Source organism: Klebsiella sp. GN_Kp190 (assembly GCF_040061795.1).
GTDB lineage: Bacteria > Pseudomonadota > Gammaproteobacteria > Enterobacterales > Enterobacteriaceae > Klebsiella > Klebsiella michiganensis.
The window spans coordinates 55002-112672 of sequence record NZ_JBEAFN010000013.1 but is presented as its reverse complement, the minus strand read 5'-3'; the positions used below and the strand labels follow the sequence as shown (position 1 = coordinate 112672).

Below are 57671 nucleotides of genomic sequence, written 5' to 3'. Positions count from 1 at the left end.
ACGCAAATAATTAGCACATAAGACCATATGAAAATAATATGACAGCATTTTACCCTGGGAGGTTTTTTTCAATATCGTGCAGTAAACGATGCAGCATGGCGGTGTCTCGCTGCTGCAAAAGTCCTATCCGCTGCTCCAGCCAGTCGGACAGTTTTACATCGTCACCCGCGCCGAGGCGGTTAAGCAGATCGCGCGTTCGCAGGCGTAACGCCTGCAGCTGATTATCATCTGCGTCGGCGGAGGTTGACGGGGCCTGCTGCAGCAATGAGGTCAGCTGGTAGCAATAGACCATCACCGACTGCCCCAGGTTTAGCGAAGGATAGTCAGCCGCCATCGGCACACCGGTCAACACATCGGCAAGGGCCAGCTCTTCATTCGTCAGACCAGAATCTTCCCGACCAAACACCAGCGCGGCATGATGCATCCACTGCGCTTTTTCTTCCAGCAGCGGCAGGAGCTGCTGCGGCGTCGCATAGTAGTGGAAACGCGCCCGGCTGCGGGCGGTCGTGGCCACGGTAAAATCAACATCGTGCAGCGCCTGCTCCAGCGTGGCATAAGTTTTGATATTATCGAGGATATCGCCAGAACCGTGCGCGACCCAGCGCGCGGCGGGCTGCAAATGCGCCTCGCTATCGACGATACGCATGTCGCTAAACCCCATGGTTTTCATCGCTCTGGCTGCCGCCCCGACGTTTTCCGCCCGAGCCGGGGACACTAATACAATTGATAAACGCATTCGGTTTCTCTTTTACCTTTTAGGCGGTGGGAATAACGATTTTTTCCCTCATTTTACGCGCCGTGAATTTACAAATTTGCAACAAAAATCACTAAATTTGAGCTTTATCACCCATAAAAAAAACTAAACTATTCCCAAGGCACCATGACACAGAGTATGTTAACAGAATGGCTTTATCCGTATGTTTGGCAATGAAATTTACGTCCGAGTACGTTTTGAGGCTTTGGATTCACCGCGTTTATTATTTTCTCATTGCAACTAATTGAGCGAAGTATGAATTGTGAAGATGAATCCCGTTTAGATGCAATGATTTCACAAGACTGTTAACGTGCTACAATTGAACTTGATATATGTCAACGAAGCGTAGTTTTATTGGGTGTCATGCCTCACTTAGCCTGTTATGTTGCTGTTAAAATGGTTAGGATGACAGCCGTTTTTGACACCGTCGGGTCCAGAGGGAAAGTACCCACGACCAAGCTAATGATGTTGTTGACGTTGATGGAAAGTGCATCAAGAACGCAATTACGTACTTTAGTCATGTTACGCCGGGCATGTTAATTTGCGACATGCACCAGGCAGGTCAGGGACTTTGGTACTTCCTGTTTCGATTTAGTTGGCAATTTAGGTAGCAAACATGCAGACCCCGCACATTCTTATCGTTGAAGACGAGTTGGTAACACGCAACACGTTAAAAAGTATTTTCGAAGCAGAAGGTTATGATGTATTCGAAGCGACCGATGGCGCGGAAATGCATCAGATCCTGTCTGAAAATGATATCAACCTGGTGATCATGGATATCAACCTGCCGGGTAAAAATGGTCTCCTGCTAGCACGCGAACTGCGTGAGCAGGCGGACGTCGCGCTGATGTTCCTCACCGGCCGCGATAACGAAGTGGATAAAATCCTTGGCCTCGAAATTGGCGCCGATGATTATATCACTAAACCGTTCAACCCACGTGAACTGACGATCCGCGCGCGCAACCTGCTCTCCCGTACCATGAACCTGGGTACCGTGAGCGAAGAGCGCCGTAGCGTGGAAAGCTATAAGTTCAACGGCTGGGAGCTGGATATCAATAGCCGCTCGCTGGTAAGCCCCAATGGTGAGCAGTACAAGCTGCCGCGCAGTGAATTCCGCGCCATGCTGCACTTCTGCGAAAATCCGGGCAAAATCCAGTCGCGTGCGGAACTGCTGAAGAAAATGACCGGCCGTGAGCTGAAGCCGCACGACCGTACCGTGGACGTGACCATCCGTCGCATTCGTAAGCATTTTGAATCCACTCCGGACACCCCGGAAATTATCGCCACCATCCATGGCGAGGGGTACCGCTTCTGTGGCGACCTGCAGGAATAACACCGTTTTTCTTGCTGTCATAACGTAAAAACGGCGCAATTCGCGCCGTTTTTTTTATTTCCAGATCCTGAGCTTATCGTCATCCTGACCAGCGTCCGGCAGCTCACCTTTTGCCTTCGGCAGAGATAACGCGTACCAGTCAACGTGGCGAGTCAGGAACATCAGCGCACTTAACGCCAGCAGCAATACGCCGGTCCCCAGCAGCAATGCGCTATCTTCCGATCGCAACAGCATCCACATAACGCCGTCCAGCAGCAGTAGCGCGCAGACGAACAGTAAACTGTTACGCCAACCATTCAATACTGCCTGAAGATACACCCCATTGATAAGCGCGCCTAGCAGGCTGGCGGCAATCCACGATGCCGTAAAACCGATATGTTCGGACAGCGCCAGCAGCACCAGATAGAACATGACCAGCGACAGCCCCACCAGCAGATACTGCATGGGGTGCATGCGATACCGCGTTAAGCTTTCAAAAACAAAAAATGCCATAAACGTCAGCGTTATCAACAGAACGGCATATTTTGTCGCCCGATCGGTCAGCTGATATTGATCGGCGGGCGTGGTGACATTCACGTTGAAAGCAGGCAACTGACGCCACTCAATCTGCCGACCCTCAACAAAAAACTTCGCCATATTGTTGGCAAACCAGGTGCTTTGCCACTGGGCGCGATAGCCTGTTGGGCTGACTTCCCGCTTTGCAGGTAAAAAGTCGCCAAGGAACCCCGGGTGCGGCCAATTGCCGGCAAGCTGTAAGGTACTGTTGCGCCCAAGCGGAACCACCGAGAAACTGCCGCTGCCATTCAGATTGAGCGTGAATTCAATATCCAGCGCTTTTTGTTCAGGGAGTAACAGCGGCATCGGCATATGAATGCCCTCCCCGCTGTCGTCGAGACCCGGCCCAGGCTCAACGGGTAGCCTCTCGCCATTGAGCTCTGGTGACTTAATCTCGCCAATACCGCGCGCATCGCTGACGCTGACGACCAGAAACGGTCTGCCCAGCGTAATCGTCTGCTTCCTGAGCGCCTTGATGCGCGAAGGTTCAAAATGCGCTTTGACGCTGAGATTATTGTGCCAGATCTGCCCCTCATAGATACCGATTCTCCGGGATTCAACATCCTGATTACCGGTGACCGCCAGCGTCTCCGGCAGCCAGTAGTGTACCCATTGGGTTTGATATTCTACCGTTTTAGTTCCCTCAACCCGCGTTAGCGTCTCGGTCACCGGAATGGCAATCATCGGTCCGGCCAGTTTCTGCGATCCGCTGGTGCTGCTCTCCAGCGCGTCAACCACGTCGCTACGATAGTCCGCGCGTTCAACGATCAGCTGCCGGACCAGCATCAGCGGGATCGACAACAGTAAAATGCATCCCAGCAGGGTGCTCATTTTCCAGAATAGTGGTGATTTCAACATAGCCCTCTCCTTAGTGATGCGCTCACCTTAAAGGGGCCGTGTGGGGAGAGTTTGAAGCTATGTGAAGTGAGCGTGAAGTCTCAGCAAAGCGCACGCGCCGCCTTCAGGGCGATTAACCAGCTGGATATCCCCCTGATGCAGGCGCGCGACTTCACGAACAAACGCCAGCCCCAGGCCACTGCTTTTTTGCCCATTTTCACGAGGCAGAGAATAGAAACGTTCAAAAATACGCCCCAGGGCGTAGTCGGGAATGCCGCATCCCGTATCGCATACGGTTAACAGCACGCCGCCATCACGCTCTTCCGCCCCAAGCAGGATTTCCCCTGCGGAAGGCGTGAAATCGATAGCATTATCAACGAGATTACCCAACGCCTGCGCCAGAAGCTCCCGATCGCCTTCAACCATCAGAGGCGTATCCTGCCAGCGCAGCGTCACTTTTTTCGCCGCCAGCGCGATCTCGCGCTCCTCGGCCAGGCGATGAAATAGCTCAGCGACGGGGACGGGACGTCGGGCGATCTCCAGCCGGTTCTCCAGCCGGGCCTGCTGGAGCAAATTTTCCACCAGCGACTGCATTCGCGCGTTCTGCGCCAGAATATTACGCGTAAAACGGGCGGCGACCTCAGGCGGAGGAGCCTCACGGAGAATTTCTGCCGCGCCGCGAATCGCCGCCAGCGGGCTCTTCAGCTCATGGGTCAGCGCATAAATATAGTTTTCAATGGCGTTTTTACCTTCAAGCTTAAGGCGCATACTCTCCAGCGCCTGCGCCAGCTTACGCAGTTCGCTGCCGCCCAGATTCGGCAGCGGAACCGGACGATCGGCGGTCACGGAGTCCGCGTAGCGAACCAGCTTGCCGATGGAAAAGTTAATCCACCATACCATCGCAGCGCCTATCAGGAGCGCGATCCCCAGCAGCGCCCCGCCGGCCCACAGAATACGCCGCTCGCTGCGTTTAATGACCGGCGCCATGGCCAGATTGGGTTTCCCGACGCTTAGCACGCCAATGATTCGGCCGCTGTCAGTCACCGGCGCGGCAATATACATCACCGAGCTGTTATCATCGTTCGGATCGCTGCGCGTGCTGCGCGCGCCGTATTGCCCGCGTAAAGTGAGCCAGACATCGTTCCAGCGCGAGTAGTCTTGCCCCAGCGCACTGCCCGCAGAATCAAACACCACCTTGCCCTGCGCATCGGTCATATAGACGTGATATTCATTGCGAACTTTATTAATGCCGGCAATGTTGGCGTTGATCGGCTGGCGATGCAGCGTTTGAAAAGCCTGGGCCAGGCGCCCGTGCTGGGGATCGGCGGAGAGTAAATCCTCGCGGGCCAGCTCGGCAAGCAGGGTAGCCGTATCAATCAGCGTCCCTTCGGTTGCCCGCCGGACCCCGGGTTTAATCTCCTGAACGAAGATGGAAAGCACAAACCAGGCCGCGATCGCCACAATCAAAAAGTAGCCCATCAGCAGCCGCATACCGATGCGCATCAGAAGCCTCCAAGGCTGTATCCCATGCCGCGGTGCGTATTGATGGGGGAGATGTCAGGGTTCACTTCTCGCAGCTTAGCGCGCAGCGTTTTGATATGAGTATCCACGGTACGATCGAAGCTCTCGTTCGCATCGCCCCATACCTGCTCCATCAGCAGCTGGCGGGAAAAAATGCGCCCCGGAGAGTGCAGTAACGTTTTTAATAATAAAAACTCATAGCGGGTCAGATTCAGGCTCTGACCGCACCAGGTGACCCGAGCCGCGGCGTCGTTCAATGTGAACTCCCCCACGCGCAAGAGCGGTGGAGGGGCGGCGAACTTCTGCAGCCGCCGCAGAACGGTGCGAACTCTGGCGCAAACTTCACGAGGGGAAAATGGCTTGGCAATATAGTCATCAGCGCCGATTTCCAGGCCAAGCAGCTTATCCACCTCTTCACTGCGGGCCGTCAGGAACAGCACCGGCAGCGCCGGGTAGCGGGCAAGCAGCCGCCGACAGAGCTCAAACCCGCTGATATCCGGCAGCCCGACGTCGAGAATCGCCAGGTCGGGTTGGTGGTGATGTGCCGCATCGAGCGCCGGCAGCCCGCGCTCGAACGCCGTAACGATAAATCCTTCCTGCTGCAGCTGGTAGACGAGCGTATCGGCGATGCTCATCTCATCTTCCACCAACCAGATCCGCGGTTGTTGCATCGGCGTTCCCTGTTATTTATTCCATGGCATAATCGGCACCGCGCTAATCGCGTTCTTCGGCGAGCCATCGACGATTTTATCCGAATAGGTCAGATAGACCAGCGCATTGCGTTTGGCATCGTAAAAGCGCACCACCTGCAGCTTTTTAAATACCAGCGAGGTGCGTTTCTGGAACACGACATCGCCCTGCGTTTTACCGTTTTTGATTTTATCCGTCAGCTCAATCGGCCCCACCTGCTGACAGGAGATCGCGGCATCAGAGGTATCTTCCGCCAGCCCTAACCCGCCTTTAATTCCCCCGGTTTTCGCCCGGCTGATGTAGCACGTCACGTTTTGTACATCCGGGTCGTCAAAGGCCTCTACGACAATTTTATGATCCGGCCCAAGGAACTTAAACACGGTATCCACAGAGCCAATTTGCTCCGCCTGCGCCATCTGAGACCCCGCCAGTAAAAGCATACCTGCCACTAACTTCTTGTATTTCATATTGTTACCATTCTTAAAAATTTAGCTGAGTGATTATCACACATTAAGCAGAAAAGTTTTATAGATCACAGCTTTACAAAATTACCACCGATACTTCTGGAAGAATCGCATTTAAAAGCAAAAAAAACACTGAATGCTAAAACATCAAAAAATGCTATTATCCGCTACCTTTAGTATCAGGCACCTGAGTTTAAGGATGGGGATATTTTATGGATCAAGCAGGGATTATTCGCGATCTCCTTAGCTGGCTGGAAGGTCACCTGGATCAGCCACTCTCACTGGACAATGTGGCAGCGAAGGCGGGCTATTCCAAGTGGCATCTGCAAAGAATGTTCAAGGACGTGACCGGCCATGCCATTGGTGCCTATATTCGCGCCCGTCGCTTATCTAAGTCAGCGGTTGCCCTACGCCTGACCGCGCGTCCGATTCTCGATATTGCGCTGCAGTATCGCTTTGACTCGCAGCAGACTTTTACTCGCGCATTTAAAAAACAGTTCTCGTTGACGCCGGCCCTTTACCGACGCTCCCCCGACTGGAGCTCTTACGGTATGCGTCCTCCGCTGCGTCTGGGCGAGTTCACCATGCCGCAGTACGAATTCGTCACGCTGAACACCACTCAGCTGGTCGGCGTGACCCAGAGCTATACCTGCAAGCTGGAAGAGATCTCCGATTTCCGTAATCAGATGCGCGTGCAGTTCTGGCGTGAATTCCTCGCCAATACGCCGTCGATTCCTCCGACGCTGTACGGCCTGCATGAGCCGCGTCCGAGCCTCGATAAAGACGATGAGCAGGAGGTGTTTTACACCACCGCGCTGACGCCGGAGCTGGCTAACGGCCATCTGCACAACGCCCACCCGGTGACGCTGGAAGGCGGCGAATACGTGATGTTTACCTACGAAGGATTGGGCACCGGGCTACAGGAATTTATTCTGACGGTTTACGGCACCTGCATGCCGATGCTCAATCTCACTCGTCGTAAGGGCCTGGATATCGAACGTTTCTTCCCGGAAGATGAAAACCGGAATCAGGAACCGCCTATTCAGCTGCGCTGCGAATACCTGATTCCGATTCGTCGTTAACGCTGTAGCTCATCCATCGCGGGGGCATCAAGATGCGAGACATCCCCCGCGGTTTCCACGACCCATCCCGACGCCAGCCAGGGGCTTTGCTGATAGTCAACGCGAGAGATAGAGCAGTTGCGCAGACGCAGGCGACGCTCCGCATAGGCGGGCAAGCCAAGAATCGTACTCACCAGACACCCCAGCGCCATGCCGTGGCTCACCAGCAGCGGCCGGCTACCTGCGGGCAGCTCCAGACAAGAGGTCAACGCCGCGTGCATACGGTCGCTCAGCTCCTGCATTGACTCTCCCTGCGGGATGCGCCCGTCGGGCGTACCGTTAACCAGCTGTCGACGCCAGCCCTCTTCTTCTTCGCTCAGCGAGTCGATATGGCGCTTTTCCAGCACGCCCATATCCAACTCACGCAAGCGTGAATCGGTCATGACGCTGCATCCGCAGGCTTCAGCGATGATTTCTGCGGTACGCCGCGTCCGGCCTAAATCGCTGGCGATAATATGCGTAATCCCCAGCGTTCTGGCGCGCTCGCCTACCTGCCAGGCCTGACGCTCACCGTGGGCGGTAAGCGGACTGTCGGACTGGCCCTGAATACGTCGCTCGGCGTTCCACTGCGTTTCACCGTGGCGAACAAGGTATACCTGTAACATGCTTTATTATCCGTTATGAGCTCTTAACCATTAAGCTACAAGCATAGCCGCCTGCAACAAGAATGATTTGGAGTATACTGCGATGATGTTTAGTATTTCTGAGTTGTTTTGATTATGCACCATGTTGTCTCAGCTACCACTAATCCCGCCAAAATTCAGGCAATTCTGCAGGCTTTTAACGAGATCTTCGGCGAAGGATCCTGCCACATTGAGTCCGTCTCCGTCGAGAGCGGCGTGCCGGAACAGCCTTTTGGCAGCGACGAAACGCGCGCTGGCGCACGAAACCGCGTGGCTAACGCGCGTCGCGCGCAGCCCAATGCTGACTTCTGGGTCGCTATTGAAGCCGGCATCGATGAGGGCAGCACCTTTAGCTGGGTGACGATCGAGGACGGCAGCCTGCGCGGCGAAGCGCGCTCGGCGACCCTGCCGCTGCCGCAGGTCATTCTTGAAAAAGTCCAGGCAGGAGAAGCGCTGGGGCCGGTGATGTCTCAGTATACCGGCATCAATGAAATTGGCCGTAAAGAGGGCGCTATCGGCGTATTTACGGCCGGAAAACTGACGCGCAGCAGCGTTTATCATCAGGCCGTCGTGCTGGCGCTAAGCCCGTTTCATAACGCTATTTATCGTTAACGTTAATCAACGCCTGCTCCAGCCACAGACGCAGCTCCGGCGGGGCTGACTTCAGGCTGTTCGAACCGCGGGTAATGGTGGCGATCCCGGCGCCGAGCTCGTTTTTCAGCTCGCGCTGGCTCATCTCGCCGCGCAGCAGCTCTTCAATAATACGCACCCGCGTGCCCAGCGCCTCGCGCTCGTCGGGCGTCAGCATGAGCTGTAAAAGCGGCAGATGGAGATCGTCGGCGTACGCCTGCTGCAGGAGGGCAACAAATCGCAGCCACTCCTGATGACGCTGTTCGGCCACCGCCGCTGAATAGGGGGATTGTTGGGTCATGTTACGCCACCTGTCGAATGTACTCACTAACGAGTACAAAGCATAACATACTTCTGTCCGGACTCTACGGATTTCGGGCAACATCGCGAAATACGATGTTGCCCGACGACGGCGATATTAATAGCGCAGCTTCCACTCCGCATCGCTCAGCAGCGTCTCTTTCTGGTCCATAAAATAGCGATAGTAGGCGTCATAGGACAAAACGTTTTTCACGTAGCCGCGCGTTTCAGAGAAAGGAATGCTCTCAATAAACGCCACCGCGTCAATGCGTCCACCGCTGCTGCCCCGCCAGGTGCGCACCCGCCCGGGACCGGCGTTATAGGCGGCGGAGGCGAAGATACGGTTATTGCCAAACTGCTGATAAACATACTGCAGATAGCTGGTACCAATGTTGATGTTCATTTCCGGATCGAGCAGCTGCGATGGACCGCTATAGCCGGGAATACTGAACATGCTCACCGTATGCGTTGCCGTCCCCGGCATAATCTGCATCAGACCGCGGGCGCCAACCGGTGAACCGGCTTTCGGGTTCCAGGCGCTCTCCTGACGCGCAATGGCCATCGCGTAGCTTTGCGGAATATCTTTACCGCTGATATAGCGGGTAAAGAGGTCGTTATAGGCCAGCGGGAAACGCTCTTCCAGCTGATCCCACAATTTGCCGGCGATGGTGGCCTGGACGCTGAGATCCCACCAGTTCTGATTAAACGCGTAACGAGCCAGCTGCGCCTGCTGGTCTTTGGTCTTGCTGGTGACCAGATTGGCCCACTCGCTGCGGGCGGTGTTATCCATATTCCAGTACATCAGTTCGCGCACCCGCGCCATTTCCGGCCCCGAGGTCAGCGCCGGATCGAGGTTCGCTGGCGCTTTATCGATGCGGAACCTGTACTCCTCGCCAAGGCGCTGCGCGGCGACCATCGGATAGAAGCCGCGCTGCTGCATCAGCGAGCGGAGAATATCTTTCGCTTCGTCATCGCGCCCGCGCTCCAGCAGCAGATCGGCCTGCCAGTAGCGCCATTCGTCCTTCTCTTTCGCTTCCATCGGCAAGCGCGCCAGCCAGGTGTTCAGGCCCCGGCGGTCCCCAAGGCCCAGCGCCATACGAACCCGGCGCTCCACCAGCGAGGTGGATTGCGAACGCATGATGGCATCGTCGCGCCAGATGGCCTGCTCTTCGGTCACGTCGCTGCCCATCAGGCGCCAGGCGACGATGTCCCGCAGCTCCTGAATCTGATCTTCATTGAGCTGCTGCGCCTGCGCTAATGAGGGGATCATCAGGCGCGCATTTTCCACATCCTGCCGCGCAACGCTGGCAAACGCGACCGCCGCCATCTGGCGGGTAAAATCCGTCGCGCCGGTTGTCCGGGCGAACGTCATCACGCTATTGGGATCGTTAGCCAGCGCGATGACCGCCGTCGAAATCGTTTGATAATCGGCAGGCATCTGCTGGGCCAGGACCCGCACCAGGCTGGTATTGCCCGCTTTCATCGCCAGGCGAATGCGTTCAAGGTAGGCCAGCGGATCCTGCTGGCCGGAGGCGCGCCAGGCGCCAAACAGCTGATCACAGGCGTTTGGCTGACTTTTGCCGCTCAGCCACAGCGCTTTGGCGCCGTCCCAGGCCTCCTGAGCCTGGCCGACGTTCCACTTCGCATAGTAGTAATTGCACTGCGCCTCGGTGCCGGTCGGCTTATCCGGACTGAAGGCCAGCAGGCCGCGCCAGTCGCTACGGCGCGCCAGTTCATTGACGAACCGTGATTTCAGCGAGCGCGCGGGAGGCAGCGTCGGGTTGGCGGCGATAAAGTTGGTCACCACCAGCGCCGGCTGGTTCATCAGATCGTCGGTAATCTGCCGGTACTGGAGATAAGGATAGAGCGGATAGGTCGTCAGGGTGGGCATCAGCTGATTGACGACGTCCATTTGTCGACTGTCCCACGCCTGTTTAATTTGAGCATAGCGGCTGCGCTGTTCATCCAGTGAATCCGCATGCGCCAGTTGGCTTAACGTCAGCAGACTTACGCCGGCGGCCAGAAGACGCCACGTCACAGTTTTGGCTTTTTCCACAAGCTCTTCCTCTATTCAGATACACCACAGCAGCATCATGCCGCGGGCAAAAATTTCAGGTATTACGTAGATATGCTAATCAGACAACGCGAATCGCGCCACGTCCCGGACATTTTTTTACGCTTTTGTGAATCCCATCGCCTCGCTGGGATTAAAGCGCGAAAAAGGCTACACTTCGCCTTTGAAAACTATTCACTACCCTACTCAAAATCATTCTGGCTGCATCAAGCGAGCCTGAGGGATGAAGAGTATATAAAAGAGGCGAAGTCCAACGTGGCTCAATTCGTTTATACCATGCATCGTGTCGGCAAAGTGGTTCCGCCGAAACGTCATATTCTGAAAAATATCTCCCTGAGCTTTTTCCCTGGCGCAAAAATCGGCGTTCTCGGTCTGAACGGCGCCGGTAAGTCTACCCTGCTGCGCATCATGGCCGGCATCGATACCGATATCGAAGGCGAAGCCCGTCCGCAGCCGGGCCTGAAAATCGGCTATCTGCCGCAGGAGCCGCAGCTCAATCCGGAGCAGACCGTACGTGAGTCGGTTGAAGAAGCGGTGGCCGAAGTGGTCAACGCCCTGAAAGGTCTGGATGAGGTGTACGCCAAATACGCGGAGCCGGATGCCGACTTCGACAAGCTCGCCGCTCAGCAGGGCAAGTTCGAAGAGATTATCCAGGCGCACGATGGCCATAACCTGAACGTCCAGCTTGAGCGCGCGGCGGATGCCCTGCGTCTGCCGGACTGGGACGCGAAAATCGCCAACCTGTCCGGCGGTGAGCGCCGCCGCGTCGCGCTGTGCCGCCTGCTGCTGGAAAAACCAGACATGCTGCTGCTCGACGAACCGACTAACCACCTGGATGCAGAGTCCGTCGCGTGGCTGGAACGCTTCCTGCACGATTTCGAAGGCACCGTCGTGGCGATTACCCACGACCGCTACTTCCTCGATAACGTCGCCGGCTGGATCCTTGAGCTTGACCGCGGCGAAGGTATTCCGTGGGAAGGCAACTACTCCTCCTGGCTGGAGCAGAAAGATCAGCGTCTGGCGCAGGAAGCTTCTCAGGAAGCGGCACGCCGTAAGTCAATCGAGAAAGAGCTGGAGTGGGTCCGTCAGGGCGCGAAAGGCCGTCAGTCTAAGGGCAAAGCCCGTCTGGCGCGCTTTGAAGAGCTTAACAACGTCGAGTACCAGAAGCGTAACGAGACTAACGAACTGTTTATTCCGCCAGGCGCACGTCTGGGCGATAAAGTGGTTGAAGTCAGCAACCTGCGTAAGTCCTACGGCGACCGTCTGCTGATTGACGACCTGAGCTTCTCGGTACCGAAAGGCGCTATCGTCGGCATCATCGGCCCGAACGGCGCGGGTAAATCCACCCTGTTCCGCATGATGTCCGGTCAGGAACAGCCTGATGCCGGTTCAATCACCCTGGGTGAAACCGTCAAGCTGGCCTCCGTCGATCAGTTCCGCGACGCGATGGACAACAGCAAAACCGTATGGGAAGAAGTTTCCGGCGGGCTGGATATCATGAAGATTGGCAACACCGAGATGCCGAGCCGCGCCTACGTGGGCCGCTTTAACTTCAAAGGCGTTGACCAGGGCAAGCGCGTTGGCGAGCTGTCCGGCGGTGAGCGCGGTCGTCTGCACCTGGCGAAGCTGCTGCAGGTGGGCGGTAACGTCCTGCTGCTCGATGAGCCCACCAACGACCTGGATATCGAAACCCTGCGCGCGCTGGAAAACGCCCTGCTGGAGTTCCCGGGCTGCGCGATGGTTATCTCGCACGACCGCTGGTTCCTCGACCGCATCGCGACCCACATTCTGGACTACCAGGATGAAGGTAAGGTGGAATTCTTCGAAGGTAACTTTACCGAATACGAAGAGTACAAGAAACGCACCCTCGGCGCCGATGCGCTGGAGCCGAAGCGTATTAAGTACAAACGTATCGCGAAGTAAAAGCAAAAGGGCAACGCAGGTTGCCCTTTTTCGTGTTTGCCCCCTCTCCCGCCGGGAAAGGGCTGTAGCCAGGCGCAGGCATTCATGCGGCATCAGGCCGCAGAAGGCCTATCCCTGCTCGCCCATCATCTCTTTCACCAGCTCCACGCAGCGCAGGAAGCGGGCATCGTAGTCGGCCTCTTTCACATGCACAAAATCTATCTCGTTTTCCTTGAGCAACGACACCAGCAGCGTCTGAAACTCTTTGCGGTCCACCGAGCTGCCAAGGCTACGCAAACCATCGGCCACCCACGGCGTGTTGTTTTCCAGCAGAATGACCAGGTCAAAACGATACTCGTCGATCAGCGCCTGCACAAAGGGGTGTTCCCGCCCTTCGTACTTGAGACAGAACGCCTGGGTGCTGACAAAGTCCGTGTCGATGAACGCCACCTTGTTGGCATACTTCACAGCGAAATCAATATATTGCGCGTGGCCGAGGGCAATCTTGTCGTAGTCGGAATATTGCAGCGCCATCTCATCGCCGCCGAGGTGCGAAAAGACGTAGTCGCGGCCATACTCCCAGGCGCTGGTGGTATTAAAGATATTGGATAGCTTATTCACCAGCGTCGACTTACCGCTCGATTCACCGCCCAGGATCGCCACCGTGCGCACGAAAAACGGCTTCACTTCGGTAGGAATATATTCCCAATAGCGGAACGGGTTTTCACGAATCTGCCCGCCGCTGATGTTCATAAAGGTGCGTTTAGGATCGATGAGTACGGTTTCAATTCCCAGATGATCCAGATACTGCGGCGCGTCGCCCTCTTCCGAGGTGTAGATCCAGTTAGGCTCAATGCCCTTCTCGTTCATAAAGGCGCGGATCCCGCGGCTCCAGACGTCCCAGCCGTGCGGATAAGGTTCCATCCCCTCTTCATTGAAGGCGTGGATGCGGATATTTTTCTGGTACTTGAAGGTCTGCAGCAGCCAGCGCAGGCGATCGGGCACGGTCGGCTGCTGCGACATCGCGCTCTTTTCAAACAGCTCGCGGTCGCGGGGATCGTCGTAGCCCATAATGATGTGCAGCTCATCGACCTGGCTACAGGCGCGCTGAATCAAATAGATGTGTCCGGTATGCAGCGGGTAAAACTTACCAAATACCACGCCAACGCTTTTTTGCCGACGCGGAAACTCCAGCCCGAGAAACCGGTGCAGCGCTTCCAGCTTCTGCGCGCTGGGGCTTTTAATTTTCGCGTTCAGCAGCTGGCTCAGATAGCCTTTTGTCATCCCGCTGGCGTCAGCTACCTGCTGTAGCGTACACCCCTTCTGCTTTATGGCGCTTTTTAAATAGTCAAATGACGACATAGCGAGTCTCCTTTTAACTTATTATAAGTCGTCAAAGACGCTAAGTGCGTCCGCAAGCTTTTTCACGCCAAAGATTTGCATCCCTTCCGGCACTTTTTTCGGCACATTGGCTGCCGGAACAATTGCCCGACGAAAACCATGCTTAGCCGCTTCTGAAATACGCTCCTGGCCGCTCGGCACCGGGCGGATCTCGCCTGCCAGACCCACCTCGCCGAAAACCACCAGGTCCTGGGGCAGCGGACGGTCGCGCAGGCTGGAAACCATCGCCAGCAGCAGCGCCAGATCGGCGCTGGTTTCGGTGACCTTCACGCCACCAACCACGTTGACGAAGACGTCCTGGTCGGCCATCTGCAGACCGCCGTGACGATGCAGAACCGCCAGCAGGATCGCCAGACGGTTCTGCTCCAGCCCCACCGCCACGCGGCGCGGGTTGGACATCATCGAGTGATCGACCAGCGCCTGGATCTCCACCAGCAGCGGTCGCGTGCCTTCCCAGACCACCATCACCGAACTGCCGGAAGTCACTTCGTCACCGCGGCTCAGAAAGATAGCCGAGGGGTTGCTCACTTCACGTAGCCCCTGCTCGGTCATGGCGAATACGCCCAGCTCGTTGACCGCGCCGAAGCGGTTTTTATGGCTGCGCAGGGTGCGGAAACGAGAATCGGCGTCGCCGTCGAGCAGCACGGAGCAGTCGATACAGTGCTCCAGCACTTTCGGCCCGGCCAGCGAGCCGTCTTTGGTCACGTGGCCGACCATGACGATAGCCACGCCGCGCGTCTTGGCAAAGCGCGTTAAATAGGCCGCCGTTTCGCGCACCTGGGCCACGCTGCCCGGCGATGACTGCACGTCGGCCATATGCATCACCTGGATGGAGTCGATAACCATCAGCTGCGGCTTTTCTTCATCGGCAATCTGGCAAATCTGCTCAATGCTGGTTTCTGACAGCATATTGAGGTTAGCCGTCGGCAGGCCTAAACGGTGAGCGCGCATCGCCACCTGCTGAAGCGACTCTTCCCCGGTGACGTAGAGCGTTTTCATACCTTCGGCGAGCTTACACAGGGTTTGCAGCAGCAGCGTCGACTTACCCGCGCCGGGGTTGCCGCCGATCAGAATCGCGCTCCCCGGCACCACGCCGCCGCCGAGCACGCGGTCAAACTCTTTAAAGCCGGTCGAAAAGCGCGGCAGCGCTTCGAGGCTGATATCGGAGAGCTTCTGCACTTTCGATACGCCGGCATTACCGGCATATCCTGACAGACGTTCGTTTCTTGCCACCTGGGGCGAAGCGGCAATGCGCATCTCGGTTATGGTATTCCAGGCATGACAGGCGCTGCACTGCCCCTGCCAGCGCGGATAATCCGCACCGCATTCATTACAGACAAATGCGCGTTTTGGAGCTTTCGCCACGTTAACCTCTTACTTTTGATTCATGCTGCCGGAGAGAATACAGAATACCCCCATCAGGTCAGCGTGGCGGATTGTCACTTCCGCCAGTTCATTAACTTTGGGCTTAGCATGATAGGCGATGCCGAGCCCTGCCGCTTTAATCATCGGCAGATCGTTTGCGCCATCGCCAATGGCGACGGTTTGCGCCGGCGGGATCTCATACTTTTCCGCCAGTTTACGCAGCGTATTGGCTTTATATTTCGCATCGACGATATCGCCGATAACGTTGCCGGTCAGCTTACCGTCCATGATCTCCAGTTCGTTGGCGACCACCGCGTCGAGATGCAGCTTGTCGCGCAGATACTCGGCAAAGAAGGTGAAGCCGCCGGAGGCGATCGCCACTTTCCAGCCGAGCGTTTCCAGCTTCAGCACCAGCTGGGTCAGGCCCGGCATCAGCGGCAGCGTTTCCCGCACCTGCAGCAGAATATTGGCATCGGCATCTTTCAGCGTCGCCACCCGCTGGCGCAGGCTGGCGGTAAAATCAAGTTCGCCGCGCATCGCGCGCTCGGTCACTTCAGAGACCAGCTCGCCGGTACCGGCCAGTTTGGCGATTTCATCAATGCACTCAATCTGAATCGCCGTCGAGTCCATATCCATGACCAGCAGCCCCGGCGTACGTAAATGCGGGATTTTACCCAGCGGCGCAACGTCAAAACCGGCCTCATGGGCCAGACGGGTCGCTCGTAGCGTCAAAGAACCAGCCAGCCGAATCACCTGATAGTCGTCGACCGCCCAGGAGGCAACAATCACCAGGGCCGCCCCCAGTTCGCGCTGCCACTCGGTCAGGCGACGCTTGTTAAGACCGCGACCATACAGCAGCCAGCCGCTGCGTCCGGCATGATAATCCAACGGCATGACCTCATCACCGCTCAGGGAAAGCGGCAATCCAGGCCACTGGGAAACATCTTCAGGCAGGTCGCACCAGGTCAAACTGTTTGGCATCACGGCTCCACATAACTTCATTCAGGCGAGGAAAATAACGCATGAGGCTACCTTGTAACCAGCGCTTCTGGCAACATTAAGCTGCAAATTTTCAAAGGTGGAATATGGTACGCGCAAAACTTAAATTCCGGCTGCATCGCGCGGTGATTGTTCTGATCTGTCTCGCGCTCCTCGTCGCCCTGATGCAGGGGGCCTCATGGTTCAGCCAGAACAGCCAGAAGCAGCGCAATCCGCAGCTGGAAGAACTGGCCCGCACGCTCGCCCAGCAGGTCACGCTCAACCTGGCGCCGCTGATGCGTAGCGAAACGCCCGACGAAAAGCGGATTAGCCAGCTACTGGATCAGCTTACCCATAAAAGCCGGATCCTCGACGCCGGCGTATATGACGAACAGGGCGACCTGGTGGCGCGTTCCGGCGAAAGCGTCGAGGTACGCGATCGGCTGGCGCTGGACGGTAAAAAAGCCGGCGGCTACTTCAACCAGCAAATCGTCGAACCTGTTCAGGGTAAAAACGGCCCGCTCGGCTACCTGCGCCTGACGCTGGATACCCATACCCTGGCCACCGAAGCGCAGCAGGTCGATAATACCACCAATATCCTGCGTCTGATGCTGCTGCTATCTCTGGCCATCGGCGTCGTCCTGACGCGCACCCTGCTGCAGGGTAAACGTACCCGCTGGCAGCAATCGCCTTTCCTGCTCACCGCCAATAAGCCGGTGCAGGATGAAGATAAAGATGAATCAGAATAAGGAAATCGCCATGTCCACGCTGCGCCTGCTGCTCTCCGACTCTTACGACCCCTGGTTCAATCTGGCGGTTGAGGAGTCTATTTTTCGCCAGATGCCCGCGACTCAACGGGTGCTGTTTCTGTGGCGCAATGCCGATACGGTGGTCATTGGCCGCGCGCAGAACCCGTGGAAAGAGTGCAACACCCGACGTATGGAAGAAGATAACGTGCGCCTGGCCCGTCGCAGCAGCGGCGGCGGCGCGGTATTCCACGATCTGGGCAATACCTGCTTTACCTTTATGGCCGGCAAACCGGAGTACGATAAAACCGTTTCCACAAATATCGTGCTGACGGCGCTGAATGCGCTGGGCGTAGCGGCGGAAGCCTCGGGCCGCAACGATCTGGTGGTCAAAACCGCCGAAGGCGACCGCAAGATCTCCGGTTCCGCCTATCGCGAAACGATGGATCGCGGCTTTCACCACGGTACGCTGCTGCTGAACGCCGATTTAAGCCGCCTGGCCAACTACCTCAATCCCGATAAGAAGAAGCTGCAGGCCAAAGGCATTACCTCCGTGCGCGGACGGGTAGCCAATCTGGTCGAGCTGCTGCCGGGCATTACCCATCAGCAGGTTTGCGAGGCGATTCAGGAGGCGTTCTTCGCCCATTACGGCGAGCGCGTGGAGGCCGAAGTGATCTCTCCAGAGAAAATGCCGGACCTGCCGAATTTTGCCGCGACCTTTGCCCGCCAGAGCAGCTGGGAGTGGAACTTTGGCCAGGCCCCGGCCTTCAGCCATCTGCTGGATGAACGTTTTACCTGGGGCGGCGTAGAGCTCCATTTCGACGTCGAAAAAGGCCATATCACGCGCACGCAGATTTTTACCGACAGCCTCAACCCGGCGCCGCTGGAAGCGCTGGCCGCCAGGCTACAGGGATGCCTCTACCGCGCGGATATGCTGCAGCAGGAGTGCGATGCATTACTCGTGGATTTCCCGGAGCAGGAGAAAGCGCTGCGGGAGCTCTCGGCATGGATTGCCGGCGCGGTACGCTAACGTGCGGTCACCCCGGCCCTCTCCCTATGGGAGAGGGCGGAAGAGATGATTACTCTTTATCGCCCAGCAGAACGGATTCCAGCGCGATTTTAATCATGTCGTTGAAGGTCGTCTGACGTTCAGCGGAGCTGGTCTGCTCGTGGGTACGGATGTGGTCGGAGACCGTGCAGATAGTCAGCGCTTTCGCACCAAATTCCGCCGCGACGCCGTAGATGCCGGCCGCTTCCATTTCCACGCCCAGGATGCCGTATTTTTCCATCACGTCGAACATTTCGCCGCCGTCCGGCGCATAGAACAGGTCAGCGGAGAAAATGTTGCCCACGCGAGCGTCAACGCCCAGCGCTTTTGCCGCGTCAACCGCGTTACGCACCATGCCAAAGTCGGCAATCGCCGCAAAGTCGTGGTCCTTAAAACGCATACGGTTAACTTTAGAGTCGGTGCAGGCACCCATGCCGATAACCACGTCGCGCAGCTTAACGTCCATACGCACGGCACCGCAGGAGCCGACGCGAATGATTTTTTTGACGCCGAAGTCGGTGATCAGCTCTTTTGCGTAAATGGAGCAGGACGGGATCCCCATGCCGTGACCCATCACGGAAATTTTGCGGCCTTTGTAGGTACCGGTGAAGCCCAGCATACCGCGCACGTTATTCACTTCGCGGACATCTTCAAGGAACGTTTCTGCAATGTGCTTCGCGCGCAGCGGGTCGCCAGGCATCAGCACAACGTCAGCGAAATCGCCCATTTCTGCGTTAATGTGTGGAGTAGCCATCGTTAAATCCTTCTGAATGTTTTACCTGATGGCGGCTATGCCTAATCAGGTCGACAAAAAAGGCCCGGCGAGCGAGGCTCACCGGGCAAATAATCACAGCATGTTTTTGCCGTATTCCATCGGAGACGTACCGAAGTACGTTGCCAGGGTCTGGCCGATATCGGCGAAGGTTTCGCGGTGACCCAGCGAACCCGGCTTCACTTTCGGGCCATAGATCAGCACCGGAATGTGCTCGCGGGTATGGTCGGTACCGGTCCAGGTCGGGTCGCAGCCGTGGTCGGCGGTCAGGATCAGAATGTCATCCTCCCCGACCAGTTCCATCAGCTCCGGCAGACGGCGATCGAACAGCTCCAACCCTGCGGCATAGCCTGCAACGTCGCGGCGGTGGCCCCAGGAAGAGTCGAAGTCCACGAAGTTGGTGAAGACGATGGTCTCGTCTCCCGCTTCTTTCATCTCTTTGATGGTGGCGTCAAACAGCGCATCCAGGCCGGTCGCCTTCACCTTTTTGGTAATACCGCAGTTGGCGTAGATATCGGCGATTTTACCCACCGATACAACCTGGCCCTTTTTCTCGTCGACCAGCTTCTGCAGCACCGTCGGCGCCGGCGGCTCAACGGCCAAATCGTGGCGGTTACCGGTGCGCTGGAAGTTGCCGGCTTTGTCGCCGATAAACGGACGCGCGATAACGCGACCGATGTTGTAGCCGCCTTCGGTCAGCTCTTCACGCGCGATTTCACACAACTCGTACAGCTTATCGAGACCAAAGGTCTCTTCATGACAGGCAATCTGGAATACCGAGTCAGCGGAGGTATAGAAAATCGGCTTGCCGGTTTTCATATGCTCTTCGCCCAGCTGGTCGAGGATAACGGTACCGGAAGAGTGGCAGTTGCCGAGGTAGCCCGGCAGGTTTGCGCGCTTAACCAGTTTATCCAGAAGTTCCTGCGGGAAGCTGTTTTCATGCTCGGGGAAGTAGCCCCAGTCAAACAGAACCGGCACGCCGGCGATTTCCCAGTGGCCTGACGGGGTGTCTTTACCGGAAGAGAGCTCATGCGCCCATGCGTAGGCGCCGATAACGTCCGCGCTGCCGTCCATACCGGCGGCAATTTTACCGGTAGAACCCTCATGGGCTTTAACCAGCCCCAGACGGGTCAGATTCGGTAGATTGAGCGGGCCTTTGCGGCCGTTGTCAGCCTCGCCTTTGGCACAGGCTTCTGCAATATGGCCCATGGTGTCTGAACCGACGTCGCCAAAGCGCTCGGCGTCTTCAGTCGCACCGATGCCGAATGAGTCCAGCACCATAATAAATGCACGTTTCATATTATTCTCCGTACCTTTTGCGCTGCAAAAAAGCGATCAGATCAGTATATAACTATTCGGTGATACGACGATAGACCGTCGGCGTCATTTCAGGCGCTTTATCGTCAAGTTTAATGGCCGCTTTCACGGCTTTGGCCGCTTCCTGCCAGCTGTTTTCATCTTTAGCATGGATAACCGCCAGCGGCTGCTGCGCGTCGATACGCGCGCCGAGGCGAACCACGTCGGTGAAACCGACGCTGTAATCAATCAGATCCGATGCCTGACGGCGACCGCCGCCCATTGATACCACCGCCATGCCCAGCGCGCGGGTGTCCATTTCGGCGACAAACCCTTCGCCTTCGGCATAGACGGCTTTGCTCAGCATCGCGGCCGGCAGATACTTATCGTAGTTTTCCACGAAGTCGTTCGGCCCTTTTTGCGCCGCCACCATCCGGCCAAAGACTTCTGCGGCTTTACCGTTATCCAGCACCGCCTGTAGCTTCGCCCGCGCGTCGGCGTCATTCTGCGCCAGCTTGCCGGAAATCAGCATCTCGACGCACAGCGCCATCGTCACCTCAAGCAGCCGCGGATTGCGGTACTCGCCGGTGAGGAACTGCACGGCTTCACGCACTTCCACCGCATTACCGGCGCTGGAAGCCAGCACCTGGTTCATATCGGTTAACAGCGCGGTCGTCCGCACGCCGGCGCCGTTGGATACCCCGACGATCGCTTCGGCCAGCGCGGCGGAAAGCTCATAAGTAGGCATAAAGGCGCCGCTGCCGACTTTGACATCCATCACCAGCGCGTCCAGGCCTTCCGCCAGCTTCTTGGCGAGAATGGAGGCGGTGATCAGCGGGATAGAGTCCACCGTTGCGGTGATATCGCGCGTGGCGTAAAAACGTTTGTCCGCCGGCGCCAGAGAGCTGGTCTGCCCGATAATCGCGACGCCGACATCTTTAATGATTTCACGGAAGCGGCTATCGTCCGGGAAAATATCGAACCCAGGAATCGCTTCCAGCTTGTCGAGCGTACCGCCGGTGTGCCCGAGACCGCGCCCCGAGATCATCGGGACATAGCCGCCGCAGGCCGCGACCATCGGCCCCAGCATCAGCGAGGTCACATCGCCTACGCCGCCGGTAGAGTGTTTATCGACGATCGGGCCATTGAGGTTAAGACTCTTCCAGTCGAGAACGGTCCCTGAATCCCGCATCGCCATGGTCAGCGAAACGCGTTCCGGCATAGACATATCGTGGAAAAAAATGGTCATCGCCAGCGCGGCGATCTGCCCTTCTGAGATGGTGTTGTCGCGGATGCCGTTGATGAAAAAACGAATCTCTTCATCGCTCAGCGCATGACCATCACGTTTTTTACGAATAATTTCTTGTGCGAGAAACAAGATAACCTCCCGAGGAAAGAGTCAAAGACCAACCACAGGCCGGACAGCATCCGGCCTTGAGGTCAGGCAAATTACGTATTAGTAGCTGCTGGCGCTCTTACCATCGCCGTGACCCAGCGCTTTCAGCAGGCTTGCCAGCAGGCTGGAAGCGCCAAAGCGGTAGTGACGAGAGTCGGCCCAGTCGGCACCGAACAGTTCATCGGCAATAGCGAGGAACTTTTGCGCGTCTTCTGCGCTACGCACGCCGCCCGCCGGTTTGAAGCCGACGCTCTGCTGAACGCCCATATCGCGGATGACTTCCAGCATGATGCGCGCGCTTTCCGGGGTCGCATTGACCGGAACTTTACCGGTAGACGTTTTGATAAAATCGGCACCGGCTTTGATGGCGATTTCAGATGCTTTACGAATCAGCGCTTCTTCTTTCAGCTCACCGGTTTCGATAATCACTTTCAGCAGCACGTTTGCCGCCGCGCAGGCTTCTTTACAGGCTTTCACCAGGTCAAAACCCACCTGTTCGTTGCCGGCCATCAGCGCGCGGTAAGGGAATACGACGTCAACTTCGTCTGCGCCGTAAGCTATCGCCGCGCGGGTTTCCGCCAGCGCAATAGCAATATCATCGTTACCGTGCGGGAAATTGGTCACCGTCGCGATCCGGATATCCGGGGTACCCTGCTCGTTCAGCGTTTTACGCGCGATCGGGATAAAGCGCGGGTAGATGCATACTGCGGCAGTATTCCCTACCGGTGTTTTGGCCTGGTGGCACAGCGCGATCACTTTTTCATTGGTGTCGTCATCGTTCAGGGTGGTCAGGTCCATCAGTTTCAACGCGCGCAGGCTGCTTGCCGTTAAATCAGTCATTTCATACTCCGACGGCGTATTGCCGTATTAAAGTTTGTTCACCTTGCGAGTCTGTTACTATTGTAACATCCCCTCGCCGTTACACTTCGATATACATCACAGTTAATGAAAACTAATTACTAATTTGCATTACTGTAGAGTGATATGAATCACATAACAAATCCCTGTGCATGCCCCCCGAAGGCCAGACTCTCTTTAAGCATAATCAGGAATCTCAGCGTCGAGGCAATGTTATTATTGTAACATACCCACGCGGTAAACCTCGATATCAGCGCGGACATTTTGTGCGAAAAAATGCCAGATGCATCATGAGTGATTGATAAACAGATAATTATTAAATGATAGGATTTTAACACACAGATGAGAGATCCCCGCGGCGGCGGTGCCGCGGGGTAGGGTCGTGATTAACGACGGCGCTATAGCGCGAGGAAGACGCCCGCTATCGTGGCGCTCATCAGGTTAGACAGCGTCCCCGCCGCCACGGCCCGCATGCCCAGCTGGGCAATTTCCTGGCGACGATTAGGCGCCATGCCGCCCAGTCCGCCAATCAGAATCGCAATGGATGACAGATTGGCAAAACCGCACAGGGCAAACGAGATGATGGCCTTGGTGTGGGTTGAAATCACCTGCAAACCGGCGGCTGCGACCTCGGCGTCGGCTTTCAGGTATTCACCGAAATTCATGTAGGCCACAAACTCGTTGATAATCAGCTTCTGGCCGATAAACGAGCCGGCAACGGTGGCCTCATTCCACGGAACGCCAATCACCCACGCCAGCGGTGAGAAGACCCAGCCGAGGATCATTTGCAGCGACAGGTCTGGATGGTTAAACCAGCCGCCCACGCCGGAGAGAATACCGTTAACCAGGGCAATCAGCGCGATAAACGCCAGCAGCATCGCCCCGACGTTAAGCGCCAGCTGCATCCCGGAAGCCGCGCCGGACGCGGCGGCATCCAGCACGTTCGCCGGCGCCTGCGGATCGGCGTCGTTTTTGTCCATCGCCGGGTTGTCCCGGGGCTGCTCGGTTTCCGGCACGATAATCTTCGCGAACAGCAGGCCGCCCGGCGCCGCCATAAACGAAGCGGCAATCAGGTATTCCAGCGGTACGCCCATCTGCGCGTAACCGGCCAGAACGGAGCCCGCAACCGAGGCCAGGCCCCCGCACATCACGGCGAAGAGCTCGGAACGGGTCATGGTGGCGATATATGGACGCACCACCAGCGGCGCTTCGGTCTGGCCAACGAAGATGTTCGCCGTGGCAGAGAGCGATTCCGTGCGCGAGGTTTTCAGTACCGCGCGCAGCGCCCCGCCGAGAATGCGGATAACAAACTGCATGATGCCGAGGTAATAAAGCACGGCGATCAGCGATGAGAAGAAGACGATGACCGGCAGGACGCGCAGGGCAAAAACAAACCCGCCGCCGCCGAAGACTTCAAACATCTTGTCGGAAACCAGCCCGCCAAAGATAAAGCCGATCCCTTCATTGCCGTAAGCAATCACGTTGGCAACGCCGTTCGACATGGCCAGCAGCGCGGTGCGCCCGGCCGGCACGTAGAGAATTAACGCGCCGATCCCCACCTGGATAATCCAGGCGCCGAGGACGGTACGCAGGTTGATGGCTTTTCGATTACTGGAGAGGAGCACAGCGATGGCTAACAGCACCACCATGCCGATAAGTCCCATGATAATTTGCATACAGAGTCCCTGTGTATTGAGAGTTCAGCCTTAAAACCCCGCGATTATAACGGCATGAAACCATCATGCTCATTTCAGCTCACACATTTTAAGCAAAACAATGAGATAAAAAGGCAGGAATGAGACACAGGTCACTCAGCAAAGCGCTACGGAAGCGCAAAAAGCGCATTTGTATTATCAATCAGGATATTCGCTATCTCTTCCGCGGGCTCAGAGCGTAGCTCACATAAGGTGGAGAAGACGCGAGCCACCCGTTCTGGCCTGTTCGGCTGCCCCTGGAAACCGTTCAACGGCATATCCGGCGCATCGGTCTCCAGCAGCAGCGCCGAAAGCGGCAGCTGCGCGATCACATCGCGGGTCTTACTGGCGCGCGGATAGGTAATGGTGCCGCCAACGCCAATCTTGTAGCCCAGCTGCACAAACCGCTCCGCCTGCTGAAGGCTACCGGCAAAACCGTGCACTACGCCGGTTCGCGGTAAAGCGTGCTTTTTCAGCAGCATCGCCAGCTTGTCGTGAGTGCGTCTGGAGTGGAGGATCGCCGGCAAATCGTAGCGTTTCGCCAGCCGCATCTGCGCCTCAAATACAGAAACCTGACGTGCAAATTGCGGATCTTCCCGATAGAGATCGAGACCGATCTCCCCAACCGCGACCAGCTTAGCGTCGCGTTTCGCCAGGCAGGCTTCAAGCCGTTCAAGACTCTCTGCGCTATGCCGTTCAATCGCTATCGGATGGAGGCCTAAGGCGGCGTAGAGCGCATCATATTTCTCCGCCAGCGCTAACACGCGGGCGAAGTTATCCGCTTCTGTCGCAGGTACCACGATCTGCGTCACGCCAGCCTCCGCCGCCCGGGCAATGCTGGCGCTTTCGTCGCCGGTGAAAGGGGGAAAATCGAAATGGCAGTGGGTATCAATAAATCGTAGGGTCACGCCAGGTCCTCATTTTCAAAGCTGGCATCATTGGCCTGCACCGCCGCGATGACCGGCGCCTGAGGGATCTCATTGGCCACCGGCGCTGGCGGAATAACCACCGTTTTCGGTACCGCAATACGCGGCGCATGGCGCAGCAGCGGCGGTCTGTCGGCCAGCAGTTTACCGACGGTAGCGAGAAAGTAGCGCCCGCACTGGCGCCCGGTCTTGTAGTCCTCCAGCAACGCCGGAAGACGGCTGCCTAACGCCATACTCTTCAACGGCTTCTGCGGATAAATTTCCAGGATTCTCAGCTTACCCGGCGGTTTTTCAATGAACTCTTGCGTGGAGCGATAGGTGGTTTCGTGATGCTGCACCAGATTCACAAACGGCTGCAGACTACTTTCGCCAAGCCAGCGCTCCATCCGTTTAAACCACTGCGGCGTGTAGTACATCTGGGACGGAACGGTGCGGATCACCACGATGGTTTGCGCCCCTCGGCGGGCCGCTTCCTGTACGGGGATCGCATCGCTGACGCCGCCGTCAAGATAGCTCACGCCATCCAGCAGCACGCCGCTGCGGTAAAAACCGGGAATGGCGCTGGAGGCGCGAATCAGGTCAAGCCAGGTCTGCTGAGTGGGGGAAAAGTAGTTTGGCGTGTAATCATCGCCGCGACAGGCGCACATCCAGAACTCTTTTCCCTGAGCAAAACAATCTTCAGCATAGGCCATCGCCAGCGGCATCTTTTTCGAGGTGGTGTCGACCAGCCAGTCAAGATCGATAAGATTCCCGCCGCGCACAAAACGCATCGGGTCGAAAAACTCGCGGGCGGTGGTGTAGCGGGTGATCACTTTGCGGGCATAGCCGGGCTGGTTGCACAGATAGGCCGAGAGATTTTGCGCCCCGGCAGAGGTACCGAACATCATGTCGAACGGGTTGAATCCCGCGCGCATAAATTCGTCCAGCACCCCGGCGGTAAAAATCCCTCTCTGCCCCCCGCCTTCGCACACCAGTGCGAGCCTGCCCGGCTGGAAGGGTTTAACAGATAACGGCGTAATGTTGCCCAACGTAACGGGAATTCGCTGCCCCACCCTGCTTTCCTGTCTGGCTTATTATAAAAACAAAGGTAACGCAATTTTTAACGCCCTGAAACTGAGAAAGCCAGTCACATTGACTGGCTTTATGTAAGACGGTATTTCACGCGTTAACGTCTAGGGACGCCGACGGCCGGTGAACAGGCTGACCAGGAACAGGATAATACCGACAACGAAGACAATTTTCGCAGCCCAGGCAGCGGTACCCGCCAGGCCACCAAAGCCCAGAGCGGCGGCAATTAACGCGATCACCAGAAAAATAATGCCCCATCTAAACATACGTCTCTCCTTACCATAGTTAATGACGGTCGATTTTCTGCGCACTCAGGCCGCGCATACACAACCCTGTGGTGCTACACATCCTGCGGAAAGACCGCAGAATAAATTTTTTTAGTGAATAGATTTATTTGACGCTAAGGTCATTCTTCACGCTTTTGACGCCGGAAACGGCTTTCGCAATACCTTCCGCCCGCTCCGACTGCTTACTGGACTCTACCGTACCGGATAAATGTACAACGCCATCGGTGGTCTCCACCTTCACGTTACGCGACGGAACGATATCGTCAGCCAGTAATTTCGCTTTGATCTCGCTGGTCACCGCCGTGTCGCCGGCGTAGCCCTTCAGCGAAGCAGATTTTTCGTTCTGTACGCTAAGCTTGTCGTTAACGGAGGTCACGCCTTCAACCGCTTTCGCTACGCTAAGCGCCTGCTTATGCTGCTCTGAACTGTCAACCGTACCGCTTAACGTGACGACTTTGTTTTCAGTTTTCACAGAGATATCGGTGCTGCGAATATCTTTATGATCGATCAGCGCCGCTTTCACCCTGGCGGTGATGGTGCTGTCGTCCATAAAATTCCCGACTTTGTTCATCGAATTATCAACGGCTTGCCCGGCATTGCTTGCTGCAGATTTTGCGCTATCTGCGGTCGAGTTTTCCGCATACGCCGAAGCGCTGATTATTGCTGAGCCCAGGAAGAGGGCCAGGAGTGTCTTGCCGCTCTTAAGTTTTGTCATCGTTGTTCCTCGTTATATCTAAGCAGGTAAAGCAAAATAAGTAGTCTATTAAGCCAGGATTCCAAAAATTACTTATTAAATGTAGTAGATACGCGGAAGAGTGCGGCATGAACGGGTAAAAAAGCGCGCAAAACGGTAAGAATTAAGAACTTTCCAGAAAGGGCAATCCGAGGGGAAAATGGCGTGGAGCGCGGCGAAAACCGCGCTCCGGAGAGGATTAGTGCTCGCGGGTTTTACGGAACTGGACGTCAGGGTAACGTTCCTGCGTCAGGTTCAGGTTAACCATGGTCGGGGCGATATAAGTCAGGTTATCGCCGCCATCCAGCGCCAGCTGAATTTCGTTCTTACGCTTAAACTCTTCGAATTTCTTCGCGTCGCTGCATTCCACCCAGCGTGCGGTCGCGACGTTGACGGACTCGTAAATCGCCTCAACGTTGTACTCGCTCTTCAGGCGAGCAACAACCACATCAAACTGCAGCACACCCACCGCGCCAACGATCAGATCGTTATTGGCGATCGGACGGAACACCTGCACCGCCCCCTCTTCAGAGAGCTGAACCAGCCCTTTCAGCAGCTGTTTCTGCTTGAGCGGATCTTTCAGGCGAATGCGGCGGAACAGTTCCGGGGCGAAGTTCGGGATACCGGTGAACTTCATCATTTCACCCTGGGTGAAGGTATCGCCAATCTGAATGGTGCCGTGGTTATGCAGACCCAGGATATCGCCCGGATACGCCTCTTCCACATGCGAACGGTCGCCGGCCATAAAGGTCAGCGCGTCGGAGATCACCACGTCCTTGCCGATACGCACCTGGCGCATCTTCATACCCTTCTCGTACTTACCGGAAACCACGCGCATAAAGGCCACGCGGTCGCGGTGTTTCGGGTCCATGTTGGCCTGAATTTTAAAGACGAAGCCGGTGAACTTCTCCTCCGCGGCCTCCACGGTGCGGGTGTCGGTTTTGCGCGGCATCGGCGCAGGCGCCCACTCCACTAAACCGTCCAGCATATGATCGACGCCAAAGTTACCCAGCGCGGTGCCGAAGAATACCGGCGTAATTTCGCCCGCCAGGAACAGCTCTTTATCGAATTCGTTAGACGCGCCCTGCACCAGCTCCAGCTCATCGCGCAGCTGCTGCGCCAGGTCTTCACCCACCGCGGCATCAAGCTCCGGGTTATCCAGCCCCTTCACGATGCGCACTTCCTGGATGGTATGGCCTTTACCGGTCTGATACAGGTAGGTTTCATCTTTATAAAGATGGTAAACGCCCTTGAACAGTTTGCCGCAGCCAATCGGCCAGGTGATCGGCGCGCAGCCGATTTTCAGCTCGTTTTCCACTTCATCCAGCAGCTCCATCGGATCGCGGATGTCGCGGTCGAGTTTGTTCATGAACGTCAGGATCGGCGTATCGCGCAGACGGGTGACTTCCATCAGCTTACGGGTACGATCCTCGACGCCTTTCGCGGCATCGATAACCATCAGGCAGCAGTCCACCGCCGTCAGGGTACGGTAGGTATCCTCGGAGAAGTCTTCGTGGCCCGGGGTATCCAGCAGGTTAACCAGGCAGTCGTGATACGGGAACTGCATCACGGACGTGGTGATGGAGATACCGCGCTGCTTTTCCATCTCCATCCAGTCAGATTTCGCATGCTGGCTGGAGCCGCGACCTTTCACCGTTCCGGCGGTCTGAATAGCCTGTCCGAATAACAGTACCTTTTCAGTAATGGTCGTTTTACCGGCATCCGGGTGAGAAATAATGGCAAAAGTGCGGCGCTTGGCCACCTCCTGCAAATAAGGAGACAACGTCATAATTCAATCTTCTTAGTAAACGCGGCAACGCGCCGCGCATGTTGAATACGAAAAAATTGCGGCTATTTTACCCATCAATGGGGGGGAGGCAATCAGTGTTTACACAGGAGTTGCTCCAGTTCGCTTAAAGAGGTGACCGTCCAGTCCGCGCGGAGGTCCGCGGGCAGTTCGCGCTGGTGGGGGTTGAACCAGCAGGTCGCCAGCCCGGCATTCACGCCGCCGCGAATATCCGATTCCGCCGTATCGCCAACCATCAGCACCCGCGAACGATCGGGATTGCCCGCCTGCGCCAGCGCATAGTCGAAAATACGCGCATCCGGCTTAGCCACCCCAACCTCTTCGGAAATAATGAGTAAATCAAAGTGATCGCGCAGTCCGGTACGTTCAAGACGCGTCTGCTGCAGTGAGGTAAAACCGTTGGTGATGATGCCCATTTTTACCTTCCCCTGCAGCGAATCAAGCAGCGATACCGCTCCCGGCAGCGGCGAGCAGATCTCCGCCATCGCGTTCATAAACGCGGCGTTCAGCTCGCCGGGAGGGACGTTCAGGCGTTCCGCCCAACCGTCAAAGCGCTGATGCTGCAGCTGAAGAGAGGTAATGGCGCCGTTTTGATAATCCACCCATAGCGGCTTATTCACGGCCTGGTAGTCCTGAAAATCCTCTGCGGAGAACGTCACGCTATAGTCGAGAAACATCCGCTGTAGGCCGCTAAATGAGTCAAACGTAAATAACGTTTCGTCGGCATCAAAGAAAATCCAGTCCCACTTCATCGTATCACCTTGTCTTACATACTGATTGGCAGTGCCATTATGATGGCGTCCTCACGTCCGTCGACCGTGGGGTAATAGTTGCGGCGAATCGTCGCCTCGTTAAAGCCTAAGCTTTCATAGAGCGCGATGGCGGCGACGTTAGACGCGCGCACCTCCAGCCACAGCGTGACGACGCCGCGTTTTTCAACTTCATCAATCACCCGTTCCAGCAGCGCCCTGCCCAGACCGCGACGCTGGAAAGCGGGGTCGACGGCAATATTGAACAGCGTCGCTTCGTCGAGCACGATTTGCGTAATGGCAAAGGCCGCCATCACGCCGTCCACGGACAGTTGAAGATTCAGATAGCGCTCGCCCTGATTACTGGCAAACGTCTGTTCGCTCCACGGAAAAGCGTGGGCGCGCGTTTCAATTTGCCAGGCGCGGGGCAAATCAGCCGGGTTGAGGGTAGAAATCGTGTTCATGTGCGCAAATCTGTTGCCAGAGCGCCATGCGAGCAGGCGTGCTGGTCTGAAGTTCATCGAAAGCGGGCGTGGAAAGCTGTGCGCCCGCCAGCAGCAGCGGCGCGTCGGTGCCCAGCCGCCAGCTATTACAGCGTGCGTCCTGAGGCAGCATCGCAACGCGTTCAGGCGTCAGCTGCATCACCTGCTCCGGCATCAGGGCCAGCGCGCGCAGAATATCGCTGATTAGCGGTTCGGTCAGCGATGGCGGTTCTTCCGCCACCATCACCAGACGAATGTGTCCAGGAAGCGAGATAGCGATTTCACCCTGTAACGCCCCAGGACGACGTAGCGACCACTGGGTGATGCCCAGCTGCTGTAATTGCCAGTCTCGTCGGGATGTCATAGCGAAACACTCCTGTTAATTAAGCGCGCAATATAGCAAATCCGTCGTATCTGCGCCAACAAACTACGCGGCGGTCGGAGCGCATCCCGCCGCCAACAAAGAGGCAGGCCGAAAGATAACGTGTATAATCGGCGCCAGTCTTAATGAAGGAGTGTTTCATGTCCGCTTTTACCCCGGCAAGTGAAGTCTTGCTGCGCCACAGTGATGATTTCGAGTCCGCCCGCGTTCTGTTTGCCGGTGACCTGCAGGATGACCTGCCCGCTCGTCTGGATACGGCCGCCAGCCGCGCCCATACCCAGCAGTTTCACCACTGGCAGGTACTGAGCCGCCAGATGGGTGAAAACGCCCGTTTTAGTCTGGTCGCGGAAGCCAGCGATGTTGCCGATTGCGATACGCTGATCTACTACTGGCCAAAAAACAAACCCGAAGCGCAGTTTCAGCTGATGAACCTGCTGTCCCTGCTGCCGGTCGGTATTGATATTTTCGTGGTTGGCGAGAACCGCAGCGGCGTGCGCAGCGCCGAGCAGATGCTGGCGGAATATGCGCCGCTGACTAAAGTCGACAGCGCGCGCCGCTGTGGGCTGTATCACGGTCGTCTGGAAAAACAGCCCGCGTTCAATGCAGAACAGTACTGGGGCGAGTATTCGCTGGATAATCTGACGATTAAAACGCTGCCGGGCGTCTTCAGCCGCGATGGCCTGGATGTCGGTAGCCAGCTGCTGCTTTCCACGCTGACGCCGCATACCAAAGGTAAAGTGCTTGATGTCGGCTGCGGCGCCGGCGTGCTGGCAACCGTGCTGGCCAGCCACTCGCCTAAAGTCCGCCTCTCGTTGTGCGACGTCAGCGCCCCGGCAGTTGAAGCCAGTCGCGCCACGCTGGCCGCTAACGGCATCGAAGGGGAAGTGTTCGCCAGCAACGTGTTCTCTGAAGTGAACGGCCGCTTCGACATGATTATCTCCAACCCGCCTTTCCACGATGGTCTACAGACCAGCCTGGAGGCCGCGCAAACGCTGATTCGCGGCGCCGTTCGTCATTTGAACAGCGGCGGCGAGCTGCGCATCGTCGCTAACGCCTTCCTGCCCTATCCGAACGTGCTGGATGAGATCTTCGGCTTCCATGAAGTAATTGCCCAAACGGGCCGCTTTAAGGTCTATCGGACGGTGATGACCCGTCAGGCGAAGAAATAATCCTGCGTTTTTTCGGCGCCAGCAGACGCTGGTCGCCGATGTTTTTCCTCTCTGACCGTCCATTTTTGCAACAATCAATCCAACTGATACAATTAACTATTGACGAATAGCTGAAAACCACTAGAATGCGCCTCCGTGGTAACGATACTTTCATAGTGTCGATGGTATGCGAAGGTGGCGGAATTGGTAGACGCGCTAGCTTCAGGTGTTAGTGTCCTTACGGACGTGGGGGTTCAAGTCCCCCCCCTCGCACCATAATCCACGTTGATATTGCTCGCACTGGGCGAAGGTGGCGGAATTGGTAGACGCGCTAGCTTCAGGTGTTAGTGTTCTTACGGACGTGGGGGTTCAAGTCCCCCCCCTCGCACCAACGAGGCGATATCAAAAATTAAGAATACTGTGCGAAGGTGGCGGAATTGGTAGACGCGCTAGCTTCAGGTGTTAGTGTCCTTACGGACGTGGGGGTTCAAGTCCCCCCCCTCGCACCAATATTCTTACCCTTCCGTTTTATCCCATCAGCTTCAAATTGATTATTACCAGCATCATCCCACTGACCAGCGCCACGCATGATGGCAGCAGAACAAAGTGCCTTAGCTGACGGTGCCAAATCATCACCGCTGACATGAGCATTCCCAGCGTCACCAATCCGCGCCAGGCATCTACCGACAAATCGGCAAACCCGAGGACGGCAATCAGTACGCCAGGGATCAACACGCCCCATCCACTCCCTAAAGTTCGCTGCAACATGTTTTCGCCTCTCACAACGATAATGATAACCAATATCATATGGTAATTTTTATCATTTGTCATCCCGGGAAAATAGCGCGTCCTTATTCTTTACGTTTGTGGTAATGACATACATTCATGAAGGTGATAAATTAAGCGGCAAAAAATAATATATTAAATTATCTGATTATTTCGTAAAAACCTTATTTTGCGCACTGTTTTTTATTATTCACTTCAAACTAACATCACATTGAATTTTAACGATTAATAATGACAACTCCGACATGACTGCACAATCCTGGCGCTCCCATTACGAACAGAAATATCAGTATTCCTTACGGCTATTTTTACTGCTTAATTTAGTTTCATCCGTCTTATCCCTTGTCAGCCCGCTCTTTACCGTCATCACTTTTACATTACCCTGTTTTCTGATAGTTGCCTGCAGCACGGTCCTGCTGCTATGGCACTGTAAATTCTCTCAGCACAAAATAAATATTCCGGTTATTTCTCTGCTATTTGGCCTGCTTTGGGCGTGGCACGTTGCGCTAAAAGCAATGGTGATGGGGCCGCCGCATTTTAACTACCTGGTGATCGCCTTATTAAGCGTGTTATTTATTGGCACCATTGCTTTTTCCAGCAATATCATTGGCTTTACTTTGCACTCTTTACCCACATACCTTATCTGCCTGATTCTTGGCGGAGGAGAACAATGGCTGCGCATGTCCTGGTGCTTTCTGTTGCCTATTGCCGGTATCACCCTGCAAAGCCTTATTCAGAAACGCAGCGATGTATTCACGCAGGGGCTCATGGATAAGCTGCTGAAGGAACGCAATACCCTTAACGATCTCAGTATGTTGGATCCGCTTACCGGTTTGTATAATCGCCGGGGCTTACAAAACCGGCTGGACACCATTCTTTCTCTCGACGGCGCCGGGCATTACGTTCTGCTACTGGACATTGATCATTTCAAAGCCTACAACGACCACTACGGGCATATGATGGGCGACCAGGCTTTGATTCAGGTCTCCGCCGCCATTCGTAACGCCGTGCGCTCGCGCGACATCGTTGCCCGCTTTGGCGGCGAGGAGTTTATGGTGCTGTTGACCAGCAGCTGTGCGGAAAACGCCCTTCAGGCCGCAGAGCGCATCCGCCAGCGGGTCTACGATCTAAAAATCCCGCATATGTTTAATGAAAGCGTCGCGACCAACGTGACCATCAGTATCGGCATGACGCCGCTGATGGATGCGGATATCGACAGCGCGCTGAAACGGGCGGACAACGCGCTCTACGAAGCCAAAAATATGGGACGTAACATTATTCTCACCAGCTAGGCCTTTACCGCGCGGCAGGCGTCGCCGCGCGGACAAATCTCTTGCCAAGCCGGTGCCGCGGCATTAGTATCAGAAATCATTATCATTTAGATTTGTATCTGGCACCCGATGGCTTACCGTTCACTCGCATTCAACAATGAGATCATCTGGCGGGCTCCGCTCCCTTCGGCTGAGCGTGAACTGGCGAACGCAATACGGGACAAAATTACCGCGTTACGTCCGCATCTGCTGGATTTTATCCGTCTGAATGAAGAAGCCCCTCATCATGCCCTCACCCTGGCTGAGTGGTCGCAGCCCGCGACGCTGAGTTCGTTAATCGCGACGTATTCTGACCATATTTATCGCAACCAGCCCGGGCAAGCCCGTGAGCAAAAACCGCTGCTATCCCTCTGGGCACAATGGTACATCGGTTTACTGGTGCCCCCTTTAATGCTGGCGCTGTTGAGTGAAGAACGCGCCGTTAGCCTGGCGCCGGAGCATTTTCGCGTCGAGTTTCATGAAACAGGCCGTGCCGCCTGTTTCTGGATTGATATCCATTCAGCAGGTACTTCCCCGGCAGAATCCGCGCAGTCCCGGATGGAAAAGCTGGTCACCACCGCTTTGCAACCCGTGGTGCAGGCGCTTGAAGCTACTGGCGATATCAATGGCAAACTTATCTGGAGCAATACGGGTTATTTGATTAACTGGTATCTCGGGGAAATGAGAACCCTGGTCGGAGATGAAAAAGTGGCCGCGCTGCGTCAGCTCTTCTTCTTCAACAAACAGCTATCAGGCGGTGAGGATAACCCGCTGTGGCGTACGGTGGTTTTACGTGAAGGGCAGCTCGTGCGCCGCACCTGCTGCCAGCGCTATCGCCTGCCGGACGTACAGCAGTGCGGGGACTGTACGCTGAAATAATCGATGGTGAAAACAAACGGGCGGCTATTCAGCCGCCCGTTTGTTTTTATGCCGTTTGCTGACTCTCTTCCGCCATGCGCTGCGCCTCTTCGGCTTCCTGCGCGAGCAGCTGTTTCTCGTACACCTTGAAGAACGGGAAGTAGATAATCGCCGAAACGCAGGCCAGGACGACCACCAGAATCGCCGCCCGGAAATCCCACCCCAGCGCCCACGCGCCGCCAATCGGCGCCGGAGCAGTCCACGGAACAACCGAAATCACCCGGCCGATAAGATCCAGCTTCATTGCCGCCCAGGCCAGTACGGCGTTAACCATCGGCGCCAGCAGGAAGGGAATAAAGAATACCGGGTTCATCACGATAGGGGTGCCAAAAATAACCGGCTCGTTGATGTTAAACAGGCTTGGCACCACGCTCAGACGGCCAATCGAACGCAGATGCGCGGAGCGGCTGCGCAGATAGCAGAATACCAGCCCCATCGTCGCCCCTGAGCCGCCAATCACAATAAAGAATGTCCAGAACGCTTCCATAAAGATATGCGGCAGCGGAGCCCCCTGAGCCAGGGCCTGCTGGTTCATGCCGAGGTTAGTGAGCCAGAACATTTGCAGCATGCCGGAAACAATGGCCGCACCGTGGATCCCCGCAAACCACAGCAGGTGGCCCACCAGAACCGCCAACAAAATTGCGGGTAAGGAGTCCGCTGCGGAAACCAGCGGCTTAAAGATAGCCATAATCGCCTGAGGGATCAGCATATCGAAATGATGCTGAATAAGCAGGCTCAGGGGATAGAGCGTCAGGACGACAACCAGTACCGGGATCAACAGATCAAACGAGTTTTTGATCATCGGCGGCACCTGATCCGGCAGGCGAATACCGATATTATGCGCCTTCAGGAAGCGCATCATTTCAACGCAGTAGACCGCCACCAGAATCGCCGTAAATATGCCCGTTCCTCCCAGGCTATCTACCGGCAGGTTGCCGTTCGTTTTTGGCGCCGCCACCAGCAGGAAGGCCATGATCGACAGCATGGCGCACATAAAGGGGTCGAGCTGATTGGTTTTTTCGTAATGCTTGCCGAGGTTATAGGCGATCGCGGCACAAATGTAGATCGACATAATGCCCATCGTCATATCGAACGGCGTCAGAATTCGCCCTTCAAACTCTTTTGCCAGATCCAGCCAGGCGCGGGCAAATCCCCATGTGGTATCCGGTGAAAACGGCGGATACGCAAATACCAGCAGAAAAGAGCCGACAATCATAAACGGCATGGCGGAGATAAAACCGTCGCGGATTGCCATAACGTGGCGCTGAGACGAGATGCGTCCGGCGACAGGGCTGATGTAATTTTCTACGAAGCGAAATATCAGATTAAATGCAGCATGGTTAGCAGACATAGCAGCCCTCCTGACAGGCTAGATGAACAGGCCCAACAACGATTATCTTGCCGTTATGATGAACCCGCTTCGGCGAGAGGGTTACCCAATCGGATAGCCTGCTGGCCCGACTGCTCAACCAGGTTCGATTCATCTTCGGCTCTTTGTTATAGGTGACGCAGGGAAGTTACCTTGTCAGTATTCCTGTCTCTGTGAATAACCGCAACCGGTTACAGTAACCGGTTGCGGTGAATGTGAAGGAGATCCAGAAATTAAAAAGAATCTTGATTCTCTACCATGGATATTTACACTTTGCGAAGCTTGTGACAGATTTTTAACAAGCCTTAATCAGGAGATTCCAATGAGTCTGCAGTCCGTGCGGCAGTTTTTTACTGACCACGCCCCCGATATCGAAATCATCGAACTTACTCAGAGCACGGCCACGGTAGCGTTAGCCGCAGCGGCGCATAACGTTGAACCCGGGCAAATCGCCAAGACCCTGTCTTTAAAAATAAAAGAAAGGGTTGTTCTCGTTGTCGCGAAAGGCGATGCGCGCCTGGATAATAAAAAGCTAAAGGAAGCCTTTGGCGCTAAAGCCCGTATGCTAAGCAGCGATGAGGTCATTACGCTAACGGGACACCCCATTGGCGGCGTCTGCCCATTTGGCCTGGAAGTTCCGCTGGCTGTGTACTGCGATATCTCACTGAGGCAGTACCCGGAAGTGCTGCCAGCAGCAGGTTCAATATATAGCGCCGTTCGTATTTCACCTGAACGGTTGGCGCAGCTGACTGATGCTAAGTGGATTGACGTGTGTCTTTAACAGACCGCTGAGGTTACTGAGCAAGGCGCATCACCGTGGCATCATCATTATTCGCCGACAGGCGCATGAGTATGTCTGCCGCGCTCAGTAGTCCCATATCAGAACTGACGCCGAGCTTGGTCATGGCGTTAAACTTATGGGCCCGGATCGTTTTGATATTGCGTTCCAGCTGCGTCGCTATTTCCGGCAACGAGTAGCCATAAGACATATATCGCAGGATGGTATGTTCCGTTGGGCTCAAAAGTTGGCTATAGATACTCTGCTTTTGGCTTAACGAGCTCTCATTCGCCGGATAGCTACGATCGAGAAGCTGAAGCAAGCACTCCTGCAGCTGTAGCCGACAGGCCGATTTATTCAAAATACCGTGTAAGCGAGAAGGCGTCAGATGGCTGACCAAACGCATTTCCGCTTCATCATTAGCTAAGATAATTCTTTGCGTGTCGGGACAATAACGCGCGATCTCATGGAGAAAGAGCAAGCTTTCAAGTCGGGATCTGCGGTTACCTGAAAGTGAAAAAATAATCGCAGAAAAATCTCTCGCCTGAAACTCCCGTTTTAATGCCATCGTATCTTTAAAGAACTGAATACGATAATTCTTACCACTTTCATTAATTAATATGTGGCGAAGCGCCACTTCTGTCATCGCACATTTCTCTACGATAGCGACATATCTTGTTGTGAGGTCTTTTTCCATTCTGTTTGATCTCCATAGACTGAATAAATATTCAGCTCCTTCATTCCCTGTGCACTATTAATCCAGGCATACATCTCTGCATTACTACGCAAAGATAAGCGGCGCATAGCACTATTTTTCTGCGCACTTATGGTTTTATTGCTCTTCTTCAATAAAGCAGCAATTTGATTAATTCCCCATCCTTTTGCAAGAAGCCTCAACACCTTACGCTCAGAAAGAGTCAGAATAACCAGCTTTTGCGGTTCTTCATCGATGCGTTCTACCTCAGGAGAGAACAACGTCTGGCTAATTCGTTCAGCGGCAAGTCCACCCGCGCGCACAACCTCAATGAGACGTTTTACCGGCTCGCTGTCCGAAATTAATGTACTTTCAGGACGCATTAATAATTGAACAGCTAACGGAAAACAGGCGTTGCCTACCATAAAGACCCAGTGTATATCCCTGTATTGAGTCATTAAAGAGTAGTAATGTTCGCAAATATTTCTTGGATGCTCTATTTCACCGGACAAGTCAGCAATGACTAACACTGCACGACGCAGCTGCAGCAGGGTTAGCTCATCCTGAGAACGACAAAAACTCAATTCATAATCAGGGAGATGCTCCCCAACGATGGCTTTTAAGCCGGACTGCATAACCGGTATTCTGCTGATAATAATGCCGAACTTACCTTGTCCTGGTAACATAAACCCTCCGCTTCCTGTCGAAGACTCACCGCCGGCGGAAAAACAATTGGATGCATAATTTAATAGTCATCGTAATTATTTTGCCCAAATGAATCTTTATCATCCCTGGCGGGTGCGCGATATCGCACCCTAAAGCCAACTTAATAATGAGGAGTAACATATTGCTGTTATCCATACCAATGATTAACATTAACACAGGTAGTTGTCATCAATAAATTAGAAATGGTTAACATCGTCGTTAGATACGCTAACTTAAGATATATTAAATAAAGATTTATTTATTTTATTTTTTTCCTAAATACTTTTGGTGATTCACCGCTATAGCGGCGAAAGAAGCGAGAAAAATAGGCCGCATCAGTAAACCCTAAGTAATCAGAAAGTTGAGCGATAGTCATGCTGGTGTACTGCAGGTTGCGACGCGCCTCAAGCATCAACCTTTGATGTAAAACTCCCAGTGCGCTGCAGCCATAAAATTCATGACACAAATAATTCAAATGAGTCGCAGACACCCCCACCTCCCTGGCATACCCGGCTAATGGCATATGTTCACGATAGTGGCTTTCGATAAGGCGCGAGAAATGACGCATGACGCTCCGCTTACGTTCCGCTTTGTCCTCCGTTATGAGCTGCGGTTGATATTGCCGATTCAGCCAGACCAACAGCGCTCCCAGCAGTGAATGAAGCATCATTTCGCGCGCATCGTAATCTTCGCGGTACTCCTCTTGCAAAGCGGTAAACAGCGCCCGGATATGGCCCCGGGAGCTCTTCACCGGCACGCAACGCGGGTGGCCGAGCACATCCAGCTGACTGCCAAACTGATTTTCAAGGCTTCCGAGCAGCGGCAGCGCCAGCGACAAAACGTAGCCCTCCGTACCCGGCGAAAAGCGAAATCCATGAATACATAGCGCCGGAACCACCTGAATACAGGACTCCGTCATCACGGTCGTCGCGCCTTCGATTTCAATCTCCGCCCGCCCTTTATGCAGATACAGTAGCTGCACCAGCTCTGCGTGCTGATGCACGCGGATATGCCATTCATAAAGATGGCTGCGCTGGAGTATGGACTCACAGTGCAGAAGATCGGGCGTTGGCCAGCCCTGATCTTCGCCATACAGTTTGAAAACGGGAATGGTACTCGCTGCCTGCATCACGACTCCAGAGCCTTTTCTATTACGCCACGCGTTCCATCGGCAGACCCACATAGTTTTCAGCGATAGTGGTTAACCCGGCGCGTGATTCAAGATAGTAGCGACGATCCGCCGCCTGCATTTTTCTGTCGAACTCGCTTTGTTGCGGAAAATCATGCAGCAGACGCGTCATAAACCAGCTGAATCGCTCACCTTTCCACACCCGATCCAGCGCCAAACGCGAGTAGCTGGCTAAGAGGTCAATACGGCCATGGTGATAATACTCACGCAGGATCCGCCAAAGATAGTTCACATCGGACGCCGCGAGATTCAGCCCCTTCGCCCCGGTAGGCGGTACGATATGCGCCGCATCTCCCAGCAGAAATAGCCTCCCGTACTGCATCGGCTCCACTACATAGCTGCGCAGCGGCGCGATACTCTTCTCAAGTGAGTGACCGGTTACTAACTTATTGGTCAGCTCATCAGGGAGACGCCGCTTGAGCTCAGTCCAGAAGCGTTCATCAGACCACTCCTCCACCTTTTCGCTAAGCGGTACCTGCAGATAATAGCGGCTTCGAGTTAGTGAGCGCTGACTACAGAGCACAAACCCCCGCTCGTGGTGGGCGTAAATCAGCTCCGGGTTCACCGGTGGCGTATCGGCCAGCAGCCCGAGCCAGCCAAACGGCCAGACGCTCTCGTACTCTTTCAGCACCCCTGCCGGGATGCTCTGGCGGGACACGCCGTGAAAGCCGTCGCAGCCGGCGATAAAGTCGCACTCAAGGCGGCAGTTTTCGCCATTGCTGATAAAAGAGACCGACGGTCGATCGCTTTTTGCCTCATTAATGGTGACATCGCTGACGCCATAAATCGTCGCTGCCCCGCATGCCTCCCTCGCCGCCATCAAATCCCGCGTCACTTCGGTCTGGCCATACACCATCACGCTTTTGCCTGCCGTCAGTTCCGTTAGCGGAACCGGTACGCGCTTGCCCTCAAACAAAAATTCGACGCCGTGATGGATCAGCCCTTCCGCATCCATTCGCCGGGCCGCCCCGGCTTCGCGCAGCAGTTCTACCGTTCCGCTTTCCAGAATTCCCGCGCGGATCCTCCCCAGCACATACTCAGGCGTCTGTCGCTCAAGGATGACGGTCTGAATCCCGGCGTGATGTAATAACTGCCCCAGCAGGAGTCCCGACGGGCCCGCTCCGATAATCGCCACCTGTGTTTTCATCGCATCGCCTCAGCATGGTTAATTATTTGTTTATTTTTTGTTTATTAAAAGTTTGAATTTGCATTTTTGATAACTCTGATGGGAAAAAGAAGGGAGAAACGGGTGCAAAAATTGGACTTTTCACCAATCTTGCGGAAGTGTGGCAGAGTTCAAATTTCAGGGTTCCCGTAGAGCGGGTGGTTTTTTACACATTGTTTGATCCTGACCGCTCAGCTAAAACAAGACTTCAGGTAAAAGTAACGCCAGACACTACGGCAACGGGCATCACGGACAGCAGGTATTTATGCAAGCAGATCGGGCAACTCAGCGCGCTATCACGCGATTGTGTATTCAATGTGGTCTTTTCTTATTACAACACGGCGCGGAAAGCGCGCTGGTTGAGGAGCTCTCAACCCGTCTGGGTCTGGCCTTAGGGATGGATAGCGTGGAAAGCGCCATCTCTTCGAATGCGATTGTTCTCACCACCATTAAGGATGGGGAGTGTCTGACCTCAACGCGAAAAAACACCGATCGCGGCATCAATATGCACGTCGTCACGGAGGTTCAGCATATTGTGATTATGGCAGAGCATAAGCTGCTGGATTATAAGGATGTCGAAAAGCGATTCGCGCAAATCAAGCCGCTGCGCTATCCGCGCTGGCTGCTGGTTTTCATGGTCGGCCTCTCCTGCGCCTGCTTTTGCAAACTTAACAACGGCGGCTGGGACGGTGCGCTGGTCACCTTCTGCGCCAGTACGGTAGCCATGTATATTCGCCAGGTACTCACCCATCGTTCAATGCATCCGCAAATCAACTTTTGCCTTACCGCCTTCGTCGCAACGACTATCTCCGGGCTGATGCTGCGCCTGCCGGCTTTCGCCAGCACGCCAACGATCGCGATGGCCGCCAGCGTGCTGCTGCTGGTACCCGGTTTTCCGCTGATCAACGCCGTTGCCGACATGTTTAAGGGGCATATCAACACCGGTCTGGCGCGCTGGGCCATTGCCAGCCTGCTGACGCTCGCCACCTGTATCGGCGTGGTGATGGCGATGACGATGTGGGGACTACGCGGATGGGCATAATTTTCTATCTCTACGAACTGGCGCTGGATATGATGCTGGCAGCCATTCCCGCCGTCGGGTTCGCCATGGTGTTCAACGTCCCGCAGCGGGCGCTGCGCTGGTGCGCGCTGCTGGGCGCTATCGGCCACGGCTCGCGCATGGTCATGATGACGGCGGGTTTTAATATTGAGTGGGCGACGTTTATGGCGGCCCTGCTGGTTGGTAGCATCGGTATCCAGTGGTCCCGCTGGTATCTGGCGCACCCGAAGATTTTTACCGTAGCGGCGGTGATCCCGATGTTCCCCGGCATCTCCGCCTATACCGCGATGATTTCAGCGGTGAAAATCAGCCATTTCGGCTACTCGGAAGAGATGATGATTATGCTGCTGAGCAACTTTCTTAAGGCTTCATCGATCGTTGGCGCATTATCCATTGGCTTGTCTATCCCCGGGCTTTGGCTGTATCGCAAGCGTCCGCGCGTCTAGCTAATCGCGCCGCCGGGTCGCCCGCGGCGCTCCTTCCTGAGCGACCTCTATGCTACTATGTGTGCAGCTACCCCTCTCTTTTTAGTTGTTCAGAGTTGAGATTGATTTATGTCTTCACGAATATTAACTACCGATTTTAGCGGTCTGGATGACTTCATACAGGATCACGCAGCGGTACTGGCAAAATCGGCCAGCGGCGCCGTCGCCGTATTTGCCAACAACGCCCCCGCATTCTATGCGCTGACGCCGGAGCGTCTGGCGCAGCTGCTGGAGCTGGAAGCAAAACTCGCGCGTCCTAACAGCGATATTGCGCTGGACGCGCAGTTTTTTGACGAGCCGACGGCGACCCCCGTTGCGGTTCCGATGGGGAAATTTCCGATGTACGCCGACTGGCAGCCGGATGCGGATTTTCAGCGCCTGGCCGCGCTGTGGGGCATCGCCCTGAGCCAGCCCGTTACGCCGGAAGAGTTGGCGGCATTTGTCGCTTACTGGCAGGCTGAAGGTAAAGTCTTTCATCATGTCCAGTGGCAGCAGAAGCTGGCGCGCAGCGTACAGATTGGCCGGGCCAGCAACGGCGGCCAGCCGCGCCGGGACGTCAACGCGATTAGCGAACCTGATAATCACATTCCACGAGGATTCCGAGGATGAGCATGAAAAATGTCGGCGATTTAATGAAGCGCCTGCAAAAGATGATGCCAGCCCATGTCGAACCCGCGTTTAAGACAGGTGAGGAGCTGCTGGCATGGCAAAAAGAACAGGGCAAGCTGCGTTCTGAGGCGCTGGAACGCGAAAACCGGGCCATGAAAATGCAGCGAACCTTTAACCGCTCCGGCATCCGCCCGCTGCATCAAAACTGCTCGCTGGATAACTACCGGGTGGAGTGTGAAGGCCAGATGATTGCGCTGTCCCGAGCGCGCCAGTACGTCGAGGAGTTCGACGGCAATATCGCCAGCTTTATCTTCTCCGGCAAACCGGGTACCGGAAAAAACCATCTCGCCGCCGCTATCTGCAACGAACTGCTGCTTCGGGGTAAGTCGGTGTTGATCATCACCGTCGCCGATATCATGTCAGCGATGAAAGATACCTTTGGCAACCGGGAAACCAGCGAAGAGCAGCTGCTCACCGACCTGAGCAAGGTGGACCTGCTGGTGATTGACGAAATCGGCATGCAAACGGAATCACGCTACGAAAAAGTGATTATTAACCAGATCGTCGATCGCCGCTCTTCGTCAAAGCGCCCTACCGGTATGTTAACCAACAGCACCATGGACGAGATGAACAAGCTGCTCGGCGAGCGCGTGATGGACCGGATGCGGCTGGGCAATAGCCTGTGGGTTAACTTCAACTGGGACAGCTACCGCGATCGCGTAACCGGAAAAGAGTATTAAGATATTTCTGAACCCCGCCGGCGTTATAATCAGGGGATTATTCAGTCACGGCGAAGAGTACGTCTATGAAATCTGCAAAAACGTTGTTCCGCACGGCAATGGTGGCCGGCGCTTTATTGACCTTTGGCGCGCACGCCACCTCCTGGCAGGATTCGCTCTCCAGCGCCGCTAACCAGCTCAGCAGTCAGAGCGGAAGCCAGCAAAGCGGCGGTATGTCCCTCTCTTCGCTGACCGGTTTGCTCAACGGCGGCAGCCAGTCGTTGACTTCCAGCAGCATGAATAATGCCGCCGGGATTATGTCTTACTGCGCGAAACAGAAGCTGGCTTCGGTTACCAATACCGAAAACGTTAAAAATCAGGTTCTGGATAAGCTGGGTCTCAGCACGCCGGAAAAACAAAAAGAGGACACCAGCTATCTTGAGGGCCTTCAGGGCTTGCTGACCAGTAAAGACGGCCAGCAGCTGAATCTGAACACCCTTGGCAGCAGCCCGCTGGCGGAAAAAGTGAAAACCAAAGCCTGCGATCTGGTCTTAAAACAGGGCGTGAGCTTCCTCTCCTGATTTCATCCTCTTAATGCCGCGTTTGGCGCGTTACCCCGGCCTGCGCGGCGGCAACGTCTGTTTTTTAACATCTTTCCCCCAAATCCCCTGGCTGACTGGATGTGAGGCAGTTCAAAAACGGCGATTTCTAAACCAATTCTGAACCACAGCACAAATTCATGACGATACAATTGCGGCAATATTGCGCTGCAATTACAGTGTAGCGTGAAAAAAGATCTATCTGGCCAGCCGACAGCTGGCGTGAATGAGGATGAGCTGTGTCAGAGTTGTTATCCATCGCCCTGTTTCTTGCTTCGGTGATGATTTACGCATTAAAAGCCGGTCGTAATACCTGGTGGTTCGCCGCCACCCTCACGGTGCTGGGCCTGTTCGTTGTTCTGAATATTACCCTCTACGCCAGCAATTACTTCACCGGCGACGGTATCAATGACGCGGTACTTTATACGTTGACCAACAGCCTGACGGGCGCCGGCGTGGGCAAATATATTCTGCCGGGCGTGGGGCTGGTCGTCGCGCTGGTCGCGGTATTTGGCGCACTCGGCTGGGTGCTCCGCCGTCGCCGGCATCATCCTCATCACTTTGGTTACAGCCTGGTGGCGCTGGTTCTGGCGCTGGCGTCAGTGGATGCCAGCCCCGCCTTCCGCCAGATTAGCGAGTTGGTTAAATCCCAGTCCCGCGATGGCGATCCTGACTTTGCGGCTTACTACAAAGAGCCGTCAAAAAGCATCGCCAACCCGAAACTGAACCTGGTGTACATTTACGGCGAAAGCCTTGAGCGCACTTATTTTGATAACGATGCGTTCCCGAACCTGGCCCCAGAGCTCGGCAAACTGAAAAGCGAGGGGCTGGACTTTAGCAACACCGCCCAGCTCCCCGGTACCGACTACACGATTGCCGGAATGGTCGCCTCCCAGTGCGGGATCCCGCTGTTTGCGCCGTTTGAAGGCAACGCCTCGGCCTCGGTTTCCAGCTTTTTCCCGCAGAATATCTGCCTTGGAGATATCCTGAAAAACTCGGGTTATGAGAACTACTTTGTGCAGGGCGCTAATCTGCGCTTCGCCGGAAAAGACGTTTTCCTTAAATCTCACGGCTTCGATCATCTGTACGGCGCGGAAGAGCTAAAAACCACGGTCGCCGATCCGACCTATCGTAACGACTGGGGGTTCTACGATGATACGGTTCTTGATGAAACCTGGAAAAAATTCGAAGCGCTTTCGCAGTCAGGAAAACGCTTTTCGCTGTTTGCGCTGACGGTCGATACCCATCATCCGGATGGCTTTATCTCCCGCACCTGCCAGCGTAAAAGCTACGATATGGACGGTAAAAAGAATCTTTCGTTCAGCGCCGTCTCCTGTAGTCAGGAGCATATCGCGGCGTTAATCGAGAAGATTAAAGCTTCGCCGTGGTTCAAAAATACGGTCATCGTGGTGTCATCCGATCACCTGGCAATGAAAAACAGCGCCTGGGACTATCTGAATAAGCAGGATCGCAGCAACCTGTTTTTCGTTCTGCGCGGCGATGAGCCCCAGCAGGATACGCTGGCCATCAAGCGTAATACCATGGATAACGGCGCGACGGTGCTCGATATCCTCGGCGGCGATAACTTTATTGGCCTTGGCCGCAGCAGCCTTTCCGGCGAGTCGCTCTCCGCCGTGTTCCTCAATATGAAAGAGAAGGTGCTGGCGTGGAAGCCGGATATCATCCGCCTGTGGAATTTCCCCAAAGAGATGAAGAATTTCACCGTGGATTCACAGAAGAATATGATCTCCTTCTCCGGCAGCCATTTCCGCCTGCCGCTGCTGCTGCGTATCTCCGATAAGCGCGTTGAGCCGCTGCCGGAAAGCGAATACTCCGCGCCGCTGCGCTTCCAGCTGGCCGATTTCGCGCCGCGCGATAACTTCGTCTGGGTCGACCGCTGCTACAAGATGGGTCAGCTGTGGTCGCCGGAAGTGGCGCTCTCTACCGACTGGTGCGTCTCGCAGGGCCAACTGGGGGGCGAACAGAAAGTCCAGCGCGTCGATAAAGCCCAGTGGCAAGGTAAAACCGCGTTCAAAGATACCCTTATCGACATGGAGCGTTATAAAGGCAACGTCGATACGCTGAAGATCGTCGATAACGATATTCGCTATAAAGCCGACAGCTTCCTGTTTAACGTCGCCGGCGCGCCGGAAGAGGTGAAGCAGTTCAGCGGCATCTCCCGACCGGAAACCTGGGGGCGCTGGTCTAATGCCCAGCTCGGCAGTGAAGTGAAAATTGAATATAAAGAGCCGCTGCCGGAGAAATTCGATCTGGTGATTACCGCCAAAGCCTACGGGCCGAATGCCAATAAGCCGATTCCGGTACGGGTGGGCAACAGCGAACAAACGCTAACGCTGGCCAATGATGTCACCACCACTACCCTGCATTTCGATAATCCGTCGCGCAGCAGTACGTTGACGATTGCGCCGCCGGACCCGCAGTCCACGAACGAGGGCAATATTCTCGGCCACTCTCCCCGTCAGCTGGGCATCGGCATGGTTGAAATCAAAGTGGTGAAAAGCGAAGGATAAGCCATCGTGCCCGGCGGCTTTTTGCGCCGGGCCGTGGTGACGGTGGGTGGAAATTAGCCATGCAGCGGCTTTAGCTCATCCGCCGACAGTCCGGTAATCCGCTGTACCGTCTCGGTATCTAAACCGTTCTGCAGCATACTGCCGGCAATGCGCAGCGCTTCCCGCCGGCTCCCTTCCTGCAGGCCTTCCTGTATCCCTTCCCGCCTCCCCTCCTGGCGACCTTCTTGCCTTCCCTCTTGCCGACCTTCCTGCTTGAGCTTTTGAGCGATAGACATCAACCTCTCCTCATAGTGTGGCAGACGGCGGGCCAACCGGCGGAGAAACACGCTCGGATCGGCGCTATTGCCGTACTGCAGCATATAATGAAACAGCACTCTTAACTGCCTGCGGTTAGTGTATCCCAGCATCACCAGGGTCGCCAACGACTCCGTAATCCCGCTGAGATCGCGCTGACGAATATGCTTTTGCATCAGCTCCAGCAGAGCGACCCGCCGGTGCTGAACGATTTCATCGTCCGGCATCACCGTTACGTCAACCAGCGGAAACGGGCAGGCGTACAGCGTCCTCGCCATCTGCGGGTCGGCAAATTCGTCCAGCCAGTTCAGGGAAAAGGGATAAGGACTGGTCGCGCCGTGATAAAAAAGCATCGGCACTACCAGCGGCAGCGTTTTGTGCCCGGCGTCGAGGTGCCGCTGCATCGCGGCAATCGCATAGCGCATCAGGCGAAAAGCCATATGGTTATCCGGCGAACTCTGGTGCTCTATCACCACATACACATATCCCAGGCCGCAGGGGGTTTGTACCGACCACAGTACGTCCGAATACCAGGCGCGCAGATCTTCATCAATAAAGCTCGCCGGCTCCAGCCGTAGGGTAGAAAAATCACACCGCTGGCGGATCGCTTCCGGCAGGTGCAGCGTGAGAAAATCATTCGCCGTCTCCGGGTGGCGAAGAAATCGCTTAAAGACCGCATCGTGCGGCGTTGAGGTCATCCGTTTTTTCATGGCCGTCCGCTTGCCTGAAAGAGAAGGAAAGCCGGACTCTACCATCGGTTTTTACTTCGTTGGTTTTGGCGATGATTTTATGGGAAGCGCCTCGGAGAATCGCGCAGCGGCCAGCCCGGCTGGCCGCCATCAGCAAAGCTTAGTAATCAAACTGACGATAGTAACGGCGGATATTAAGGTCGTGCCCGGTATGGTGTTCAAAATGGGCCGCCAGCCTGTCCACCAGCAGGGTGGAAACCACGCACGGCGCCATAATCCAGCGGAAAGCCTCATCAATGCCGTTCAGCGGATAGTCGCGCGGGTCAATCACCACCAGATGGTCGGTGATCTTCTCAGCGAAGCGCTCAACGCGCTCATCCAGCGCCCGGCATTTACCCTCGCCTTTGACCAGGAACAGCGGGACCTCTTTTTCCAGCAGCTCCAGGGTGCCGTGGAAAAACTCGGCTGAACTCACCGATTTGGTCCGCTTCCACTGCATCTCTTCGAGAATACACATTGAGAACAGATAGACCTCACCCCACATTTCCGCCCCGCCGATCCACATCATATAGTCGCAGCCGTGATACTGAGCGGCGATTTTATCCGCCTGCGGATCGAACTGGCGTTTGGCCTGCAGAAGATTCTCCGGCAGCAATTCCAGCTGGCGTGCAAAACGATCGTAATTCGCGAAATCACCGTGACGATAAATGACGCGGAAGAATAACCAGTAGAGCAGCATATATTCATATTCCACGCCGTTCTTGTGGCACATCGGAATATGCCAGCTCGCCGCCTCGGCTAATGGCGAATCGGCATTACGGGTAATGGCCACCACGCGAATCCCCTGCGCTTTGCACCATTCGGCAATGGCTACTGACTCTTTGGTATCGCCGGACTTGGATAGCGTAACCACCACCGCATCTTTATTTAATTTTTTATGTCCGCGATGAATTAATTCCGCCGCCTGCTCAAGGTAAACCGGCACGCTGGTTAATTCTTTTGCAAACTCATTTATTGCCATCATCGGCGCCAAAGAACCGCCCACCGAGGCGAAAAATAAGGCGCTACAGCCGCTCTGATAAATATCATCGGCAACGGTTTCCGCCTGTTTGCGCGCAGCGATGATCTCGCGAGCACTGATCAGATACTCGTCCTGATTAAAACCCAACATAGTTTTCTCCTGAATAATCAGATTTTACTTTTTAAGACGCGATCAAAATCGTCAAAAATACGTTTAGCCAGATCGATACCTTTCAGGCCGGCGGTATGCCAGGCCAGCATCTGGACGGGAACAATCAGCAGCAGCGGCGCCAGGTGATGTTCACACGGGCAGCTTAGCGCCAGCGTCTGCGCATCCTCTTCGTCGCTCAGCGTCAGCGTAAAGGCGCGGGCAATGGACGGCGCCATATAATCCCGCAGCGCCCGGCTCCGCGCATCCGGCGCATCTTCAATAAACAGCATCACATGGCGGGCATTGGCTTCCAGATAGGGGCCGTGCATATAGGCCTCAAGTTCAAAACCGCTGGAAGGCACGCGTACCGTTTCGGTAAATTTGGTTTCGAACTCCTTCGCGACGCCCACCAGCGCGCCATAGCCGGTGGCGACGAAGCGCTCGCCGCCCCGCAGCGCTTCGCCATGCCTGTCGATAAACCGCGAGGTGCGGTCAATGACATCCGGGATCGCCGCCGCCAGCCGCTGCAGTTCGGCAAGATAGCGCTGCTCCTCGGCCTCGCTGGCTTTCCCCTGGGCACGGGCAATCATCAGCGCTATCAGCAGCAAATTCAGCACCGTCGCGCTAAACCCGCGGGTGACAAACCCCACGCTCTCGATACCGGTATTGATATCCAGTATCCCGTCGCAGGCCCGGGCGATCGGGCTTTGCGGATCGGAGGTCAGCGCAAAAACCGGCAGGCTCAATGCCTGCACCTTACGCATCGCCGCCAGCGTCGAGGCGCTTTTACCGCTCTGCGAAATCGCCACCACCAGATCGGTATGCGGATCGACCGCCTCGTAGTGCGTAAAGTTGTACGGCTCTTTAATCTCAACCAGGACGCCGAAGCGCTGCTCAAAGAAATAGCGCGCGCACAGGGCGGCGTTCAGCGACGAGCCGGTCGCCAACAGCAGAATGCGGCGCACCGGGTGCTGGCAGGCAAAGGTCTCAATCGCCGCCAGCTTTTGCCGGTAGTCGCGCAGGATCTGCGTCAGACAGGCCGACTCTTCGCTGATATAGGTCATCATCGTTGGTACCATTTTCGACTCCCGTTAAAATAAACCTATCCACGACCCCAGAATGCCCACCAGCGCCATTCCGCCGATAATAGAAAGCGGTTTAACCTTGCGCCCCAGCAGCCAGTAAACGATGCCAAAACTCACCAGCGGCAGCATGCAGGGCAGGATGTCGTTGATAATGTCCTGCACCTGGGTTTTCGCCTCTCCGGCGCCGAATGAGAGGGGGATGGTGATATCAATCATTGAGGCGGTCATCGCCCCGACCACCATCAGGCCGATAATCGACGCGCCGTAGGTCAGGCTCTCCATCATTCCGCTCTTCTGGATCCGCTGCAGTACCCCGGTGCCCAGCACATAGCCCCAGCGGGTAAAGAACCAGCGCACCAGGATGTGCGGCACGTTGAACACCAGTAGAAACAGAATGGGACCGAGAATGTTGCCCTTTAGCGCCAGGCTGGTGCCGATGCCGGTAGCGATCAGGCGCAGCGTGCCCCAGAAAAAGGAGTCCCCCAGCCCGGCCAGCGGCCCCATCAGCGACGCTTTGACGTTATCAATCGCGTTGGCGTCCATGTTCTTCTGCTGGCTATTCTTCTCCTCCATCGCCGTGGTGATCCCCAGCAGCAGGGTGACGATATGCGGCGTGGTATTGAAGAACACCAGATGCCGTTTCAACGCCCCGGCCAGCTCCTCTTTGCGCGGATAGAGCTTTTTCAGCACCGGAATCAGCGCGTAAACAAAGGCGAGATTCATCTGCCGCTCATAGTTCCACGAAAACTCCATCTGGAAGGAGCGCCAGAATACCCGGCGTAGATCGCGCGGCGTGATACGGGCCTCTTCCTGCGCCTGCGGTTGCAGAGTTTCTTCAGAAATCATCTTCGTCGTCATCGCTGACTCCTTGTTCTGTCGTCGTACGAGGTGAGCTCTGCGCGGTGACGTTAACCATCACCACCGCCACGATAGCGCCGAGAATAGCGATGCCGGTCACCGGGATTTTCAGGTAGGCCATCAGCACAAAGCCGAGGAAAAAGTACGGCGCGACTTTCTTATTAATCAGCAGCCTGGCGAGCATTGCGAAGCCGAGTGCCGGAATAATGCCGGTAGCGACGCTGAGCCCGTGTTTGATAAATTCCGGGATGGTATCGAGCAGGGATTTCACCGCATTGCTGCCGACCAGGAATGAAATGGTCACCACCGTGGCGAGCATCAGCGACAGCCCGAGGCCGGCAATCAGATGCATGCGCTCAATGCCGCCCGTATCCGCCCGCTCCGCGTAGCCGTCAGCCTTCTGGCTGAGCATCGGGATAAACATCCCCAGATAGACGTTTTTCAGGATCAGCGTCAGGGTGGCGATGGGCAGGCCAAGCAGCAGCGCCGTTTCCGTTCCCGCGCCGGAGGTAATGGCGAACGCCACGCCGAGAATACCGCCGGTTACCACATCAGGCGGGATCGATGCGCCGACGGAGAAAGAGCCGATAAACGCCAGCTCGAGCGTCGCGCCCATGATGACGCCGGTCTGTACATCCCCCAGCACCAGCCCGGTCAGCAGCCCGGTGACGATAGGCCGCGAAATCAGCGACGTCCCCAGGGCATATTCCGATTGCGCGATAAACGCCACCAGACCCAGTAAGAGAGCCTCTACCATAATCTGTCCTCCGCGGAGTTAAACGCATTGCGCAAAAAGCTGTTTGCGATCGTTAGGGACCTGGCGGATCTCAACTTCGACGCCTTTCCCGACCAGCTGCTGCAGTTGTTCAATTTCTTCCGGCAGTAAATTAATCGCCTTAGAAATATTTTTACTGCCCTCTTTGGCTTTTATTCCGCCGAGATTAATACTTTTTATCCCCTCGACGGTGCTGGCAATACGCCAGGCGTCATTGACCGATTCCACGACGATAAAAAGATGATATTTATCCGTCACGCCGCTTTTTATCGATTCGATAGCATCGTTAATATTTTTAATCACCAGTTTTACCGAAGGCGGTTTAGCAAGCTTAATTGTGGTTTTCCGCAGCTCATCTTCAGGGACATTATCGTTGGCGATTAAAATGCAATCTGCGCCGACATACTGGGTCCAGGAAAAGGCCACCTGGCCGTGTAGTAATCGATGGTCAACCCTTAATAGCGTAATCATGGTGTTCCCTCATTTCAGAAGTCTTTATCAATAGTCATCGCACTGGCAATCGTCTGATTACAGTACTGAATGCTCTCTTTGGCGCTTGTTAATGCTTCAGAAATTAATTTATCGGTATTTTCTTCGCCTGCGGAAATAAGTAAATCAATAATCAGCGGCAGGTTTAAACCGGACAATAAATGAAAATTAGGGCGCGATAAAAAACGCACAAACTCATTATTGACGCTACCGGCGAAAATATCCGTAATGACAATCAGCTCATCCTGGGCGGGGAAACGCGCCAGCAGCGTCTCCACCTGCTGCGTCAGATCGTCCTCCTCTTCGACATAGGCGCAGAGAGTATGAATATCCGGCTGCTTACCGAGGATCAGCTCCACGGAGTTCAGCAAACCGTTAGCAAAGGTGCCATGGCTGGCAAAAATATAGTGTCGTTTCATCCTTACCTCGAAAGCGCATTCCACTGCTTTCTTAATTGCAACCGGCGTGCCAGAAACAGTGGCGTGCCGGTTAGCGCAAGGACGAACCGATGACGAGTCTTAAAACTCTTGATCTTCCTGAATAAATTCCGTTTCTCGCGTCAGGATATCGTGAATGTAATACAGCTCAACGGCGGGGATTTTGACACTATATCCGTTCTCAATGACACTAAAGGCCTCGCGCAGAATAACCAGCTCGCTCTCCGGACACTGTTTGCCGGAATAATGGGATGGCGAAGCGTTACGGATCAGGCGCTCTATCAGACAGCTGATATGCACGTACAGCGCCACCTTGCGATCGTTAGGCACATCGCAGCCGGCCAGATGCTCATAGCGCAGTAAAAACTGCTCGACCTGATTGATCACTTTACCGGTATCGAGGATCGTCACCGACTCGATCACCCGGCGCAGCGAGAAATTTTTCAGGATCAGGTTATTGATCTCGCTGACCTGCTCAGCGGAGGCCAGTTCGCCGAAGATACGCATCAGCGGGCGGCTTCCTTCGCCGGAAATCAGCGAATCCAGCGAGATCCACGGCAGATCGGCGAGATGCGGATCGAGGGTGCCGACGATCGCCAGCACCTCATAGCGGCTGAGCATCGGCGCCCGCCGCGCGGGATCGGCGAGGGTTTCCACATCGCATGCCACAATATCGATGCCGAGCGTCTCAGGAATGCTGGCTTTTAACAGCGCCGACAGATTCGCCGCCGCCCCCAGACCGGTGGCGCAGGTTGTAAGAATCGCCCGCGGTTTGTCCGTTTGCGGGTAATAGAGCTGATGCTCAACCGCGAGGTCATCGCCTATCTCCCGGACGATATCTTCCAGCATATCGCCCTGCAAAACCCGCTCCCCGACGTACATCGCCATCCTGGTCGAGACGTTATTAATAATCGCCATCGGCGTGGACAGCCGGCGGTTGAAGTGGCTGTGAATGGCGTTCAGCGATCCCATATCGACCAGGATGATCAGCCCGGAGGCCAGCGCGTGGCTCTCAATCCAGGCCATCACCTGATCGGCGATAGCCTCCGGCGTCACGTCGAGCGGCATATCGAATGACTCAAACAGCTGGCTTTTCAGCAACCGATTCGCCACGTTGGCGATGCTGCTGGCGGTGGCGTAACCGTGGGCGAGGATAACCGCCCGGGTCACCTGCTGCTGACTGATAGCGCCGTTTTTCTGTAACCACAGCACCAGCAGCAGCAGGTCAATGCGTCGGGGTTCAATATCCAGCTTCAGCGCCAGCGCGGAGAGGATCTCTTCACAAAAGCGATAAAGCAGCGGGTATTTCTGCGCCAGGAAATCCTCCAGCTGGCGGCTTTTCTCATTGCTCATCGTCGACTGCGCCTGGCGAGAACGATGAATCAGGTAGTGGCTCAGGGCGTAGATACAGTTGCCGTTAAACTGAATATTGAAGCGCTTTTCAAGGCGATAAAACTCCTCCCGCACCTGATGGGTTATCAGCAGCAGCAGATGCGAGCTGTTGGCATCATGATTATCGAAAACCAGCCGATCGAAGAGGGTTTCCATCTCCTCGCCCATGCTTTTTTGCGCCTCTTCCCAGATCGTTTTTTTACTCAGCACCGCCTCATACAGCGCGAGAACGCGGCACTGAGCATCATAGATCAGCCCCTGAACCGGGTCGCGCGCGCGCAGCAGCCAGACCAGGCTGGTCTGCGGTTCAATAAGCAGCGGCTCCTGCTGGCCCATCGGTTCGCTAAGCGCCGGCGTCGCGGCCATGATATTTTCCGGCAGATCGTGCAGCGTGACGTTTAGCCTCTCGCTGCCCGGAGACCTGGCCCACGCCGACGCGACGGCGTACTTGACGACATTCTTCAGCTCACCGACGTTGCCGCGATAAACGTAGTGCGTCAGCACCTGTAAAAGCCGGGGCGTCAGCTGCAGCCGGGCGGACAGCGTGCGGGCCTCCTGCCAGAAAAACTGCAGCGTTAACGCTTCTTTCTCGCCGCGGCTGCGGTTTTGTAAATCAGGCAGGCTAATGAGGATCGGAATACGACGAATAAAGGTGGTCAGAAACGTGCTGTGAATATCTTCGGTGGTGGCAAACACCAGCCGCAGCGAAATCGGCATCCCCTGCGCCGTCTCTCCCACCCGATAGATCTCTTTGCGGTCCAGCCAGGTGAAGAGCTTCTCCTGGCCCTGCGCATCGAGGCGGTGGACCTCATCGAGAAACAGCACGCCGCCGTTTGCCGCTTCAAACGCCCCGGCCTTATCGCCCTGCGCGCCGGTAAACGCGCCTTTGACGTAGCCAAACAGGTTGGCGGCCAGCAGCTCCGGGTTGCTGGCGTACTGGGCGCAGTTGAAGCAGACAAAGGGCGCATCGGGCGCCAGCAGTCCCTGGGCGATAGCAAACTCATGCATCAGCTCCGCCATATAGCTTTTGCCGGTTCCGCTGTCGCCGACGATCAGCAGCGGCAGCCCGCCGTTGGGATAAAACAGCGCGGTTTTCATCTGTTCGATAGGCTTGCGCAGGCTACCGTCATGGCCGGTAAGCAATGAAAAATGATCCGCCTGTTCCGGCTGCCGATCGCTCTCCGCGAGCAGCTCCGCCATGCTGGCGTACTCGCTGCGGGAAAGGGGGAAAAACTGCTGGCAGAAGGCGGCCTTATGCAGGAAATAGACCGGGCGGGTATTAATCTTCACCAGCACATCCTGGGCCACCAGCTGATTCAGATAGTGGCTGGCGGTATTTCTTTGCATGGCAAAACGCCGGGCCAGGTAGCCGGCGGTGAAGACCTCGCTCAGGTTCTCCGGATCAAAAAAATCGGTCTGATTTTGCAGAAAAGCCAACAGTTCCGTTTTACGCATCGCATCCCCCATCAATGCCATCATAGGTACTTAGAGCCTCTTCCAGTAGGCGTTATTGGCGCAGGCAGTTTGAACACGGCCAGCGCGGAAGAACCGGAGCGTACACGTAGTACGTGAGGATTATTCGCTACGCTCCCCCTCCAGGCCGCCCTGAGGGCGTTCAAAACTCTGCGAGTTTTGTCTGAGCACTGCCCAGGTTCAAAATGGCAAGCAAAATAGCCCTAATGGGATAGGCTCTTATGATGCGGGAAATCCACCAACCGTTGGCGCTTAATTCATTATTTGCGGTTCAGAGCACAAAAAAAACGGCGCCCAAATCCGCGGGCGCCGCACAACAAACCGACTACAGCCGCCTCAGGGCCTCCCGCATCCCCGCGCTCAAAATGACTTCCAGATACCGCGTGACCTGTTCGGCAAACCCCGGTATTGCCGTCAGATCTTCACCCCAGTGCCCGGTATCCTGCAGGACTTCGGTGACCAGTTCATGCAGCGGGCGGCCTTGCGCCACCTGCGCCCATCCTGCGGCAAAACGGCTTAGCCAGACATCATCATCCTGCAGCGGATACGCCTGCCCGTCGCGCTGCCCGCGATAGAAGGCGATGAGCGCCGCCAGGGCGAACGTTAGCCTCGGCGGGATTGCGCCGTGCTGGCGGATATGCGTCAGCAGCTGCGGCAGGATCCGGGTGCGAAATTTGGTCATGCCGTTCAGGGCGATAGAGAGCAGCTGATGGCGAATCCAGGGATTAAGAAAGCGCCCGGTCACGGCATCGGCAAACTGCCTCAGCTCATCGGCCGGTAAATCCAGCGCCGGAATAATCTCCTCGTCGATAGTTTGCTGCACATAATGGCGAATGGCTTCGTCCTGCATCGCTTCGCCAACGGTATCGACGCCGCACAGCCACGCCACCGGCACCAGCGCGGTGTGCGCGCCGTTAAGAATGGCGACTTTGCGCTCTTTATAGGGCCGGATATCCTCTACGAGACGGATATTGAGCGGGTAACGTTCGAGCCGCAGCGTCTTCGCCAGCGCCTGCGGCCCCTGGATAACGAACAGCCAGAAGTATTCGGCGGTATCCAGGAAAGCATCATGGTAGCCCAGCTCCGCTTCGAGCTTTTCCGCTTCCTCGCGCGGGTAGCCGGTGACGATGCGATCAACCAGCGTTGAACAAAACGTATTGGCGGTCTCAACCCAGTCGCGAAAAGCCGCGGGCAATTGCCACTCTTCGGCATAGCGCAGCACCAGCGCCTTCAGCGCTTCGCCGTTGTAGTCGATCAGCTCACACGGAATCATCGTCCATCCCTTATCCGCTGCGCCGTTGAAATGGCGGAACCGTTCGAACAGCAGCTGGGTCAGCTTCGCCGGAAAGCTGACCGGCGGCTTATCGTCAGGCCGGTCTCCGGCGTGATAGCTGATGCCCGCTTCGGTGGTATTTGAAAATACGAACGCGATCGCCGGATTACGAGCCAGCGCCAGATAGCCGGCAAAATCCTGCCACGGGTTGATCTCGTTATTCACCGATCGAATAATCCGCGCCTCGCTCACCGCCTCGCCGCGTTCGTCCAGCCCGCGGATCGCCGTGGTGTAGAGTCCGTCCTGGATATTAAGCGACGGCGGAAACTCGGTGTTGATCGGGCGAATGATGGTCACGCCTGCCGCCAGATCGGTTTGCTCATTCAGCAGGTCCAGCTGCCAGTCGATAAACGCCCGCAGGAAGTTGCCTTCGCCGAACTGAATCACGCGCGTCGGGTACCGCGGCCCGGGAAAATCTTTTCTGTTTAACGATTTCATAGCCTTTCCTGCTAAAAATGAATGACGCCTTTGATAAGCTGGCGATTGTTAATCACGTCGTTTTCGTAAATCTCAGCCAGCGACCTGAAATCGTAGCGGTGGGTCAGCATCATCCCGGCGGTGACTTTCCCCTCGGCCATCAGCCGCCCGACTTTGGCAAAATCCTCTTCCGTCGCATTACGGCTGCCCATCATGGTCGTCTCTTTCTTATGAAACTCCGGGTCCGGGATCTGCAGCTCACCTTTAAACAGGCCAACAAAGATGATGCTGCCGCCGTGGCGGATTAAATTCACCGTATTGTTCATCGCCTGCTGATTCCCCGTGGCGTCGATCACCTTCTGCGCCAGCGAACCACCAAACGCGGCACACAGCCGTTCGGT

General features: G+C 55.6%; 57 protein-coding genes and 3 tRNA genes (1 of these 60 only partly in view). 19 read left to right on the top strand and 41 right to left on the bottom strand.

The window, feature by feature from the left end; all coding sequences use genetic code 11:
- Positions 1-49: 49 nt before the first annotated feature.
- Both ABLU67_RS11215 and yjjY read right to left on the bottom strand, forming a co-directional pair.
- Complete coding sequence (locus tag ABLU67_RS11215) at positions 50-736, bottom strand: tRNA/rRNA methyltransferase (protein ID WP_057173150.1); 687 nt, start codon at positions 734-736, stop codon at positions 50-52.
- Between the two features lie 398 nt (positions 737-1134).
- Positions 1135-1275 (bottom strand): protein YjjY, encoded by a 141-nt coding sequence (gene yjjY / locus ABLU67_RS11210; RefSeq protein ID WP_001541509.1) that lies wholly within the window; start codon positions 1273-1275, stop codon positions 1135-1137.
- Positions 1276-1370: 95 nt separating this feature from the next.
- On the opposite strand from yjjY, the gene arcA reads away from it, so the two are divergent.
- Positions 1371-2087, top strand: coding sequence for a two-component system response regulator ArcA (gene arcA, locus ABLU67_RS11205; RefSeq protein WP_002887843.1), 717 nt, complete (start codon positions 1371-1373; stop codon positions 2085-2087).
- 54 nt (positions 2088-2141) lie between these two features.
- Here arcA and creD read toward each other — a convergent pair whose 3' ends face one another.
- Genes creD through creA form a run of 4 tightly spaced genes read right to left on the bottom strand, consistent with a single transcriptional unit; the run spans position 2142 to position 6157 of the window.
- Entirely contained in the window at positions 2142-3500 is a 1359-nt protein-coding gene (gene creD / locus ABLU67_RS11200) for a cell envelope integrity protein CreD (protein WP_348852298.1), read from the bottom strand.
- Between the two features lie 57 nt (positions 3501-3557).
- Positions 3558-4982, bottom strand: a complete 1425-nt coding sequence (gene creC, locus ABLU67_RS11195; protein ID WP_154920107.1) for a two-component system sensor histidine kinase CreC — start codon at positions 4980-4982, stop codon at positions 3558-3560.
- On the bottom strand, positions 4982-5671 hold the full coding sequence (creB, locus tag ABLU67_RS11190; protein WP_004098427.1) for a two-component system response regulator CreB: 690 nt from the start codon (positions 5669-5671) through the stop codon (positions 4982-4984). The genes creC and creB overlap by 1 nt, the downstream gene beginning before the upstream one ends.
- Positions 5672-5683: 12 nt before the next feature.
- Entirely contained in the window at positions 5684-6157 is a 474-nt protein-coding gene (gene creA / locus ABLU67_RS11185; RefSeq protein WP_004098425.1) for a protein CreA, read from the bottom strand.
- 209 nt (positions 6158-6366) lie between these two features.
- Here creA and robA point away from each other — a divergent pair, with 209 nt between their 5' ends.
- Complete coding sequence (gene robA / locus ABLU67_RS11180; protein WP_014227841.1) at positions 6367-7236, top strand: MDR efflux pump AcrAB transcriptional activator RobA; 870 nt, start codon at positions 6367-6369, stop codon at positions 7234-7236.
- Here the strand turns inward: robA and gpmB are convergent.
- Complete coding sequence (gene gpmB / locus ABLU67_RS11175; protein WP_014227840.1) at positions 7233-7880, bottom strand: 2,3-diphosphoglycerate-dependent phosphoglycerate mutase GpmB; 648 nt, start codon at positions 7878-7880, stop codon at positions 7233-7235. The two genes, robA and gpmB, sit on opposite strands and share 4 nt — an antisense overlap.
- 114 nt (positions 7881-7994) lie before the next feature.
- Here gpmB and yjjX point away from each other — a divergent pair, with 114 nt between their 5' ends.
- Positions 7995-8510, top strand: coding sequence for an inosine/xanthosine triphosphatase (gene yjjX / locus ABLU67_RS11170; RefSeq protein WP_025106863.1), 516 nt, complete (start codon positions 7995-7997; stop codon positions 8508-8510).
- Here yjjX and trpR read toward each other — a convergent pair.
- Positions 8497-8829 carry a trp operon repressor gene (gene trpR, locus ABLU67_RS11165; protein ID WP_004098417.1) on the bottom strand — a complete coding sequence of 111 codons (333 nt, stop codon included), beginning with the start codon at positions 8827-8829 and terminating at the stop codon, positions 8497-8499. The genes yjjX and trpR overlap by 14 nt on opposite strands.
- 117 nt (positions 8830-8946) lie before the next feature.
- A complete protein-coding gene (gene sltY / locus ABLU67_RS11160) occupies positions 8947-10884 on the bottom strand; it encodes a murein transglycosylase (RefSeq protein ID WP_057173130.1) in 1938 nt (645 codons plus the stop codon).
- A gap of 273 nt (positions 10885-11157) precedes the next feature.
- Between sltY and ettA the strand changes: the two genes are divergently transcribed.
- The gene (gene ettA / locus ABLU67_RS11155; RefSeq protein ID WP_014227837.1) at positions 11158-12825 is read left to right on the top strand and encodes an energy-dependent translational throttle protein EttA; all 1668 of its coding nucleotides are present in this window, start codon (positions 11158-11160) and stop codon (positions 12823-12825) included.
- A 108-nt stretch (positions 12826-12933) separates the two neighbouring features.
- On the opposite strand, the gene nadR is transcribed toward ettA, so the two are convergent.
- From nadR to serB, 3 genes are read right to left on the bottom strand one after another with little or no spacing between them, the layout of a single operon-like run.
- Positions 12934-14166, bottom strand: a complete 1233-nt coding sequence (nadR, locus tag ABLU67_RS11150) for a multifunctional transcriptional regulator/nicotinamide-nucleotide adenylyltransferase/ribosylnicotinamide kinase NadR (protein WP_004098414.1) — start codon at positions 14164-14166, stop codon at positions 12934-12936.
- Positions 14167-14187: 21 nt separating this feature from the next.
- Positions 14188-15570 carry a DNA repair protein RadA gene (gene radA, locus ABLU67_RS11145; RefSeq protein WP_004098408.1) on the bottom strand — a complete coding sequence of 461 codons (1383 nt, stop codon included), beginning with the start codon at positions 15568-15570 and terminating at the stop codon, positions 14188-14190.
- Between the two features lie 9 nt (positions 15571-15579).
- Positions 15580-16551, bottom strand: coding sequence for a phosphoserine phosphatase (gene serB, locus ABLU67_RS11140; protein ID WP_014227836.1), 972 nt, complete (start codon positions 16549-16551; stop codon positions 15580-15582).
- A 104-nt stretch (positions 16552-16655) separates the two neighbouring features.
- Between serB and ABLU67_RS11135 the strand changes: the two genes are divergently transcribed.
- Entirely contained in the window at positions 16656-17297 is a 642-nt protein-coding gene (locus tag ABLU67_RS11135) for a YtjB family periplasmic protein (RefSeq protein WP_014227835.1), read from the top strand.
- A gap of 10 nt (positions 17298-17307) precedes the next feature.
- On the top strand, positions 17308-18324 hold the full coding sequence (gene lplA, locus ABLU67_RS11130; protein WP_064375849.1) for a lipoate--protein ligase LplA: 1017 nt from the start codon (positions 17308-17310) through the stop codon (positions 18322-18324).
- Positions 18325-18373: 49 nt separating this feature from the next.
- Here the strand turns inward: lplA and deoD are convergent, their stop codons facing one another.
- The 13 genes from deoD to ABLU67_RS11065 form a co-directional block, all read right to left on the bottom strand.
- A complete protein-coding gene (gene deoD, locus ABLU67_RS11125) occupies positions 18374-19096 on the bottom strand; it encodes a purine-nucleoside phosphorylase (RefSeq protein WP_004098401.1) in 723 nt (240 codons plus the stop codon).
- Positions 19097-19189: 93 nt separating this feature from the next.
- Positions 19190-20413 (bottom strand): phosphopentomutase, encoded by a 1224-nt coding sequence (deoB, locus tag ABLU67_RS11120; protein WP_323733974.1) that lies wholly within the window; start codon positions 20411-20413, stop codon positions 19190-19192.
- A 52-nt stretch (positions 20414-20465) separates the two neighbouring features.
- Complete coding sequence (gene deoA / locus ABLU67_RS11115) at positions 20466-21788, bottom strand: thymidine phosphorylase (protein ID WP_014227832.1); 1323 nt, start codon at positions 21786-21788, stop codon at positions 20466-20468.
- Between the two features lie 78 nt (positions 21789-21866).
- Positions 21867-22646, bottom strand: coding sequence for a deoxyribose-phosphate aldolase (gene deoC, locus ABLU67_RS11110; protein WP_014227831.1), 780 nt, complete (start codon positions 22644-22646; stop codon positions 21867-21869).
- Between the two features lie 416 nt (positions 22647-23062).
- Positions 23063-24340: a NupC/NupG family nucleoside CNT transporter gene (locus ABLU67_RS11105; RefSeq protein WP_014837350.1), complete on the bottom strand. Its 1278-nt coding sequence runs from the start codon at positions 24338-24340 to the stop codon at positions 23063-23065.
- Between the two features lie 146 nt (positions 24341-24486).
- Entirely contained in the window at positions 24487-25266 is a 780-nt protein-coding gene (locus ABLU67_RS11100; RefSeq protein ID WP_134897130.1) for a metal-dependent hydrolase, read from the bottom strand.
- Complete coding sequence (locus ABLU67_RS11095; protein WP_004128693.1) at positions 25263-26336, bottom strand: patatin family protein; 1074 nt, start codon at positions 26334-26336, stop codon at positions 25263-25265. The genes ABLU67_RS11100 and ABLU67_RS11095 overlap by 4 nt, the downstream gene beginning before the upstream one ends.
- A gap of 120 nt (positions 26337-26456) precedes the next feature.
- Positions 26457-26618: a DUF1328 domain-containing protein gene (locus ABLU67_RS11090; RefSeq protein ID WP_003856556.1), complete on the bottom strand. Its 162-nt coding sequence runs from the start codon at positions 26616-26618 to the stop codon at positions 26457-26459.
- 124 nt (positions 26619-26742) lie between these two features.
- Positions 26743-27354, bottom strand: coding sequence for a molecular chaperone OsmY (gene osmY, locus ABLU67_RS11085; protein WP_014227828.1), 612 nt, complete (start codon positions 27352-27354; stop codon positions 26743-26745).
- Between the two features lie 217 nt (positions 27355-27571).
- Positions 27572-29161, bottom strand: a complete 1590-nt coding sequence (prfC, locus tag ABLU67_RS11080; RefSeq protein ID WP_004098388.1) for a peptide chain release factor 3 — start codon at positions 29159-29161, stop codon at positions 27572-27574.
- A gap of 92 nt (positions 29162-29253) precedes the next feature.
- Positions 29254-29931, bottom strand: a complete 678-nt coding sequence (gene yjjG, locus ABLU67_RS11075) for a pyrimidine 5'-nucleotidase (protein WP_004098385.1) — start codon at positions 29929-29931, stop codon at positions 29254-29256.
- A gap of 14 nt (positions 29932-29945) precedes the next feature.
- Entirely contained in the window at positions 29946-30392 is a 447-nt protein-coding gene (gene rimI, locus ABLU67_RS11070) for a ribosomal protein S18-alanine N-acetyltransferase (RefSeq protein WP_004098383.1), read from the bottom strand.
- Positions 30361-30774, bottom strand: a complete 414-nt coding sequence (locus ABLU67_RS11065; protein WP_014837349.1) for a DNA polymerase III subunit psi — start codon at positions 30772-30774, stop codon at positions 30361-30363. Before ABLU67_RS11065 ends, rimI begins: the two co-directional genes overlap by 32 nt.
- A 158-nt stretch (positions 30775-30932) precedes the next feature.
- Between ABLU67_RS11065 and rsmC the strand changes: the two genes are divergently transcribed.
- The 4 genes from rsmC (at position 30933) to ABLU67_RS11045 (ending at position 32449) form a co-directional block, all read left to right on the top strand.
- A complete protein-coding gene (gene rsmC / locus ABLU67_RS11060) occupies positions 30933-31961 on the top strand; it encodes a 16S rRNA (guanine(1207)-N(2))-methyltransferase RsmC (RefSeq protein WP_049082611.1) in 1029 nt (342 codons plus the stop codon).
- 168 nt (positions 31962-32129) lie between these two features.
- Positions 32130-32216, top strand: a tRNA-Leu gene (locus tag ABLU67_RS11055).
- Between the two features lie 28 nt (positions 32217-32244).
- A tRNA-Leu gene (locus ABLU67_RS11050) sits at positions 32245-32331 on the top strand.
- A 31-nt stretch (positions 32332-32362) separates the two neighbouring features.
- Positions 32363-32449, top strand: a tRNA-Leu gene (locus tag ABLU67_RS11045).
- Between the two features lie 19 nt (positions 32450-32468).
- Here the strand turns inward: ABLU67_RS11045 and ABLU67_RS11040 are convergent.
- The gene (locus ABLU67_RS11040) at positions 32469-32708 is read right to left on the bottom strand and encodes a DUF1435 domain-containing protein (protein ID WP_049082693.1); all 240 of its coding nucleotides are present in this window, start codon (positions 32706-32708) and stop codon (positions 32469-32471) included.
- 263 nt (positions 32709-32971) lie between these two features.
- Between ABLU67_RS11040 and ABLU67_RS11035 the strand changes: the two genes are divergently transcribed.
- Together ABLU67_RS11035 and fhuF are read left to right on the top strand one after the other, a co-directional pair.
- On the top strand, positions 32972-34018 hold the full coding sequence (locus ABLU67_RS11035) for a GGDEF domain-containing protein (RefSeq protein ID WP_025106869.1): 1047 nt from the start codon (positions 32972-32974) through the stop codon (positions 34016-34018).
- A gap of 108 nt (positions 34019-34126) precedes the next feature.
- Positions 34127-34915 (top strand): siderophore-iron reductase FhuF, encoded by a 789-nt coding sequence (fhuF, locus tag ABLU67_RS11030; RefSeq protein WP_014227823.1) that lies wholly within the window; start codon positions 34127-34129, stop codon positions 34913-34915.
- Between the two features lie 46 nt (positions 34916-34961).
- Here fhuF and ABLU67_RS11025 read toward each other — a convergent pair whose 3' ends face one another.
- Complete coding sequence (locus ABLU67_RS11025) at positions 34962-36305, bottom strand: PTS sugar transporter subunit IIC (protein WP_025106871.1); 1344 nt, start codon at positions 36303-36305, stop codon at positions 34962-34964.
- Positions 36306-36645: 340 nt separating this feature from the next.
- On the opposite strand from ABLU67_RS11025, the gene ABLU67_RS11020 reads away from it, so the two are divergent.
- Positions 36646-37104 carry a YbaK/EbsC family protein gene (locus ABLU67_RS11020; protein ID WP_014227821.1) on the top strand — a complete coding sequence of 153 codons (459 nt, stop codon included), beginning with the start codon at positions 36646-36648 and terminating at the stop codon, positions 37102-37104.
- A gap of 13 nt (positions 37105-37117) precedes the next feature.
- On the opposite strand, the gene bglJ is transcribed toward ABLU67_RS11020, so the two are convergent.
- From bglJ to pobA, 4 genes are all read right to left on the bottom strand, one after another.
- The gene (gene bglJ, locus ABLU67_RS11015; protein ID WP_025106872.1) at positions 37118-37798 is read right to left on the bottom strand and encodes a DNA-binding transcriptional activator BglJ; all 681 of its coding nucleotides are present in this window, start codon (positions 37796-37798) and stop codon (positions 37118-37120) included.
- Positions 37759-38481, bottom strand: a complete 723-nt coding sequence (locus ABLU67_RS11010; protein WP_103814855.1) for a LuxR C-terminal-related transcriptional regulator — start codon at positions 38479-38481, stop codon at positions 37759-37761. The genes bglJ and ABLU67_RS11010 overlap by 40 nt, the downstream gene beginning before the upstream one ends.
- 278 nt (positions 38482-38759) lie before the next feature.
- Entirely contained in the window at positions 38760-39629 is an 870-nt protein-coding gene (locus tag ABLU67_RS11005) for a helix-turn-helix domain-containing protein (protein ID WP_014227817.1), read from the bottom strand.
- Between the two features lie 22 nt (positions 39630-39651).
- Positions 39652-40836, bottom strand: coding sequence for a 4-hydroxybenzoate 3-monooxygenase (gene pobA / locus ABLU67_RS11000; RefSeq protein WP_032747826.1), 1185 nt, complete (start codon positions 40834-40836; stop codon positions 39652-39654).
- A gap of 283 nt (positions 40837-41119) precedes the next feature.
- Here pobA and ABLU67_RS10995 point away from each other — a divergent pair, with 283 nt between their 5' ends.
- The 6 genes from ABLU67_RS10995 (at position 41120) to opgB (ending at position 46857) form a co-directional block, all read left to right on the top strand.
- Entirely contained in the window at positions 41120-41896 is a 777-nt protein-coding gene (locus ABLU67_RS10995; RefSeq protein ID WP_025106875.1) for a threonine/serine exporter ThrE family protein, read from the top strand.
- Positions 41887-42360: a threonine/serine exporter gene (locus ABLU67_RS10990; RefSeq protein ID WP_004098364.1), complete on the top strand. Its 474-nt coding sequence runs from the start codon at positions 41887-41889 to the stop codon at positions 42358-42360. Before ABLU67_RS10995 ends, ABLU67_RS10990 begins: the two co-directional genes overlap by 10 nt.
- Before the next feature lie 108 nt (positions 42361-42468).
- Complete coding sequence (gene dnaT, locus ABLU67_RS10985) at positions 42469-43008, top strand: primosomal protein DnaT (RefSeq protein WP_032692989.1); 540 nt, start codon at positions 42469-42471, stop codon at positions 43006-43008.
- 2 nt (positions 43009-43010) lie between these two features.
- Positions 43011-43748: a DNA replication protein DnaC gene (dnaC, locus tag ABLU67_RS10980; protein ID WP_014227813.1), complete on the top strand. Its 738-nt coding sequence runs from the start codon at positions 43011-43013 to the stop codon at positions 43746-43748.
- A 65-nt stretch (positions 43749-43813) separates the two neighbouring features.
- Positions 43814-44308 (top strand): DUF2501 domain-containing protein, encoded by a 495-nt coding sequence (locus tag ABLU67_RS10975; protein WP_014227812.1) that lies wholly within the window; start codon positions 43814-43816, stop codon positions 44306-44308.
- Between the two features lie 257 nt (positions 44309-44565).
- Complete coding sequence (gene opgB / locus ABLU67_RS10970) at positions 44566-46857, top strand: phosphatidylglycerol--membrane-oligosaccharide glycerophosphotransferase (RefSeq protein WP_048262647.1); 2292 nt, start codon at positions 44566-44568, stop codon at positions 46855-46857.
- 53 nt (positions 46858-46910) lie between these two features.
- On the opposite strand, the gene ABLU67_RS10965 is transcribed toward opgB, so the two are convergent.
- From ABLU67_RS10965 to ABLU67_RS10920, 10 genes are all read right to left on the bottom strand, one after another.
- A complete protein-coding gene (locus tag ABLU67_RS10965) occupies positions 46911-47861 on the bottom strand; it encodes an Rpn family recombination-promoting nuclease/putative transposase (protein ID WP_049083202.1) in 951 nt (316 codons plus the stop codon).
- A 139-nt stretch (positions 47862-48000) separates the two neighbouring features.
- Complete coding sequence (locus ABLU67_RS10960) at positions 48001-49011, bottom strand: SIS domain-containing protein (protein WP_348852297.1); 1011 nt, start codon at positions 49009-49011, stop codon at positions 48001-48003.
- 17 nt (positions 49012-49028) lie between these two features.
- Positions 49029-50090 (bottom strand): SIS domain-containing protein, encoded by a 1062-nt coding sequence (locus ABLU67_RS10955; protein ID WP_064358770.1) that lies wholly within the window; start codon positions 50088-50090, stop codon positions 49029-49031.
- Positions 50091-50102: 12 nt separating this feature from the next.
- Positions 50103-50954 (bottom strand): PTS system mannose/fructose/sorbose family transporter subunit IID, encoded by an 852-nt coding sequence (locus ABLU67_RS10950; RefSeq protein WP_014227807.1) that lies wholly within the window; start codon positions 50952-50954, stop codon positions 50103-50105.
- Positions 50932-51711: a PTS mannose/fructose/sorbose/N-acetylgalactosamine transporter subunit IIC gene (locus ABLU67_RS10945; protein ID WP_064358769.1), complete on the bottom strand. Its 780-nt coding sequence runs from the start codon at positions 51709-51711 to the stop codon at positions 50932-50934. The genes ABLU67_RS10950 and ABLU67_RS10945 overlap by 23 nt, the downstream gene beginning before the upstream one ends.
- A gap of 18 nt (positions 51712-51729) precedes the next feature.
- Positions 51730-52200, bottom strand: a complete 471-nt coding sequence (locus ABLU67_RS10940) for a PTS sugar transporter subunit IIB (protein WP_064358768.1) — start codon at positions 52198-52200, stop codon at positions 51730-51732.
- Between the two features lie 14 nt (positions 52201-52214).
- Positions 52215-52637 (bottom strand): PTS sugar transporter subunit IIA, encoded by a 423-nt coding sequence (locus tag ABLU67_RS10935; protein WP_064358767.1) that lies wholly within the window; start codon positions 52635-52637, stop codon positions 52215-52217.
- Between the two features lie 99 nt (positions 52638-52736).
- Complete coding sequence (locus ABLU67_RS10930) at positions 52737-55502, bottom strand: sigma 54-interacting transcriptional regulator (protein WP_348852296.1); 2766 nt, start codon at positions 55500-55502, stop codon at positions 52737-52739.
- Positions 55503-55845: 343 nt separating this feature from the next.
- Positions 55846-57291: a tagaturonate reductase gene (locus tag ABLU67_RS10925; RefSeq protein WP_048262642.1), complete on the bottom strand. Its 1446-nt coding sequence runs from the start codon at positions 57289-57291 to the stop codon at positions 55846-55848.
- A gap of 11 nt (positions 57292-57302) precedes the next feature.
- Positions 57303-57671 carry the end of a zinc-binding alcohol dehydrogenase family protein gene (locus tag ABLU67_RS10920; RefSeq protein WP_025106885.1) on the bottom strand. 654 nt of this gene lie beyond the right edge of the window, so the window shows 369 of its 1023 coding nt (coding positions 655-1023); the start codon falls outside the window, past its right edge — the gene reads right to left on this strand; it ends in the stop codon at positions 57303-57305.

Coding starts and splice junctions, on each gene's coding strand:
- ABLU67_RS11215 (WP_057173150.1), bottom strand. CDS start 736: ATGCGTTTATCAATTGTATTAGTGTCCCCGGCTCGGGCGGAAAACGTC.
- yjjY (WP_001541509.1), bottom strand. CDS start 1,275: ATGACTAAAGTACGTAATTGCGTTCTTGATGCACTTTCCATCAACGTC.
- arcA (WP_002887843.1), top strand. CDS start 1,371: ATGCAGACCCCGCACATTCTTATCGTTGAAGACGAGTTGGTAACACGC.
- creD (WP_348852298.1), bottom strand. CDS start 3,500: ATGTTGAAATCACCACTATTCTGGAAAATGAGCACCCTGCTGGGATGC.
- creC (WP_154920107.1), bottom strand. CDS start 4,982: ATGCGCATCGGTATGCGGCTGCTGATGGGCTACTTTTTGATTGTGGCG.
- creB (WP_004098427.1), bottom strand. CDS start 5,671: ATGCAACAACCGCGGATCTGGTTGGTGGAAGATGAGATGAGCATCGCC.
- creA (WP_004098425.1), bottom strand. CDS start 6,157: ATGAAATACAAGAAGTTAGTGGCAGGTATGCTTTTACTGGCGGGGTCT.
- robA (WP_014227841.1), top strand. CDS start 6,367: ATGGATCAAGCAGGGATTATTCGCGATCTCCTTAGCTGGCTGGAAGGT.
- gpmB (WP_014227840.1), bottom strand. CDS start 7,880: ATGTTACAGGTATACCTTGTTCGCCACGGTGAAACGCAGTGGAACGCC.
- yjjX (WP_025106863.1), top strand. CDS start 7,995: ATGCACCATGTTGTCTCAGCTACCACTAATCCCGCCAAAATTCAGGCA.
- trpR (WP_004098417.1), bottom strand. CDS start 8,829: ATGACCCAACAATCCCCCTATTCAGCGGCGGTGGCCGAACAGCGTCAT.
- nadR (WP_004098414.1), bottom strand. CDS start 14,166: ATGTCGTCATTTGACTATTTAAAAAGCGCCATAAAGCAGAAGGGGTGT.
- serB (WP_014227836.1), bottom strand. CDS start 16,551: ATGCCAAACAGTTTGACCTGGTGCGACCTGCCTGAAGATGTTTCCCAG.
- ABLU67_RS11135 (WP_014227835.1), top strand. CDS start 16,656: ATGGTACGCGCAAAACTTAAATTCCGGCTGCATCGCGCGGTGATTGTT.
- lplA (WP_064375849.1), top strand. CDS start 17,308: ATGTCCACGCTGCGCCTGCTGCTCTCCGACTCTTACGACCCCTGGTTC.
- deoD (WP_004098401.1), bottom strand. CDS start 19,096: ATGGCTACTCCACACATTAACGCAGAAATGGGCGATTTCGCTGACGTT.
- deoB (WP_323733974.1), bottom strand. CDS start 20,413: ATGAAACGTGCATTTATTATGGTGCTGGACTCATTCGGCATCGGTGCG.
- deoC (WP_014227831.1), bottom strand. CDS start 22,646: ATGACTGATTTAACGGCAAGCAGCCTGCGCGCGTTGAAACTGATGGAC.
- ABLU67_RS11105 (WP_014837350.1), bottom strand. CDS start 24,340: ATGCAAATTATCATGGGACTTATCGGCATGGTGGTGCTGTTAGCCATC.
- ABLU67_RS11090 (WP_003856556.1), bottom strand. CDS start 26,618: ATGTTTAGATGGGGCATTATTTTTCTGGTGATCGCGTTAATTGCCGCC.
- osmY (WP_014227828.1), bottom strand. CDS start 27,354: ATGACAAAACTTAAGAGCGGCAAGACACTCCTGGCCCTCTTCCTGGGC.
- prfC (WP_004098388.1), bottom strand. CDS start 29,161: ATGACGTTGTCTCCTTATTTGCAGGAGGTGGCCAAGCGCCGCACTTTT.
- yjjG (WP_004098385.1), bottom strand. CDS start 29,931: ATGAAGTGGGACTGGATTTTCTTTGATGCCGACGAAACGTTATTTACG.
- rimI (WP_004098383.1), bottom strand. CDS start 30,392: ATGAACACGATTTCTACCCTCAACCCGGCTGATTTGCCCCGCGCCTGG.
- ABLU67_RS11065 (WP_014837349.1), bottom strand. CDS start 30,774: ATGACATCCCGACGAGACTGGCAATTACAGCAGCTGGGCATCACCCAG.
- rsmC (WP_049082611.1), top strand. CDS start 30,933: ATGTCCGCTTTTACCCCGGCAAGTGAAGTCTTGCTGCGCCACAGTGAT.
- ABLU67_RS11040 (WP_049082693.1), bottom strand. CDS start 32,708: ATGTTGCAGCGAACTTTAGGGAGTGGATGGGGCGTGTTGATCCCTGGC.
- ABLU67_RS11035 (WP_025106869.1), top strand. CDS start 32,972: ATGACTGCACAATCCTGGCGCTCCCATTACGAACAGAAATATCAGTAT.
- fhuF (WP_014227823.1), top strand. CDS start 34,127: ATGGCTTACCGTTCACTCGCATTCAACAATGAGATCATCTGGCGGGCT.
- ABLU67_RS11025 (WP_025106871.1), bottom strand. CDS start 36,305: ATGTCTGCTAACCATGCTGCATTTAATCTGATATTTCGCTTCGTAGAA.
- ABLU67_RS11020 (WP_014227821.1), top strand. CDS start 36,646: ATGAGTCTGCAGTCCGTGCGGCAGTTTTTTACTGACCACGCCCCCGAT.
- bglJ (WP_025106872.1), bottom strand. CDS start 37,798: ATGGAAAAAGACCTCACAACAAGATATGTCGCTATCGTAGAGAAATGT.
- ABLU67_RS11010 (WP_103814855.1), bottom strand. CDS start 38,481: ATGTTACCAGGACAAGGTAAGTTCGGCATTATTATCAGCAGAATACCG.
- ABLU67_RS11005 (WP_014227817.1), bottom strand. CDS start 39,629: ATGCAGGCAGCGAGTACCATTCCCGTTTTCAAACTGTATGGCGAAGAT.
- pobA (WP_032747826.1), bottom strand. CDS start 40,836: ATGAAAACACAGGTGGCGATTATCGGAGCGGGCCCGTCGGGACTCCTG.
- ABLU67_RS10995 (WP_025106875.1), top strand. CDS start 41,120: ATGCAAGCAGATCGGGCAACTCAGCGCGCTATCACGCGATTGTGTATT.
- ABLU67_RS10990 (WP_004098364.1), top strand. CDS start 41,887: ATGGGCATAATTTTCTATCTCTACGAACTGGCGCTGGATATGATGCTG.
- dnaT (WP_032692989.1), top strand. CDS start 42,469: ATGTCTTCACGAATATTAACTACCGATTTTAGCGGTCTGGATGACTTC.
- dnaC (WP_014227813.1), top strand. CDS start 43,011: ATGAAAAATGTCGGCGATTTAATGAAGCGCCTGCAAAAGATGATGCCA.
- ABLU67_RS10975 (WP_014227812.1), top strand. CDS start 43,814: ATGAAATCTGCAAAAACGTTGTTCCGCACGGCAATGGTGGCCGGCGCT.
- ABLU67_RS10965 (WP_049083202.1), bottom strand. CDS start 47,861: ATGAAAAAACGGATGACCTCAACGCCGCACGATGCGGTCTTTAAGCGA.
- ABLU67_RS10960 (WP_348852297.1), bottom strand. CDS start 49,011: ATGTTGGGTTTTAATCAGGACGAGTATCTGATCAGTGCTCGCGAGATC.
- ABLU67_RS10955 (WP_064358770.1), bottom strand. CDS start 50,090: ATGGTACCAACGATGATGACCTATATCAGCGAAGAGTCGGCCTGTCTG.
- ABLU67_RS10950 (WP_014227807.1), bottom strand. CDS start 50,954: ATGACGACGAAGATGATTTCTGAAGAAACTCTGCAACCGCAGGCGCAG.
- ABLU67_RS10945 (WP_064358769.1), bottom strand. CDS start 51,711: ATGGTAGAGGCTCTCTTACTGGGTCTGGTGGCGTTTATCGCGCAATCG.
- ABLU67_RS10940 (WP_064358768.1), bottom strand. CDS start 52,200: ATGATTACGCTATTAAGGGTTGACCATCGATTACTACACGGCCAGGTG.
- ABLU67_RS10935 (WP_064358767.1), bottom strand. CDS start 52,637: ATGAAACGACACTATATTTTTGCCAGCCATGGCACCTTTGCTAACGGT.
- ABLU67_RS10930 (WP_348852296.1), bottom strand. CDS start 55,502: ATGCGTAAAACGGAACTGTTGGCTTTTCTGCAAAATCAGACCGATTTT.
- ABLU67_RS10925 (WP_048262642.1), bottom strand. CDS start 57,291: ATGAAATCGTTAAACAGAAAAGATTTTCCCGGGCCGCGGTACCCGACG.